This is a genomic window from Nostoc sp. ChiQUE01b, from assembly GCF_034531255.1.
Lineage (GTDB): Bacteria > Cyanobacteriota > Cyanobacteriia > Cyanobacteriales > Nostocaceae > Nostoc.
In genome coordinates, this window is record NZ_JAVRBM010000067.1 from 1 (window position 1) to 50936 (window position 50936).

A 50936-nucleotide genomic window follows, 5' to 3' on the forward strand; every position below is an offset into this window, starting at 1 on the left:
TGTTAATTTATTAATTAATACGTTTTTGTCAATCCGGCATGTCTGGAGTGAGTAACGAACATATTTTTGCCAATCCGGCATGTCTGGAGTGACTAATCAACGTCTTTTAGTAAGTCCGGCATGTTCCAATACTGCTCGGTTTGTGCATTTTTAACTCGGCATTGGGTTTGGGGAAAAGGTTAAAGGGTAAAGGTTAAAGGTTTTTTCTTTCCCCCTTTCCCCTTCCCCCTTTTCCCCTTAACCGACAAGTATTGCGGCATGTTCTGGAGTGACTAATGCTTGTTTTGTAGTTTCGTAGGGTGCGTTATGGACGAAAATCCTAACGCACCGTCCATGATGTTCGGTGCGTTACGCTGGCGCGATAACGCACCCTACCAAACTTATAAATAAAAATTACCATATTTGTGGATTTTGCTGAGCCAAAATTTAGTTTTAGTGGGGCATAGTAATGTTATCAACCTTAAAAGGTAATAGATTTATGTCTCAGAAAAAACGCACATCTCGCGTTCTAGAAAGTGCTGAGTTAAAATTTGCTGGACTCAAAGCAATAAATAGCAATTTGGATATTGGAGATAATTACAATATCGCAAAACTGACACAATTAATTGAAGAGTTACGCACTAAATTAGAAAATTATAATACTATTATCAGCATGATTGACTCTTCCAAAATAGAAATTGAAAAGTTAGAAAAAAATTTGGCTACTTACTGTGAGAATATGCTGATGGGGATTGGCTTTAAATACGGCAGAGACAGCCGTGAATATGAAATGGCTGGGGGAGTTCGTAAAAGTGAAATTCTACGTAAAAGTAGAGCAACTCGGTTAAAAACTGTTGCTAAAAAAGCAGCTAGCCAAAATTCCCAAGTTGTGTAGTCTCCCTAGTAAAAATATAATTGTAGGAACTTACCAATAAAAAAATACACGATTTTTCTTGTGGGGTGGACTTATTGTCCCCCCAAGTTTTCACCATGCCATATGTGATATCAAGTTCGGATAATTACTTATTATTAAAATCTCTTTGCGTCAGTCTTAATGGTAAGTCTTCTACCGAACATGATATGAATACTAGACCTCTTGCAAAAGTTACTTTTGCAAGAGGGGGGAAAGGGAAAAGGTTAAAGGAAAAAGGGTTTTTATTAGCCCTTTCCCCTTTACCCCTTACTCTTTTCCCCACTTCTGCAAGAAGTCTACTATACTTCATCAAATGCAGGTGGATAAACAACTTTTCCCTTACACTTTTTGTGATAACCTTGCAGTGGTTTAACCATGAAAAATTCTTCTGGTACTGGAAAGGGAGATTCTATTCCATAAATCACGGAAGTCTGAAAGCCAAAGCGAGTATAAAATTCTGGATGACCTAGTACAATTACTATGGCTTCTTTGTTTGCTTCGGCTATTTCTAACCCTGCTTTGATTAATGCACTGCCAATTCCTTGTCTTTGAAACTGGGGATAAACTGCTAAAGGTGCTAAACCAAGTACTTGTAATGTTTGTTTGTTCGCCAAATCAATATAGCTAAATAAAATGTGACCGACTACCATACCTTCAATTTCAGCAACTAGCGAAAGTTCTGGAATATAGCGGTCAGAATGGCGAATTCTTTCTACAAGTTTGGCTTCGTTGTCTTGACCAAAAGCTAATGTATTCACCTGTGCTATTGCTGGGTAGTCTGTCAAAGTTTCACAACGGATATTCATCATTTTAAAATCAATTCCATAAAAATCCAGTTCGCTCGATATTCTAACGGAATTTCTGTTTTTTCTAAGTACGGCTCGATATTGTAAAAGCCAAATGCACGATAAAGTGCGTGTGCTTCTTTTGCATAAGGCGCGGTGTCTAAGCGAAGTTTGGAGTAACCAATATCAGTAGCTTCATTGATGATAGCTTGTAATAATGCTCGACCTATTCCTTTTTGGCGGAATTGTGGTTTGACATACATCCTTTTAATTTCGCCAATATCTTGGTTAATGTTTCGCAAGCAAGCACAGCCAGCTATTTGTTCTTCATATTGTCCTAAAAGTAAGCGTCCTGAAGGTAGTAGAAATTCATCGAGTTGGGTGATATATTGCTCGAAGAATGTATTAACATCTATATTGATGTTATATTTTTGGCTAAAGATTAATTTAGTTTCATTAAAATAGTCAAAGAACAGGTTTTTGATATGAGATTTATGTTCTTCATTTTCTACAAGGATAATTTTGAGCAAAGTTTATGCCTCCGCTAGAGAAAACTAAGTTTGAGGTGCGTTAGCCTACGGCATAACACACCCTACTGGCGTGACTACAAATTGTTAACTATATCTTGAATCATTGATGGTTACAATTCCAGTAATTGATTTGGCTGCTTTCATGAATGGCAATGCAACAACTCGGCAAGCTGTTGTGAAAGAAGTTTATCAGGCTTGTCATGAAATCGGTTTTATGTACTTGCAAAATTCTGGTATGTCAAAAGATTTAATTGAGCAAGTATTCACGTATAGTAAATGTTTTTTCAATTTACCTTTAGAAGTTAAGCAAAAGCAAGCTTGGAATGATGAATTTAATAATACAGGATATGTTGCTATTGAGAGAGAACGCCTTGACCCGAATAAACCAGGTGACTTAAAAGAGGCGTTTAATGTCAGCAAAGAAGGTGCTGTGGGTATGGATGCTTGTATTGGGGCTTTTTATGATAGTTGCACAAACCTAGCTAACACAGTTTTGCAAACATTTGCTTTGGCGTTGGACTTGCCAGAAGATTTTTTTACCACAAGGCACAGCCAACATAATCATACCTTGCGATCGCTCCACTATCCCCCATTACAAACACCGCCTAAACCCGGACAAGTGCGTGCAGGGGAACATTCCGATTATGGGAGTATTACTTTACTTTTCCAAGATGATGTCGGCGGGTTGGAAGTACAAACAACAGCAGGAGAATGGATTCAGGCGGCTGCAATTACTGATACTGTTATAGTTAATACTGGTGATTTAATGCAGAGGTGGACAAATCATGTGTTTTGTTCAACTAAGCATCGGGTAATGATTCCTAATGACGACAGAGTAAACCAGTCTCGCTATTCTATGGCTTTTTTCTGTCATCCTAATGATGATGTAGAAATTGCTTGTTTGGAGAGTTGCAAAACAGGAAAATCACCAATTTATCCGTCTATCCTAGCAGGAGAATATCTTTTACAACGGTTACAAGCAACTTATGGTAATTCGTAATTAGGGAAGATATTTAAGATGCAAACTTACGACTGGATTGTGGTTGGCGGTGGGATTACGGGTGCTACGCTTGCTTATGAATTAAGGAAAGCAGGCTTTGGTGTACTTTTGGTGGAAGAATATGAAATACCACAGAATGCAACTCGCTATAGTTATGGTGGACTTGCTTATTGGTCGGGTACTACACCACTAACTCGCCAATTGTGTGAAGATGCGATCGCTCGTTATCATATCCTATCCCAAGAGTTAGACGCTGATATCGAATTTCGGGAATTAGATTTGTTACTAACTATTCCAGCAGCTAGTGACCCAGAAGCGATCGCTGCGTTATATAGTAATTGTGCTGTTGTACCGCGTTTACTGGACGTACAAGCAGCTAGTGAATTGGAACCGCTAATAAATCAACAGGCGATATCTGGCGCTTTAACTGTTAAACACGGTCATATTCATCCACAAAAAACTGCACAAGCTTACATTCAAGCTTTTTTGCGTAGTGGAGGTGAACTCCAAGTTAGCAAAGTATTGCAAATATTGGAAAATGGCGTACAAACCACCAATGCAACTTACCACAGTGCAAATGTCGTCATCTGTGCAGGTGGACTTAGCCGCCAACTATTAAAATCAGCTGGTATTTCCTTGAAGATATATTTTACCCACGCAGAAATAATTGAAACTGCACCAGTTGATATCAGGTTACGCACCTTAGTTATGCCAGCAAATGTGCAACGGTATCAATTAGAAGCCCAATCTACTCAAGTCGAGCAATTGTGGGATGAACCAGGTAATGAACCAGTACCAGCGATTTTAGATGCCGGGGCAATTCAGTTTCAAGATGGTAGTTTGCGTTTAGGTCAAATTAGCCGCGTTCTTACAAATCCTCATGCGGAGGTAAACTCACAAGCGAGTGAACGCTGGTTGCGAGAAAGTGTCGGGGAAGTCTTACCAGCTTTGGGGAATTTACCAGGAACTTGGCATCATTGCTTAGTGGCATTTAGTAACAATCAATTTCCTTTAATTGGTACTGTTCCTGGATTTGAAAGCATTCATGTATTTTCTGGATTTAGTAACCCCCTGGTAATCGTACCACCCTTAGCAGAGCGCTTTGCTAAATTTGCAACTGGCAAGGAAGATACAATTATTAGAGAAATAATTAATTAGGGCTGACGCAAAGATGGGGAGACGCGGGGACGCGGAGAGTTTTAAATTATTAAGGCATAGGCGTAGGTTGGGTTGAGGAACGAAACCCAACATCCAAAAACCTTGCATTCTTGGGTTTCACTCCGTACCCCTAAGGGGAACTAAGGTACAACCCAATCTACACTCTGTTCCCTGTTCCCTACTCACCGATTACAGCCAATTTCCAATCAGAATAAATGGTGCCCAATAATAAGGGTGATTATATTGGATATCAATCTCTGTTTCTTTGGCATTAATCAGTTTCAATTGAGCAATTTGTAAAGCTTGTGCTTTACTCATTTTTGATTCACGTAATTTACTATAAAACTCTGCCACTAAATTAGCTGTAGACTCATCCCCCACAGACCATAGTGAAGCCATTGCACTTTTAGCACCAGCTTGTAACGCCACACCTGCTAATCCTAAGGTTGACCTATCATCACCAACTGCTGTTTGACAAGCGGTTAGTGCTAATAATTCAACTAAGTTAGAACTATTATTAGTTTGACGTAGCAATGTTTCTAGTTGATTAATTGTGAGTTTGTCATTATTTCCTGTGACTAAGAATGTATCTTCTGCAATTGTGCCGAATTGTGCGTGAGTTGCAACGTGAATAATTGGATAAGATGTGTTTTGAATTTCTTGTTCTAAATTGCTAATTGTAAATTCCTGATTTTCTAACTTTTTAGTATTTGCAAATAGTTCTTGCACTGCCTTTGTTTCTAGAGGAACATTCGTTAATGCTTCAAATAATTTATCGTCGATTTTTGCTTCTTGACTGACAGCTAAAATTAAGGCTCTACTTGATTTAATATTAACTTTTTGTGTCGAGGTTAATTGTAAGCTGGGAGTACTAGCGATCGCATATTTTTCGATCAAATATTTTTTGTCTTTTTTATCATAAAGTGCAGCCATCGGCACATTACGCAAAAAGCTATCTTGGATAAATACTAAAGTTGTAATTTTGTTAGCACTTAAATCATCCTCAAAGGGACGGATGATTAATTCATAGAGATTTTCTGCATCTTTAGTATTATAATTAACATCTCGTTTCCCTCGAACTAACCCAGTGTAAAAGTTTGTAATCTCCTGGCGAAGAGTTTCCTGATTTTTATCTATCCATTGCAAATGTCTTTCTTGATTAGGTAAAATCAAGATAACTCCTGTCTTACCTTTAAGAACTATTGAACTAATAAATGCAGTATTGTCCTCTACGACCTCGGTAACATTTTTGTTATTAATTGCTGTTAAAATACAATCATTACCAAAGTAATTTTGAATTTCTGCTAATCTGAGGGAATTTATTGTAGTTAAGGCAGCATTTAAGGCTGGACTACTCAGTTGTTTATTACTAGTATTACTTGCTGAGGCAAATTCTAATTGAAGTTGTGCTAGCTGACGATAAACAGGCTCAATAATATCACGAAAATCAAACTGAAAATCACGGTCTGCAATCAGAATGTCGCTGCGTAACTCTTCTAGAATATTGTATGCTCTTTGATAAAAAGGAAGTGCCTCAATATTTCTATTCTGTGCTTCTAAAACTCTTCCCGCTTGCCATTCCCATAAATATAAGCTATCTTTAGCTTTTAATTTTTGATCTGCTAACCAAATTGCCTTATTAGTTAATTCCCAAGCTTGTTGATATTTTTTTTCTTGGCACTCATAGAAATGACCAAGCGCTCCTAAAGCATAAGATTCAGAACGAGAGTCTTGCAATCTCTGAGAAATATTTATAGCTTTATTAAATAATTCCTTTGCTTGCGCGTTTGGTAATTTTAGCTTTGCCAAACATTGAGTTAATGGTGAAGTTAATTCCTCATCGACAGCAGGCAAATTTGCTAAATTGATCGCTGCATACACTTTATTCATAGAATCGGGTAATTTATCCAACAGTTCCAAAGATTCTTGAATATTTTCTTGCAACTGATTTTGAGGTATTAAACTGATTGTTTTGGAGTGGTAAAAAAGCTGAATCAGATTAAGCAGACTTCGGATTTCACCAGATTTATTATCTTGTTGACGAGCTTCTTTGAGACTTGATTGGAAATATTCTAGCGCTTGCTGATAATCATTTTTGGCCTTTTGTTGGAATTCCCTTGCTTTAGAAATACTTTGTTGTTGAGCCGATTTTGTACGTAGATTCCAAAGTTGGGCGCGACTGGCGTGAGCATTACCTAAACTATTTAAGATTGCAAAATTATATGTTTGATTGTTAGTCTTTTTAGCAGCTTCTAGATATTGAATTGCTACATCATAATTACCTCGAAGGCGATAAGCTTCGCCAAGACTTCCTAATGCTGCAATTTCCCCTGCTTTATCTTGTTGTTCTGAAGCTATTTTTAATGCACTACCTTGCTGACATGCTAGATTTTCGATATTTTTGGCATCAGAGACACCGCATAAAAAATTAATTGCCTTTCCTGTTTGTCCAAAACTACTGTAAGCTTGTGCTATTTCTGTTAATATTCGCCCTACTTTCTGCCAGTTTTGTTGAGAACGATAGTAATTATTAACTTGCTCCCAATAACTTAGAGCTTGCTCATTTTCACCCAGTTGTTGATAAGTTCGTGCTAAATTTTCATTGGCGATCGCCACATTATTATAGTTCTTTTTTTGTGTATATAACTCTAAAGCTGCTTTCCAAGATTGAATTGCAGCCCGAAAGTTTCCTGCTTGATAACTTTCAACACCTTTGTTAACTAATTGATCGGCATCAGGAGCTTGAGCTTGGACTAACTTGCCGATACTTAGTTGGGGACTTGTCAATTGCACATTATTCAACCATACACAAAGGGTGAAACTGACAAAAAATAAAATTGTTAACCAATAATGAGTAGTTGATTTAGAAAATTTTTTGATCACGGGAAAACAAAGGTTAATAGTGATTATAAATAAGCTTATTACAAATAAAATCAGATGAGTTGTATATTTGTCAACTCATTGCAAAAATATTTACGTAAGTAATTAGCCATAGCAAATTTCAGGCATATTGGCTATGTAGTTTTCTGCAATTGCTACAACATTATTAAGTATTATTCAGATTTTATTTATGAAGTAAATATATAAGAGGTAAAAATTACTTTCTCACAAATCATGATGAATAAATTGCACAAATTACTCATGACTACCACAGTCATAATATTCTTTAGTGGCATTCCCTTTGGTGAAACACTAGTTCAAGCGCAAGAAGCAGCATATCTGCAATGCATTAAAGAATATACTAATTTAGGTATCTCAGCAGATGCGGCATTAGCTGAATGTCAAAAAACTAGTTTGGCTGAGTGTGTTCAACGTTTAATTACTCAAAAATATGTGGCTAAATCAGTATCAGAATCTAATGGACGTTACTTAATTGATTTGGGTGCAAGTGAGACAACATGGCTAGAAGGTAACGGATGGAGAAGCAAAAAATGTAGCCCTAACACAGAAGGGGCATCTAAAAAACAAACCCAGCAATTTGTGTCAGGAACTTCGACCGAAACCGTTCTCTATGAGTGGTTTAGACAGGGCTGGTGCAAAGAACCACAAATAGATTTAGGCCAAAGTTACTCTGTTGATGAAGCAAAAACAATTTGTGAATTGGGTTTGCAGCCAAAAGAATAAAGTGCGATCGCTCTTTAACCGATTTATTATAAATCAGCGATCGGCGCATTTAAGTAAGTCGCCGATAAAAGTTCAATCTAGGTGAATAAATATAAATTCGATGTCAGGTGTGTTGTCAGATAGCGCAACGCACCTTGAATTGTTGACGGTGCGTTAGCCTACGGTATAAAGTACCATACTTCAGATTTATTAATTCTGAATTCTGCTATATTTACATGTCATTTGAAACAAGCTACTATTTTTACGTCTTTAATTACACCGTTAAAGGCGGTTAACTAGAATTGTGACTAACCAATATTATTCAAAATTGCGCTTATCTTTTGGACTAATCCTGAGCTTTGCTTTGACAACTAATATTAGCGTCTTAGCTCAAGTCACAGCCGATCAAACCTTGGGAACACAAGTTATAGATAATGGGCCATTTTCTTTTATTGAAGGTGGAACAACTGTTACTAATACAAATCTATTCCATAGTTTTAGCAGTTTTAGTATTCCTAATGGCAGTGGGGGAATTTTTCTCAATGATTCCAATATTATCAATATATTTGCGCGAGTAACTGGTGGGACAACATCTGATATTCAAGGATTGATTTATGCCCAAGGTGCTGCTAATTTATTTTTGATAAATCCCAATGGTATTATCTTTGGAGAAAATGCCCGATTAAATATCGGTGGTTCTTTTGTAGCTACCACAGCTAATGCAATTCAATTTCCTGGCGGGGCTGAATTTTCTTTAACTTCACCAGTTGCACCAGACAATACTTTACTCAGTATTAATCCTACAGCATTTCTGTTTAACCAAATTGCTGCCCAAGGTGTCAACTCAATTGAAAATCAGGGGATTTTGAGAGTTAATGACAATAAAAGTTTAATATTACTTGGTGGTCGTGCGTCATCTACACCTGAATCTACAGGCCAAATTCTAATGGATGGAGGGCAGGTTATAGCACCAGATGGCAGAGTCGAGATTGGTGGATTAACTGCACCTGGAACAGTAGGACTGAATATTGATGGCAACAATTTCAGCCTGACTTTCCCTGATGATGTAGCAAGAACAGATATCTCACTTGAAAATCAATCTCTCGTTGCTGTTTTTGGTGCAATTGGCGGTGATATTGTAGTGAATACCAATAATCTTAAATTACTTAATAGCAATATTTATACAGGTAGAACTAACCCAGGTTCATCTCAAATTCAAGGAGGTGATATTTTAATTAATGCTAATGGAATTGTTAGCTTAGAAAATGGAAGTCTTATTGGTAATATAGGAGTAGAAACAGGCAACACAGGAAATATTAACATTACTGCCGAATCATTAGAAATTATAAGTAGTGGAATTTTTGCAGATGCAATCAATAGTAACACAAATCCTATTGATATCAAAGTTAAGGATACAATTACTTTGTCTGGGGAAAATAGTACAATCAACAATCAAGGTATTGGTGGTATTAATATTCAGGCAAAAAATATTTTACTTCAAGACACTAGCTCTTTATCAAGTAGAACGGGGAATGTGAATATTCAAGCCGATGAATCAATTATTTTGAATAATCAAGCTTATATTGATACAAGTAGCTTAGAACTAGAAAATACGGGTAATTTATCAATTATTACTAATCTTTTGAGTCTGAATAATGATTCTAATATATCAGCAATTAACATTCAAGGGACGAATGCAGGAAATATAAATATTAAAGTTACAGAACTGAATGCAGAAGATAATTCTTCTATTTTTGCTTTTAGCGCTAATTCACCTACAAGAGGTAATGGAGGTGATATTACTATTGATGCAGAACAAATATTATGGAATAGTAGTAAAGAAATAAATGCTGCAAGCGATACTGGTAATGCAGGCGATATAACTATTAATACTAACTTTTTACAGTTAACAGATGGAGCTATCAATACTGCAAGCTTTGGTACAGGTAATGGAGGGAAGATTCTTGTTAACAGCAAAAATAGTGTAGTTCTTAATAATGCTGATATTTCTAGTGAGATCAGAGAAGGTGGGGCGGGTAATGCCGGTGATATTACAATTCAGACATCAAGATTAAATTTAAGTAATGGCAGTCAAATTATTGCAGGTATTAGTGGGTCAACACAAAATCTTCCTGGAGGGCAAGGTAAAGGTGGAAATATTCTCATTAATGCTGCGGATGCTGTAATAATTTCTGGAACTAATGCTAATGGATTTCCTAGCTTATTATCGACTCAAACCGATAGAGGAAGTGTTGGTCAGGCAGGAGATATTGTAGTTAACACAGATTATTTTCGCTTAGAAAACAACAGCAGTGTAACGGCAGATACTAAAAATTCTAATAATGGAGGTGATATCACCATTAATGCTCGTGTATTTGAAGCATTTACTGGAGGGCAAGTTTTTACAACAACCAACAGTAGCGGCAATGCTGGTAATATCACTATCAATGCTACAGATGAAATTACTATTTATGGCTTAGTCAGTGGTATATTTACAACTACAACAGCAAACTCTATTGGTAATGGGGGGACAATATATTTATCCACAAATAACTTAAATCTAGCTAATGATGCTAGAGTTTTTGCACGCAGTGAAGGAGAAGGTATTGCAGGCGATATTAATATTATTGCTAAAGGTAATTACAGTGCGAATAATAGTTTAGTCAGCGCAAATTCTGAAAAATCAAGCGGTGGCGATATCAATATTATTGCAAGAAATATTAGTCTACGCAACAATAGTGATATTCGTACTGACTTATCTACAGGGCAAGCAACTGGAGGTGATATCAGCCTCAATGCTGACACCATTATCGTTTTAGAAGATAGCGACATTCTCGCTTTTGCACCAGAGGGTCAAGGCGGTAATATTACTTTTAACACTCGTGCTTTATTTAGTGATTCTCTCTATAACCCTACACAAACATTAGCTGATAGAAATAGTCTTCAGTCACTAAATAATAATAATCGTTCTGACATTAATGCTACTGGTGTAATTTCTGGTAATATCATCGGTGTGCCTGATATCACTTTTATCCAAAACAGCCTGACAGAATTACAAGATAATCCCATTGATACTAATGCGCTGATTGCTAATATTTGTATCGCCCGTAGTCCCAAGCAAGAAGGTACTTTTTTAATCACAGGTGTTGGTGGTTTACGATCTCGTCCTGGGGATGCTTCAGCTTCAACTTATCCTACAGGTGATGTACAGAATGTTGCCAATGATAGTGTAACTAGTCAGTGGAAAAAGGGTGACTTGATTATTGAACCAGAAGGAGTGTATCGACTAGCAAATGGACAATTAGTGATGAGTCGAGAGTGTCGCTGAGGATTAAGCACATTAGGGCAGGCAAGATGCCTACCCCACAAGATAATGATTTATTGATTAAAAATCTTTAAGCAGCGACGAAAATATCTGCGTTGGTTAGGGACAATCCAGTGTTAAGTGTAGCAATTTGGATTTTAGCGATCACTCCTGTACCATCTTGGTCGAAGAACAGAGAACCGTTGCCTTTATCATAAAGAAATCTTTGGCTAGCTGTACTTGCTGCTGAACCGAGGAAAAATTGACTAGCAGCGATGGCGGCACCAGCAACTAACCCGCCACCAAAAGCAGCCCTAGAGACGGCAATCGTATCATCAATGACGCTAAAATCAGTAATTTTGTCGATTCCTTCAGTGCGAAAGTTGAATGTAAAGCGATCGCTGCCACTACCACCAGTTAGTGTATCGTTCCCAGTACCACCAACAAGGACATCATTACCAGTACCACCAATTAGTGTATCGTTACCACCGCCGCCAGTTAGGGTATCATTCCCCGTACCCCCATCCAGAAAATCGTTGCCAATGCCAGCTGTTTGAACTGTAAATTGCAGCGACCAACTATTGAGCGTACCAGCAACTGCAATTTCATCATCTCTGACTTCTAGTTTCCATGTGCCATTGGGGTTTTTATTGTCAAAAGCAGATAGCAGCCCTTCTGGTTTGAAACTTCCGCTAAAAGGCGCAGTCCCAAGTGTAATTGATGTTGCTGCTTCATCATCCAATGTCGTGTTAGTAAAATTAATGTTACTACCGCCGACATCAGTAAACAATTCCACGCGAGTCCCTGTTGGACTAATCAGAAAAACATCTAGATCAGAATCCCAGTTGTGCTTAATATTTAAAGTGACGTTGACATCAGCAATCGATGTCGGTAAACCACTGACGGCTAAACTAGATGTAATTGTAGACAAGTCAGGGATACTAACAGGAGAGTTATTGCTAAAGGTTTTGGTTTCGTTAGTAGCTCCATCACCAACTAGACTATCATTCCCAGCACCACCATATAGTGTGTCATTGCCAGCGCCGCCATTGAGTTGATTGTTAGCACCGTTACCTGTAATTGTGTTGTTGAGATTGTTACCAGTGCCGTTGATTGCAGATGTGCCTGTGAGAATCAGATTTTCTAAATAAGCTGGACCTAAGTTAAAGTTGTAGGCAGACTCAACTGTGTCTGTACCTTCATTAAGGTATTCATAGATACTGTAGTAACTATCGCCATTGATTATATAGCGATCGTTGCCAGTGCCCCCATACAAAGTATTATTGCCAGTACCGCCATTGAGGGTATCATTACCAGCGCTGCCATAAAGCGTGTCATTCCCCGCGCCACCTACAAGACTGTCATTTCCAGCTTTGCCATCAATGAGATCGTTTCCGCCTTCCCCAGACAGATAATTGTTGTATTCATTTCCTGTTAAACTGTCATTAAAGTTACCTCCTATGGCATTTTCAATCACAGATATACCGCCTTTGGAATTAGCGATGGTAAATCCGCCTTTAATACCAACAACTCGACTAAGAAAGCCACCAGCACCAGGATCGTTATTCGCCAAAGTTGCATTATTCAAGTCAATAATTACTGAATTAGTTGCCCCTTGACCAGATATTGTATCTGTTCCGCCTGCATCCCAAATACAAGACCAATAGGTTCCAACGCCATTAAAAGTAGGAAGCGAATAAACATTATTACCTGTATTGTATGACTTATTAATACCGTAAATATGTTGGATAGCTGCAATATCAAATGCCATTGGCCCCGCAGCATAACCCCAATTTGTTTCATACCCAGGAGAATAGGGACTTTGAATATCAACGTAAGACATGACTGTGGTGACAAACTGATTAAGGGCGTAGTCACCAAAATCTCCAGAGTAATCAACACCAGGAAAAATAGAAGAAGTTCCGCCTTCATCGTGGGGATGAGCTAATCCCAAAGCATGACCAATTTCGTGAACAAAAGTATAGTAAGAATAGCCACCAACTGCTAAAGCAGCATCAGGATTGTATTGGTAAGGTTCCCAGTTAACTAAAACATCTCCTTCTGCAAGAAAATCGAAAGATTCTCCTGGTGGGCTTGCTATACCTAGTACGCCATCGCCAAAAAGAGAAGAATCAACAACATGAAAGGTTAACTCAGCTTGAGAATCGTTAAAACCAGAATATTCTAGTTGGAAGTTAGCTACATTTGACCAAGCTTTGATTGCATTAGTAAAGGCATTTATTTCAGCATTGTCGAAGAAATAATCCCAAGATTTGTTATCAACAAAAGAATAGGTCAGTTTTCTATTGTCGTTTTCAATTTTCCAACGACTACCCCATAGTAAACCGTCTACGTAGGCTAAACCAGTTTTAGGAACACCAGTAGCAGAACCAACAAAAGTAGACATTTGTTTCTCCTTTTCGCAATCAAAATGAGAGTAAAAATAGTAGTCAGCTTTGATTTCTGAGCTTACTTATAGAATTAGGGAATAGGAAATAAAGCTGAGAAACCAAGGAACAAAATATAGAGTAAGAAAAGTACGAAAATTATTCGCTCAGGTTTCATGCAGTGTTATATGCATAATTGTGTATGGCAGATTGCAGAAAACTGCATTGTAATTTAACTGGTGATATGCAAAAGATTATGCATTAGTCTGGATTTCGTGAAAAATAGCGATCGCTCCAACAGAAATACTAGTTAATAGCACAATCTCTGGTAATATGATTGCGGTATCTGATACAGCCCTACTTAATTATTCGTAACCAATAAGATCCCCGACTTTTTGGATAAGTCGGGGATCTGAGCCTATAAATTTACATAAATTTAAGCCATGATTAATCAATCTTATTTAAATTGGTATTGGCGCTTAGGGCTATCAATTACTTTAAGTTTTATAACAAACCTCAGTGCCTTAGCTCAAGTAACACCTGACCAAACTTTGGGAACACAAGTTACAGATATTGGCTTGGGTTCTTATATTTCAGGTGGCACAACAGTTGGCAATACAAACCTATTTCACAGTTTCAGCAGTTTTAGCGTTCCTAATGATGGCGGAGCAATTTTTCTTAACGATTCCAACATTAGTAATATCTTTGCACGAGTAACTGGTGGAACAGCATCTAATATTCAAGGATTGATTTATGCCCAAGGTGCTGCTAATTTATTTTTGATGAATCCCAACGGCATTATTTTTGGAAAAAATGCCCAGTTAAATATTAGTGGTTCATTTGTAGCTACCACAGCTAATGCAATTCAATTTCCTGGCGGTGCAGAATTTTCCTTAACTTCTCCAGTTACACCCAATAATTCATTACTCAGCGTCAATCCTACAGCATTTTTATTTAATCAAATTGCTAACCAAGGGGCAAACTCAATAGAAAATCGTGCGATTTTGGCGGTTCCCAATAATAAAAGTTTAATCCTACTTGGCGGTCGCATCTCACCTACACCTGAATCTACAGGACAAATTCTAATAGATGGAGGACAACTCGCCGCGTTAGACGGTAGGGTAGAGATTGGTGGGTTAACTGCACCAGGAATAGTAGGACTTAATGTTAATGACAACAACTTAAGCTTGACTTTTCCTGATGGTGTGGCGAAAACAGATATCTCACTTGTAAATCAATCTGTGGCTATTGCTACTGGTGCTGGTGGTGGTGATATTGTAGTTAATGCTAATAATTTGAATTTAGAAAATTCTAGTTATTTCTTCACTGGTATAAATCAAAATCAAGGAACTTCTGACACCAAAGCAGGTGATATTGTAGTTAATGCTAGTGGAGTTGTAACACTCAATGAAAATAGCATTTTTGGAAATATTGCTTTAGGTATTGGAGATAGTGGTAATATCAATGTTAGTGCGCGATCGCTAAAAATGAATAGTGGTAGTATTCAAGCAATTGCCACAGAGGGTAATTCAGGAATTGTTAATATCAAAGTTGAAGATACAGTTTCCCTATCTGGAACAAACGCTAGTGGTTTCGGTAGTTTGATTGCAAGCGCGGTTCAACCACGTGACACCTCTATATCTACAGAACAAACCTTTTCAGGAACGCCAACCTACGGGAGAAGCGGTGGTATTGATATCCAAGGACGAAATCTTTTGCTCACAGATGGTGCTTTAATAAGTGCTACGAACATTTTTGCAAATGATTCTGGAGATATTAAAATTCAGGCTTTTGATACAATTAATTTGAACAATTTTGCAGCAATATTGTCTATAAGTTCTGATGGAAAAGGAAATGCAGGTAATTTATCGATTACTACCAATTATTTGAATTTGGAAAACCAGTCTCAAATCTCAGCTAATACTCTTGGTGGTAACGGTGGCGATATGAATATTGCGGCTCAGAGTATTAGTTTAGATAATTCTTTTATTTCTGCATCTGCTAATTCTTCTTCTGAAGTTATATCTAATGTCGGTGATGCTGGCAATATAAATATTAAAACTGGAAGACTTACTTTAACAAATTATGGAACTATACTTTCTGTTTCTGGAGAACCAGAACCAGGCGAAACAATTGGACGTGGCGGAGATATTAATATTACAGCCACTGATTTAATAGAAATCGATCCTAAAGGTTCAACAGATAGAATTACTGGTATTTCTGCCACAACTTTTAGCAATAGTCGTGCAGGTGATGTAACACTAGACACTAAAAATCTCCTGGTGAGAAATGGCGGTTATATCACAGTAGGAGCTATTAATAATTTGGGTGGTGATGCAGGTAATATTACTATCAATGCATCAGATTCTATTGATTTAATTAGCTCAAACGCTAATTTTCGTAGTTTAATCTCTACACAAGTTCAACCTGTAGGTAATGGCGGTGATATAACAATTAATACTAAACGTTTGCAGTTAACAAATGGAACTATCAGCGCTGGAACTTTTGGCAAGGGTAATGCTGGTGATATCTTTATTGCCAGCAATGATAGGGTTGTTGTTGACAACGGTATAATCGATAGTCGCGTAGGAGCAGGCGGAGTTGGTAATGCTGGAGATATTAAAATTCAGACACGAAAGCTAACTTTAACTAACGGTGGTGCTATTAGTACTTTAATTGCTGAAGCAACGGGAAATTTGCCTGGTGGACAAGGTAAGGGTGGAAGTATCCGCATTGATGCTGCTGATGCAGTAACTATTTCAGGAACTAATATAAATGGAAATGCAAGTGGAATATCAACCGAAACCCAAAGTGGGGCGCTTGGTCAAGGTGGAGATATCATAATCAACACAGATTATTTCCGTCTAACAGACAATGCTTTTGTATCAGCAGCAACTAGTAATTCTAGTAACAGCGGTAATATAACTTTGAATACTCGTGTATTTGAAGCATCAAATGGTGGATTGATAACTACAGGAACTGTTGACAGTGGTAAATCTGGTGACATTACTATCAATGCCGCAGATAGTATCACTATCTCTACCAACTCAGATAATATCACTGGCTTATTTGCAGGTACTAGTTCTACTGGAAACGGCGGAACAATATTCTTATCTACAACTAACTTTAATTTATTTACAAGCGATTTAAACTTACCTAATAACGTTGCTGGAGTTTCTACAAGGAGTAATGGAAGAGGTGTTGCAGGCAATATTAATATTACTGCTAAGGATAATTTTAGGGCAAATAATAGTTTAGTAAACGCACAATCCGAACAAGCAGGCGGTGGTAGCATCAATATCACTGCGAGAAACATTCGCTTACTTAATAACAGCGACATCCGCACCGATTTATCTACAGGTGAAGGTAGTGGAGGTAATATTACCCTCAATGCCAACACTATTATTGCCTTAGAAGATAGCGATATTCTCGCCTTTGCGCCAGAAGGTCAAGGTGGTAACATTACTTTTAACACTCGTGCTTTGTTAACTTCACCACTATATCGCCCTACACAAACTTCAACTGATATAAATACCCTTCAGTCATTAAATAATAACGATCGCACCGATATCAACGCCAGCGGTGCAATATCTGGTAATATCATCGGTGTGCCCGATATTACTTTTATCCAAAATAGCATCACAGAATTACAATCTAATCCCATTGATACTAATGCGCTAATTGCTAATAGTTGTATTGCTCGTAGTGCAAAGCAAGAAGGTACTTTTTTAATTACAGGTGTTGGTGGTTTACCTGCTCGTCCTGGGGATGCTTCAGCTTCAACCTATGCCACAGGTAATGTGCAAAATGTTACTAATGATAATGCAAGACATCAGTGGAAAAAAGGCGACTTGATTATTGAACCCCAAGGAGTGTATCGACTAGCAAACGGACAATTGGTTATGAGTCGAGAATGTGGTTGAGGCTAAGACGAATGGAACTGAAATTTATAATAAACATTTCTCAAAAATCATTGCAGACACGGTTTAATTTATTGGGCTGTGTTGCATTACAAATGTTATTTTTTAGCAACTGTGTTTTTGCCCAAAGTAACATTATACCGGATAATACTTTAGGTAGCGATCGCTCCATCGTCACACCTCTAGACACCACCAACAACTTACCAGTTGACTTAATCGATGGTGGCACAGTTCGTGGCATCAATTTATTTCACAGCTTCCAAGAATTTAATGTCAGCGAAGGACGAGCAGCATACTTCTTAATTAATAACTCTGACATTCAAAATGTCTTAACTCGCGTTACAGGTAAAAACCCCTCAGAAATTTTCGGGACTCTGGGTATAATTAGCGATTCTAACCCGAATTTATTTCTAATTAACCCCAATGGTATTATCTTTGGCCCCAACGCTAGTTTAGATGTGGGGGGTTCATTTGTTGCCACAACTGCTAATGGCGTTAATTTGGGACAAACGGGTATATTCAACGCTTCCGAACCTGCCAAAAGTAATTTACTCAGCATCCAACCTTCAGCATTATTTTTTAATGCTGTTAACAACCAAGCAGAAATTATTAACAATTCTAGGGCTATATCTACAGTATTGGGTTCTGCGTTGAATGGCAATCCTCAACGTCAGATATCAGGATTAACAGTACTTGATGGCAAAGATTTATCACTTATGGGGGCAAATGTAATTTTGGATGGAGGGTTTATATATGCTCCTGGTGGGCGGGTTGAATTGGGAGGTTTGACAGAACTAGGAATAGTTAATTTAGATTCTACAGGTTGGCGTTTTCCTGATAATGTAGCACGAGCAGATGTATCCCTTGCAAATAGCTCTTCTGTTTTTATGGCATCTGGCGGTGGAGGTAGTATTGCTGTTAACGCCCGCAATTTTAATCTTGCAAGCGGAAGCAGTTTCATCGTAGGTATCAATCGAGGTTTAGGAAATATTAATAGTTTCACAGGAAATATTGAAATTACTGCTACCGATAACGTGACTATTGAGGGTACAAATTCGTCTACGACTGGAATTATCAATGCAATACAAGGTACTGGGAATGCGGGAGATATAGTTATCAATACAGGTAATTTTGAAATTATTGGTAATGCCTTAATAGGTTCCTTCACTGCTGGAAAAGGTAATGCTGGAAATATTGATATTCGAGCTAGAGACAAAGTGACAATTTCGGGAATTGGTTCAGAAAGTTCAATTAGTAGCTCTGTTGGAGAAACAGCTGAAGGTAGGGGAGGAAATATTACTATCCAGACAAAAACTTTTGCTTTAAATAATGGTCAAATTAGCGCCAATAGTTTAGGACGCGGGAATGCAGGTAATATTCAAATAAATGCTGCTCAATCTTTTAGCATTAAAAATGCACAAATAGCAACTAGTAATTTTGGACAAGGAGATGCAGGAAATATCACAATAGAAGCAGAAAAGGCGGATATTGTATTTGATTCAAGTCTAATATCCAGCGGTGCGGGGGGAAGTGTATTATCAGGAACCATCACTAGTGGTCAAGCTGGTGATATTGTAATAAAAGGGCGATCGCTTTCTTTAACTAACAACATTATTCAAACTACTACCGTAGGACAGGGAAACGCAGGAAATATAATTTTAGACATACAAGATAATGTTTCTTTCGCAAATAGTTTTATCGTTGGTGTAGTTGCTGATTCAGCTACTGGTCAAGGTGGTAATGTTACTATTGAATCTGGTTCCCTTTCTCTAACTGATGGTTCGGAAGTGAATGTTAGCACAGCAGGTAAAGGCGATGGAGGAAAGATATTTATCAATACGGGTTTGCTAGAACTTACTAATAATTCATTCATCGGTTCTAACACTCTTGGAGAAGGAAATGCTGGCAATATAACTATCCAAGCTAGAGATAAAATCTCAATTTCAGGAAACGATAATCAAAGTGGAATAACTAGTAGTGTTGGAGAGTCAGGTATCGGTAACGGAGGAGATATTGATATCCAAACAGGTTCGCTCTTATTAAATAACGCTTTTATTTTTACAGGTAATCTCGGAGCAGGAAAAGCAGGTAATATCCGCATCAATGCTTCTAATTTGATTTCTGCAAGCGGTAACAATTCTGCGATAGCAACTTCTACCGCCGCAGAGGAAAATGCAGGAAATATAACTATCGAAGCAAAAAATGCCTCTGTTTATTTTGAAGGGACTGTGGTACAAAGCGTTGCAGGAAGCAATTCACAAGGGAAGGTAAGCGATGGTGAGGGTAAGGGAGGCGATATCACAATTAAAGCGCGATCGCTTTCTTTAAGCAACGATGCTTATCTACAAAGCAGCGCTTTCGGACAAGGAAATGGAGGCAATATATTTCTAGAAGTGCAGAATGATATATCGTTAAGCAACTCTTTCATAGATAGTGGAGTGGTAGATACAGCTACTGGTAAAGGTGGTGATATTAATATTCAGGCTGACTCGCTTTTTTTGACAGACAACTCTTTTGTAAATAGCAGCAGTACTGGTAAAGGAAATCCAGGTAATATATCTATTAAACTTGGTAATACATTACGTAGCAATAACAGTACAATAGGTACAGCTAGCACACAATCTTCAGGTGGCGCTATTAATATCACAGCGACAGATATACGGCTGCGCGGTGATAGCGATATTCGTACAAATGTCCTCAGTGGTGCAGGTGGTGGTGGTAATATTACCCTTACTGCTAATACCATCATTGCCTTAGAAGACAGCGACATCTTAGCATTTGCTAGTGATGGTAGAGGCGGCGATATTACTTTTAACACCCAAGCATTTTTAAGTTCTTCACTCTACCGTACCCAAGCTCAAACAGGCGATAGAGCAAATTTGAGAACAGAATTAGAGGGAAATAATCGCGCCGATATCAACGCCAGTGGTGCAGTTTCTGGTAATATCATCGGTGTGCCTGACATCACCTTTATCCAAAACAGCCTCACGGAATTACAAGATAATCCTATTAATACTAATGCGCTAATTGCTAATAGTTGCATTGCTCGCAGTTCCAAGCAAGATGGTACTTTTTTAATTACAGGCGTTGGTGGTTTACCTACTCGTCCTGGCAATGCTTCCGCTTCCACCTATTCCACAGGTGATGTACAAAATATTAGTAATCAGTGGAAAAAAGGCGACTCAATTATTGAACCTGAAGGTATTTATCGACTAGCGAATGGTGAATTAATAATGAGCCGAAAGTGTCGTTAAAAAGTACAGTTCGTCTTAAGGGCACAACAATGTTGTGCCCCTACCTGTGTATTTCATTTATCTGAAAAATCCTGTAAACCCAAAACCTCATGTAGAGACGCGATTTATCGCGTCTTCTCTAGACCGAAAAATAAACTGGAGGTAAAAGCTGTGATTAATCAAAATTGCTGGAATTCGTATTTACCCTTGGGACTATTGTTAAACTTGGCATTGACAACAAATATCAGCGCTTTGGCTCAAGTAACAACTGACCAAACATTAGGAACACAAGTTACAAATAATGGCTCATTTTCTTTAATTGGAGGTGGCACAACAGTTGGTAACACCAACCTATTCCACAGTTTCAGTAGTTTTAGTATTCCTAATGGTGGTGCGGGAATTTTCCTCAACGATTCCAGCATTATCAATATTTTTGCACGAGTAACTGGTGGAACCGCCTCTGATATTCAAGGATTTATTCGCACCCAAGGCACTGCTAATTTATTTTTGATGAATCCTAATGGTATTATCTTTGGAGAAAATGCCCTATTAGATATTCGTGGTTCATTTGTAGCTACCACAGCTAATGCAATTCAATTTTCTGGTGGTGCTGAATTTTCTTTAACTTCACAAGTTACACCCCAAAATACTTTACTAAGCGTCAATCCTACAGCCTTTTTGTTTAATCAAATTGCCAATCAAGGCGCAAACTCGATTGAAAATCGAGGTATTTTAGCAGTACCAAATAATAAAAGTTTAATATTACTTGGTGGTCGTGTGTCACCTACGCCTGAATCTACAGGGCAAATCTTCATGGATGGAGGATTAGTTGCAGCACGAGGTGGTAGGGTAGAGATTGGTGGATTAAGCGCAGCAGGAACAGTAGGACTCAATATTGATAACAACAATTTCAACTTGACTTTTCCTGATGGTGTAGCGAAAACAGATATCTCACTTGTGAATGTTTCTAGTGCTTTTAGTTTTGGTGCAAGCACTGGTAATGTTATAGTTAATGCGAATAATCTCAGCCTAGAAAACTCCAGTAATATTTATACATCTATAGCTAGCAATCAAGGTACTCCTGAAACTAAAGCAGGCGATGTTTTCATAAATGCTGATGGAATTATTCGCTTAGAAAATGAAAGTTATATTGCTAGTCTTGGTATTGGGACAGGAAATACAGGAAACGTCAACATCTCTGCCCAATCGCTAGAACTTTATAATGGAAGTCAAATTAATTCCACTGCTACAAAAGGTAACGCAGGTGCGGTCAATATCAAAGTTGATGATACAATTTCTCTTATTAATAGCCAAATCATGAGTCAGGCTTTTTCGGCAGAATTCACACCTTCTTCAGAGGTAGTCAGATCCCAAACACGGACTGATGGCAGCAGTAGTGGTATTAATATACAAGCTCGAAATGTTTTGCTTTCAGATCGTGCTTTAATAACTTCTAGCAACATTTTAGCAGGCAAACCTGGAGATATTAAAATTAAAGCTGATGATTCAATTATTTTGAATGATACAGCGATAATCTCGTCAATTACTGACGGTCAAGAAAACGCAGGAAATTTATCAATTATTGCTAATCGCTTAATTCTAAATAATGGTTTCTCGAACATATCAGCAAGTACTTTTGGCAGTGGTAATGCTGGAAATATAGATATTAAAGTAAAAGAACTGAGAATGGAAAATAGGTCTTTTATCTCATCAAATGCATTGAACTCACAGACAAATGGTTCTGTTGGTAATGGAGGAAATATTAGTATTGAAGCAGAACAAGTATTTTTAAAGAATGGCGCATTTATAGCTGCTCAATCTGGAGGAGAAGGACAAGGAAAAGTCGGCCGCGGGGGAAACATAACTATTACTGCTAGTGATGGCATGGAAATAGATGGTACAGAAACAAATGTTTTTGCTACTGGCTTTTTAACCTCAAGCAAAGGTAATGATGCAGGCAATATAACTATTAATACTAAATTTTTACAACTCATTAGTGGAGACATAAGTGCTGGAACTTTGGGTGAGGGTAATGGAGGTAATGTTATTATCAATAGTACAGATGCAGTAGTTCTTGACGATAGCGTTATTACTAGTGAGATAAGAGAAGGTGCAGTGGGAAAAGCTGGAGATATTCAAATTAATACATCAAAATTTACCTTAACAAATGGCGGTCAAATTATTGCAGGTATTAGTGAGCCTAATGGAAATCTCCCTGGAGGACAAGGCGAGGGTGGAAATGTTCGCATTAATGCTGCGGATGCTGTAATTATTTCTGGACTAGATGCAGATGGGTTTCCTAGCTTAATATCAGTTAGAAGCAACAACGGAAGTATTGGAAAACCAGGAAACATTACAATTAACACAGGTTATTTCCGTTTAGCAGACAGGGGCGAAATCAGTGCTAGTACAAATAATTCTAGTGATGGAGGTAATATCACCATCAATGCTCGAACACTTGAAGTGTTGAATGGTGGACGAATTCTCAACTCAACTAGCAGTAGTGGGAATGCTGGTGATATTAATATAAATGCTAAAGATAGTATAACTATTTCTGGTACATTTGCTGAGAATATTAACGCAGCTATATTTGCAGGCACAAATCCCGATTCTATTGGTAATGGCGGGACGATATCTTTATTCACAAATAACTTCAATGTAGCTAATGGTGCTGCGGTGACTGTACGTAGCGAGGGACAAGGTATTGCAGGGGATATTAATATTATTGCAACAGGAAATTACACTGCAAATAATAGCTTTGTTAGCGCCAGGGCTGAACAAGCAGGCGGTGGGAATATTAATATTACTGCAAAAAACATTAGCTTGCGTAATAACAGTGATATCCGCACCGACCTTTCTACAGGTCAAGCAAATGGAGGTAATATTAACCTAAATGCTAACACTATCATCGCCTTAGAAGATAGCGACATTCTGGCATTTGCACCTGAAGGTAAAGGAGGCAATATTACTTTTAATACTCGTGCTTTATTAACTTCACCATTATACAGCCCGACGCAAACATCAATTGATGCCAATAATCTTCAGTCATTAGCTAATAGCGATCGCACCGATATCAACGCCAGCGGTGCAATATCTGGTAACATCATCGGTGTGCCCGATATCACCTTTATCCAAAATAGCCTCACGGAATTACAAGATAATCCCATTGATACTAATAGGCTGATTGCTAATAGTTGTATTGCTCGTAGTTCTAAACAAAGAGGGACTTTTTTGATTACAGGTATTGGCGGGTTACCTACTCGTCCTAATAATGCAGTAGCCTCAAATTATCCTACAGGTAATGTAGAAAATATCAGCAATAATAATAGTACAAATCGCCAGTGGAAAAAAGGCGATCGCATTATCGAACCACAAGGAGTGTATCGACTAACAAACGGTGATTTAGTGATGAGCCGAGAATGTCGTTAAAGTTATTTTTGAGATACCCGACTTCTTTAACAAGTCGGGTATCTGATTTTTCATAAAATTCAATAAAATGTAAATATATACTCACTCATCAACCTCACCAGTTTATAGGAAAATAGTATGACAATGAGCAAAACGGAAAAAATGGGCAAAGTAACTACCACAATCGCTATTAACAATCGAATTGACCAAATACTTGCAGAAAGAGGATTTATTCCAGCAGAACAAATACGTTCAATTACTTTACATGATGTTTTAGTTGACACAGGTGCAACCAGGCTGTGTTTACCTAAAAATATTATTCTTCAGTTAGGACTGCCTCTTCAAGGAGAAGTAGACGTTAAAATTGCTACAGGAGTACAAAAAGCTCGCATATTCAGAGAATTAAATCTTTCAGTTGAGGGAAGAGAAGGAACATTTAATTGTATTGAATTGCCAGAAGGTTCAGATCCTTTATTAGGTTTAATACCTTTAGAAGATTTAGGGTTAGAACCCGATTTGGTTAATCAAAAATTACGAGTTTTGCCAGTAGAAGGAAAAGATACTTATTTAATCGTTTTATAATTACAGCCAGACGCGATAAATCGCATCTCTTGTCTTAACCAAACACTTGTAATCCAATAGGCTTGGCTTAAGGGTTATTGGTACACATCATTGGTCTTTGAAGACGCGATAAATCGCGTCTCTACATGAGGTTTTTGGGCTTGTACTCTTGAATTCTTACACCTCAAAACGCCTGATACCGCAGCGAAAAGGTAAAACCATTATCTTGCAGAGTATTACCTCCACTATTCACATCAATTAGCGGAATACCATAATCTAAACGCAAATTTAAATCTCGAATTGGTTGCCAAATTAAACCTAATCCCAAACTTGCAAGGGTCTGTGAACTTGAATTAGTGCCACGATTATTCCATGCTGTACCGATATCAAAAAAAGGTGCGACTTGCAATGTATTGGAAGATGTTAAAGGAATCCGAGCTTCAACTGAAGCTGTAATTCCATTGTCTGCTACAAATTCATTTTGACGGTAGCCGCGGACTGTATCAACTCCACCAATACTAAGTTTTTCTAAAGATAATAAAGAATCTCCTGTGAGTTGTGCATTTAGTCTTGCTAATAAAATTGTTCCTGGTGATAACCGCTGCACCCATTGAAATTGTCCTAGCCAAGAAAAGAAACGTCCGTCAGTACCGGAATCGTTAACTGTAGCGTCAAAAGCATCAATACCAACACTAAATTGAGAACGTGCAGCTAAAACTCTACTAGCACTCCGTTCCACCCAATCTTGTGAAAAACGAATGACTGTCACTTTTGACAAACCGTTTTCTGGCCCTTCAGAAAAAGAAAAAGGAATGTCATTGAGTAAAAATGTTTGACTGCGGCGTAAATCTAACCCTAAACCAATAGCAAATTCGGATTGGGGTTTGCGGTACAAAGGCTGGCGATAATTAAGAGAATAAGTTTGTGCGTCACTTTTAATATCTAACTCACTAAATTCATCTTCAATGATGCGGCTGTCACTATTGTTGACGCGGAAAGCAAGAGTACCATTATTCGGATTTAGGGGAATTGTATAGCTGAAATTATATATATTCAGTCCTTCAGTAATTCCATATTCAGCAGTTAAACTATCCCCAAAACCCGACAAGTTATCATGACTGAAAAATATTCCTGCTTGGGTAGAACCAATACTAGGAGTTTGATTGTTCGCTACAAATACTCCGCCATGAAATGCAGGTGCTTCGGTAATTGTTACTTGTAAGATATTGCTACCGGGAGTGCTACCGGCGGTTAATTGTGCGTTTACCCGTTCGATTAAAGGGTCGAGTTGTAATAGTTGCAGTGCTTCTTCTAAACGTTTTTGATTTAAAGGTGTAGAGGAGGCTTTTCGCAGACGCGATCGCACGTATACTGGTTGTAATCTCCTTAATCCGCCTAGTTCAATTTTTTCTAGTCCACCTTCTACTACTTGAATTTCTACCACACCATCAGTCAGATTTTGATTATTGGGTAAAAATGCGCCACTGGTGACATAGCCATTTTTGATGTAGAGTTCGGTGATGTCTGAACGTAGTTGAATCAAGTCTGCAAAAGTCACTTGACGATTTTCAAATGGCTTGATTAACTCTGCAATTTCATTTTGTAAAACTGTAGCTCCCAGAACTTCGACTTTTTTCACCAGAAAACTTTCACTACTGGGAAAACTCGTATCCGGTGATGTTGGTGTCTCAGGAGGAGTCAGAATCTCTGGAGCAGCAGCAGGTGGAGTCGGCGAAGGAGTTGGTGAGGGAGTTGGTTTGGGAATTGTTTGGTCGAGGGTTTCTGGTGTTGTTGGCGGAATATTAACTCCAGGTGGAGGAGTGGACTGAGCAGATACAACACTTGGGAAAATAATTAAACTCAAGACTAGGGATATACTGTAGCGATTAAATCTTGGTTTTTTTCGCTTATTATTCAACTGTAAATCAATATTTCTCACAGATTTAAATTTAGTAATTAACACTGAAAAATATTTTTATATAACTTAAGTTAAGATTACCATACTGAGTTTTCTCTTGCAAGTAATTGAGGCTAATTTTGCTTTTATTTGAATGGCGATCGCCAATATTATCTTGATTTCTCTTTACTATCTAATAAGTCAAAAATAGAATTAAAATGTAGTAATTATGGCGGGCAAAAAGCCCACCACACAAGAATTTCACAGTGCAACAGCTTATGAACTAAATATCACTTTTCTTGATTTGCAATTGTTTGCAAATTCGCTATTCGTTTTTTGACTAATTCTTCATTGTCTTTGAGTCTAGCTGACTCATATTTGGCAAACTCTTGCACAAGATTTGAACCTACCTGTCCTAACTTTCTAGGGCTGGCTGATTTGAGGGCTTCAGCTAAGGCTTCATACCACAAATTCGCTGCGGCATAGGTATTGGATTTTTGTAACCCATTGTCTGTAGCCAATAATTTGTTTTCGATTGTAGATGGTATTTCTACAACTATAAATTCTGCTCTTTCTACTAAATCGTCTCCTGGACAACTGATTGCTACTTGCCAAAAATATTTTTTACCTACAGTTAATTTTGGATAATTTTCAGGGAGAGATACTTGGAAAATACCTGGTGATGTATTTTGTTTGATGGGGTTACTTAATGCGGTGACTGTATTATTGGAAACAAACTCAAAAATTTGAAATTCTATTTCATGAGAACTAGATACATAACCTGCAAAAGTAGGACGTGTAGAAGCTGTATAGCCAATGTATGTTTTAGGCGCAAGTAATGTCAGAGGAATTTGATTATCCGACTTCGGACATCCTCTACTACCTCCGCTTCTGGTGTAGTCGCTTGCAGGTTTGCGATCGCCTGGTCTAAAATTAGCACTTGCTAGTGGTGTTAAAAACAATAACAAGCCCACAACACAACTAGTTACTAATTTGACATTGATAGTTTTGTTAAAAAACTGTGACATTTTATGCCTCATATTTAAGCATAGGAATATTTAAATAAATTTACCACCCTCCAATTACTACTATTACTACTATTGCTATTTTCTTAATTTCCAACTTATTTCACAGACCGTTCCTTTGGGGGTAATGCTTTCACGTCTAAAATCACCTCCTAAGTTTTTGGCAATATTTCTCAGTTGTTTTGTTCCTTTATTTTCAATGTATGAAACAAGCCCCGGACCATTATCCTGAATTTTCAGAATATAGAAATCTTCATCTTTTTTGCCAATAGCTTCAATGCGTTTGACACCTTTAGCATGTTTCCCTACGTTGCATAAAGCTTCTTCCAGAAATAAACAAAGTTCTTGTTTATTATTTACACTCAAACATTTATCATCTACTGGTTCAAAAGTACGAATTTTAACTTTAATATTTTTTAAGTATTCTAGATCTTGCCGTTCAAGTGTGCTACTATACACTGCATAAAAAAGCTCATGTATTGGGCGTTTTAAATCAAGCTTTAACCCGCTACCTAAACGCAGACTTTCATCTTGAGATAAAGCCTCAAGCTTGAGATATTCCCCGATTTCTCGAATTTCATAATTAAGTTTTTCTAACTGTAATTTTAATTCCTCATGCGGCCAATCTTGAGCCTGCATCTGTCTCAAGACATTTGCTAAAGTTTGTAGAGGCCCATTATGAATTACAGTAAACGCATGTTCAATTGTATGTTGGCGTTCGTTCATTTTAATTTTAAATACTTGATTATTTTGATACAAAGCAAATGCAAAACCACTCAATCCTAAGCCATTTATTATTAAGGTTAATAAACCCGGTGCTATCGGAATCCACCAACCAAATGAAATTAATACTAAACCCAAACCAAATAAAGCTAAAGCTACTACTACAACTGCCAGTAAATTCTTCCATAAAGATTGGGCTAACCAAAAAAGAATTATCGGATAACAGCCGCAAACTATTATCCATATATATTCCCATTCATTCGACCAAACTTTTAACAGGGGTCGTCCATTAATTACTGCATTAATTATCTGCGAACAAGCGTGAGCATGAAATTCTACTCCATATATTTGCCCAGGAATTTTTTGATAAACAGTTGCAGAGGTATTGACAAAATCAGTGACACTAGTAGCGACAATCCCAATGATGACTACTTTGTCTTGTAGTAAATTTGAATTAAAATTTTGAGTTTTAATATCATTCAATGATAAAACGTGAAAGGGTTTTCTCCCAGCGCGAAAATTCATTAATATTTTTAATCCACTACTATTTTCTTTGACATACCCTCCACTATTCGATGAGAAACGAGGCAGTTCTGTAGTTTTAAATTTGATTGTATTTTTGTCAGTTATTCCAGTTTCAATATTAATATCTCGATGAGATAAATAAGCTCGTGCTAACTGTAATCCAAAAGAAAATTTATCTTCTTCAGGATTTTGAGGATTTTTAGGCGATGGTGTCCAAAGTAGGTAACGGCGATATTTATTATCCTTATCTACTACGATATCAGAAAAACCTAATTGTTTTTGCGTTAGTTGTGGCGGTGGTGAAATTGGATCTGGAGGTAATATTTTTTCAATACCAATGAGATTTTTAGAATTTTGAAATACTTCTACTAATTTTTCATGACCGGGTTCAACAGGTAAATCTCGAACTATATCAAGACCAATAGCGATGGGTTTATATTTTTGTATTTTCTGGATCAGTGTTGCAATTTCTTCATCGGGAATGGGATACCTACCAAGACTGCGGATATCTTCTTCATTAATACCGACAATCACAACTTTATCATCAGTTACTTCTCCAGGACGTAAACGTAAAAATGTGTCCAACGCCATCAATTCAAAGTCTTGTAAAAATCCATATGAACGTGCAATGACTATAACAATTAAAAATACTGCTCCTGGAACTGACGCCAATAGTAAAATTTTGATTTCATTTTGAATCCTTCGCCAATTAACCCACACCATAAAGATTTTTAAGGCAAAACTAATAATTCAATGAAGTTCCAAAAATCACCTTTTTTATCATAAATAACTAATCAATTAATCCTTCTTGTCTAGCGCGAATTTCTGTTTGAATACGGATATTTTTACCTTCCTTTTTACAGTCTTCTGGATAAAGTCCGAGAACGTCTTGAATTTTTGTCCAGTATGCTCTGACTGCACGTTCAGATCTATACATTCGTTCGGATATTAATTTATCTGTTAATCCTTCTTCAAAAGCTAATCTTAAAACTTCTAACCACTCTGGTTTGAGTTCTAAGCCGTTTTTGATATCTTGTGTATGAGTTGCGCCTTGGAGTGCTATGTAGACGCGAGCTAACATTTCTTGTTCTGATAATCCTTTATCAGCGATCGCAAATCCACCTTGATGCTCGTCAATCTCGTGTTTTATCCTTACCAAAGCCTTTACATAACTGCTTTGCACCATCAAATTTTGCTGGGGATATTGCTTGAGTAACTGTTGAATCAAGTTGATACCCGTATCAATTTGGGCCGTCATTCCTGTTTCTTCTGGTATAGATAAATCCATCACAATCAAGTCAAAGGAAGAAGTCGCAATCTTACTGAGAGCTTCAAATGCGCTTTTAACCTTAATGATATCTGCATTTGGATATTCTTGTTGCAATAAATTAAAAGTTGCAGTCAAGATTAATTGGTGGTCATCAATAAGTAGAATTTTCATCGCTGGTGATTGAGGTAAATCTTGACTTTTTATCAATTTATCAGCATAAACTCTAATCATATTTCTCTAAGCAATCAATTAACGTTTTATAACTTAATAAATATACTGCATACTGTAGGACTAGTATTTGATTTTTGAAATTACTCGTAGAGGCAGGGAACAGGCAATAGGCAATAGTGAAGAAGGGGATTAGAAGTGTACGGATTTTTTTCAGAAATCAAACCGGATTCCTATATAGGATCGGATTTCGGCTACTCTTTATTTTCATACTTACTTTATAAATAAGTTGTTAACCAGGCTTAGATTTAGCCCACAAGCTAAAGCCTGGGGCTATGAAACCAAGCCTGTCTATCCCTTCTACCCTAAAATGCAGACCGCTCGACGTAGCTTGCTTTCTCGTAAAGTTACAGAAATACTTCTCTACGAGAGGCTACGCCAACGCGAATACAGTAAAAGTTACCGTGAATGCTGACTGCTTTTAATAGGGTATTGTAATTTTTGCAACACATCTATCAAATGACAATGCAGTTTTCTGCAATCTTGCATACACCATCCTGCATCTAAGCAAGCAGCAAAGGTGCGTGAATTATATTAATGCTTTCTCTATTCTATTTTATGTACGTAAGTACATTACTAATCGTCAGAATTACTGCTAACAGATTAATCGACGTGGGGGCGTACAGCTTTACGCCTCTACATTCCCTCGTGATTCCAGAATTAAGGAGATAAATTTATGGTTACTTTTCCTGCTGATTTTCTATTTCCTTATCAATGGCATTTGTATAACCCTGGTGGTTTAGACCTTAACGTTGTTAATGTATGGGATGACTATACAGGGAATGGTGTTGTTGTAGGTGTTATCGATGATGGATTTGATTATCTCCACTACGACCTGGACGATAATTATGACGCAACAATTGATTATGACAGTATCGACCAAGATTTTATTCCCTTCGGAGATATCTATGAGGATAGCCACGGGACATCAGTAGCAGGTATTATTGCTGCTGAGGCCAACGGAGTTGGTAGTGTGGGTGTTGCTTTCAATGCAACAATTGCTGGTATTAGAGCGATTCCTGGCTCTATGTACACTGCGACTGATGCGCTGTGGCGTGCTGTGAATTTTGATGTTGTCAATAATAGCTGGGGTTTTGGAACCAACTTTTTTCTCGATAATTTTTATAATGCCCCAGAAACAGGACAAGCTATTGTAAATGCTGTTGCTAATGGACGTAATGGATTAGGAACAGCGATCGTATTTGCAGCCGGTAACGATCGCGAAAAAGGAGATAATACTAATTATCACAACTTTCAGAACTCTCGCCACGTCATTACCGTAGCAGCCCTCAATTCTGATGGTTCGGCATCTGCATACAGTACTCCAGGCGCTTCGATTCTGGTTTCTGCGTTTGGGAGCGGTAGTTATGGCAGTATTGTAACCACCGATCGCATCGGATATGGCGGCTATGATTACGGTGATTATAATTACAGTTTTAACGGCACTTCAGCTGCTGCCCCAATGGTTTCTGGCGTAATTGCTTTAATGTTGGAAGCAAATCCCAATTTAGGTTATCGAGATATCCAAGAAATTCTTGCCTATTCTGCTCGTCAAAACGATCCTTCTGCATGGGGAGCAGATTATATTTGGCAATTCAACGGCGCTAACAACTGGAATGGCGGAGGCTTACATGTCAGCCAAGACTATGGATTTGGATTAGTTGACGCTCATGCTGCTGTGCGTTTAGCAGAAACTTGGCAAAATGAAAGCCGATTAGACAACGAGCAGAGTCTTTCTTTTAGTTCGGGTAATTTAGGCTGGATTATCCCAGATAACAATAACGCAGGTATTAGCCATACGTTTACTGTCGGCGCAGATTTAGATATTGACACTGTTGAAGTGGAACTCGATCTGACTCATCCCTATCGCGGCGATTTGGTTGTTTATCTGACTTCTCCCAGTGGAACTGAAAGTGTTCTTGTTCACCAACCTGGCAATAAGGAAGATGATGGAGACAATATCGTGTTTAAGTTTTCTAGCACGCAACACTGGGGAGAAAACAGCGCTGGCAACTGGACACTCACAGTTAAGGATTTAGGCCCTACAGATATTGGTATCTTCAATAGTTGGAAATTAAATTTATATGGAGATGCAGATACTGTTAATGATACTTATTTCTACACCAATGAGTACGGCATTTATGCCGCCACAACTCTGACTGATACTTCCGGTATCGATACAATTAATGCTGCGGCAATTACTTCCAATTCTTTCCTCAACCTGACTCCGGGTTCTGTGAGTACCTTGAACGCAACAGCCCTAACTATCAGCGCCGAAACCGTGATTGAAAATGCTTTGGGTGGTGATGGCGATGACATGATTATTGGTAATAGTGCTGCTAACATTTTGTATGGTGGCAGAGGGGATGACATCCTGGTTGGCGGAACTGGCAACGATACGCTAATTGGTGGGACGGGATATGATTACTTCACCTTCTACTCTCCGAGTGAAGGAAGTGATACAATTAGTGATTTTAACACCCTTGATGATACTATTTTTATATCTGCGGCTGGTTTTGGTAGTGGACTGATTGGTGGTGCTGCGATCGCTGTTAATCAATTCGCTTTAGGTTCGGCAGCTACGACGAGTAATAGTAAATTTATCTTTAATCAAGATAACGGTTCTTTATTCTTCGATCAAGACGGAACAGGAGCGATCGCTCAAACCCAAATTGCTACTCTCAACACCGGACTTTCTTTGAGCAATGCTAATATTTACGTTTTTGCTTAGTTAACTTAACCACACAAGAAGTTAAAAATCAAGTTTGTCATCAATATGCGATCGAGAGATTTGAAATTAAATCAGAGGATAGTACTAAAATACTATCCTCTGATTTATATCGACATGATAATTGCAACAACTAAACAAAAGTTAATATTGAAATTTAATTTTTTATTACAAAAACCAAGATTTTGTATAACAAGTAACTTTTTGCTAGTAAACTATCGCACTAATATCACAATTTAATCATTGATATTGTCAACTTCCTATGAGTTGGCTAATTCATCAAGAAGAAAATTCATCAAATATATGACAAGAGAATTTAACCGCCGCAAGTTTTTAATCTTCGGATCTGTAAGTTTCACAAGCAGCATTTTTCTAAAAGCTTGCGCGAATAATACCCCAGTTGCTACAGAAACTGCTCCTCCGGCCGCTTCTCCTGTTGCTGCTGCTACTGGCGCGACTATCAAAGTAGGCATATTGCACTCCCTGAGTGGCACAATGGCTATTAGTGAAAAAAGCGTTGTTGACGCTGAAAAATTAGCAATTAAAGAAATTAATGCTAGTGGTGGTGTTTTAGGTAAACAAGTTGAAGCAATTAGTGAAGATGGTGCTTCTAACTGGGATACTTTTAGAGAAAAGGCAACCAAGCTAATAGATCAAGATAAAGTCGCTGTAGTTTTTGGTTGTTGGACTTCTGCTAGCCGCAAGAACGTCAAGCCAGTATTTGAGAGCAAAAATCACATGCTCTGGTATCCCGTACAATACGAAGGTCAAGAGTGTTCTAAAAACATTTTTTATACTGGCGCCGCGCCAAATCAACAAATCGAACCATCTGTTGATTGGTTGTTGAAAAATAAAGGTAAAGAATTCTTTTTAGTTGGTTCTGACTACGTTTTTCCTCGAACAGCTAACACAATCATCAAATCCCAACTAGAAGCTTTAGGTGGTAAAACAGTCGGCGAAGATTATTTACCATTGGGTAACACAGAAGTTACACCAATTATCACTAAAATCAAACAAAATTTACCTAACGGCGGCGTTATTTATAACACCTTAAATGGTGATAGCAATGTTGCTTTCTTCAAACAACTCAAAGGTGCTGGATTAACACCAGATAAATATCCTTCTATGTCTGTAAGTATTGCTGAAGAAGAAGTTAAAGCAATTGGTGTAGAGTATCTCAAAGGTCATTACGCTGCTTGGAATTATTTCCAAACAGTAGACACACCTGCTAACAAAAAGTTTGTTGCTGCTTTCAAAAAAGAATACGGTGAAAACCGGGTTACAAATGACCCAATGGAAGCAGCATATATCGCAGTTTATTTGTGGAAACAAGCAGTAGAAAAAGCTGGGACTACTGATTTAGAGAAAGTGCGTGCTGCGGCAGTCGGCCAAACTCTAGATGCACCTGAAGGTAAAGTGACAATGGATGCCAATCATCACATCTCTAAAATTGTGCGAATTGGCGAAGTCAGACAAGATGGTTTGTTTGATATTGTCTATGCGACGCCTGCGCCAGTTGAACCAGTTCCTTGGAATCAATTTGTGAAAGAAACTAAGGGATTTGCTTGTGATTGGACCGACCCAGCGAAGGGCGGTAAATATAAGAAAGTTTAATTTCTTATGTCATTAGTCATTAGTCATTAGTCATTAGTCATTAGTTATTAGTGAATAACAGATGATAAATGACTGATGGCAAATAAATGATATGAGATAATATGTAGGAGAAACAAGTGTTAGCAGGTTTTTTAGAGGCTATCTTTAATGGCATTAGTATTGGCGCTGTATTATTAATTGCAGCGTTGGGATTAGCCATTGTATTTGGATTGATGGGTGTCATTAATATGGCACATGGCGAATTGATGATGTTTGGTGCCTATACAACATTTGTTGTGCAGAATGGCTGTAAACAATTGGGCGGAGTGTGGTTTGAAGGTTATATATTTTTGGCTTTGATTATTGCTTTTATTTTCACAGCCTTTGTGGGATTAATTTTAGAAAAGGGTGTAATTCGCTATCTCTATGGGCGTCCCCTAGAAACTCTATTGGCAACTTGGGGAGTGAGTTTAATTTTTCAGCAATTTGTTCGCAGTGTGAATTGGGTTTTAATAATTGGCATAGCTATATTTTCTCTGTTGTTTTTTGGCGGGTTATGGATTTTAAATTCTCGCACAAATTTAGAAAGAGTTCGTAGTTGGGTTGTGGCGGTGTTGTTATTGCTATCGCTGGGGATAACAATCATCACGGGCAATTTATTAAGCCAAACTTATCAGCTAGCAGTAACTCAACCTTGGTTCGGCGCTCAAAATGTGGATGTAACTGCACCTACTTGGTTACAAGCGGGGATGTCTTTGGGTGGCGTGCAATTGCCTTTTGCAAGGTTATTTATTATTGCTTTAACAATCATTTGTGTGGCGGGTATTTACGTATTTTTGCAACGTTCTAGCTGGGGTTTAAGAATTCGGTCTGTGACGCAAAACCGCAGTATGAGTGCTTGTTTGGGTATCCCGACTCAAAAAGTTGATGCGGTTACTTTTGCACTTGGTTCTGGTTTAGCTGGCGTGGCTGGATGTGCGATTAGTTTACTAGGTTCTGTAGGGCCGAACACCGGACAAAACTATATTATTGACACTTTTATGGTTGTTGTCGTTGGGGGTGTGGGGAATTTAGCAGGTAGTATTGTCGCAGCTTTGGCAATTGGTACGGCTAATTTTTTAATCGGTTCTGGAACTTTGGCTTTGTTGTTGAGTTCTGTGAAACCTTTGGCAGATTTCTTTACCTTTTTTGCCACGACAAGTATGGCCAAGGTAATGGTATTTGCGCTGATTATTGTGTTTTTGCAGTGGAAGCCTGGCGGAATTTTCCCACAGAAGGGACGTACTGTTGATGTTTAAATTAAACGCACAGATGCAGAGAATGAAGCAGAAGAGAGGATTATTGATTGAAGTGGGAGCGGTGGTGGCGATCGCACTTTCCCTGATTATCATTATGCCACTGGTGCTGTCGGAGTTTCGCCTGAATTTGTTGGGGCGATTTTTATCGCTGGCGATCGTGGCTTTGGGTATTGATTTGATTTGGGGGTATACTGGTTTATTGAGTTTAGGACATGGGATTTTCTTTGGTTTGGGTGGATATGCGATCGCTATGTACCTGAAACTGCAAGTTCCAACTGGTGAATTACCCGATTTCATGGGGCTTTATGGAGTTACGGAACTTGCCACTTTTTGGCAACCTTTTTATTCTTTTCCTTTGACAATAGCTGCCGTGATATTAATTCCAGGGTTATTGGCAGGATTGTTGGGATATTTAGTATTTAGAAATCGCCTTAAGGGAGTTTATTTTTCTATATTGACTCAAGCCGGAACCATTGTCTTTTTCAACTTCTTCAATGGTCAACAAAAATTATTCAACGGTACGAATGGGCTGATAGATTTTACAACTTTATTTGGGGCAACAGTCAGCGATACTAAAACACAATTTGTATTTTACACGTTGACAGTGGTATTTCTCGCCGCTACCTACGGAATTTGTCGCTGGCTGACAAGCGGACGCTTTGGCAGATTGTTAATAGCGATTCGTGATGATGAAAGTCGAGTCAGATTTTCTGGCTACGACCCTACAGATTTTAAGGTGCTGGTGTTTGGAGTTTCAGGTGCGATCGCAGGCATAGCAGGAGCATTTTACACCGTTCAAAGTGGTTCTGTGTCACCCAGAGCGATGGATATTGCCTTTTCCATTGAAATGGTAATTTGGGTCGCTGTAGGAGGACGTGCTACTTTAATTGGCGCAATTGTCGGAACTTTATTAGTCAATTATGCCCGCACTTTTTTAAGCGAACAATTTGCTGAAATCTGGCTATTTTTCCAAGGCGCACTATTTTTGATTGTCGTAACAGTGCTTCCTGACGGCATAGTTGGATGGTTGCGTCGTCAGAATCTTTCTTTTTTCAAAGGCCCTCAAGAAATTGTTACATACCCTGCTTTAGAAGAAGACATCGAAGTGCAACATGAACGCGAAAATATTAGAAACTGAAAATGTAACTGTTAGCTTTGATGGTTTTAAAGCTATAAATAAGCTAAACTTTAGCATGGATGTGGGTGAGTTACGAGTAGTAATTGGGCCAAATGGTGCGGGAAAGACAACATTTTTAGATGTCATTACCGGGAAAGTGAAACCAACCATTGGGCGAGTTTTATTCAAAGGTAGAAACCTACGTTCTTTCTCCGAACATCAAATTGCGCGGTTGGGAATTGGGCGTAAATTCCAAACACCAAGAGTTTATCTAAATTTAACGCCCCGTGAAAATTTAGAAATTACCAACAACCGCAATAAAAATGTCTTTTCTACTTTGTTTGGCAGCTCTAGTATTACCGAAAAAAATAGTATTAAAGGCTTATTAGAAACCATCGGTTTAACTGCTAAAGCAGACATTCCAGCAGCTTTACTTTCTCATGGAGAAAAGCAACGTTTAGAAATTGGGATGTTAGTAGCACAGTCTCCTGATTTATTACTCGTTGATGAACCTGTTGCTGGTTTAACAGATGAAGAAACCTACAACGTTGGCGAACTACTTTTAGCTTTAGCTCAGAGTCATTCCATCTTAGTAATTGAACACGATATGGAATTTGTGCGTCAAATTGCTCGCAAAGTAACAGTATTACATCAAGGTTCGGTGCTGTGCGAAGGGAATTTTGAAGAAGTACAAAATGACTCCCGCGTCATTGAAGTATATTTAGGAAAACAGGAAGAATAAAGACAGTTGACCGTTGACAGTCAACCATCAACAGCCAACGACTTGAAGCAGAATAATTTATTTTTGGGAGTTCCCTAAGCAGTAAGTAATGCCTTCAATTCCTCAGTTTTTAATCTTGGCCCGTAGGATGTAACAACCTTAGAAGCCGCAGTTGATGCTAATTTTCCGGCTTCTTCATAGCTCATACCTTGGGTAATTCCATAGAGGAAAGCTCCTGCATACATATCTCCTGCTCCCACTGTATCTACGGCTTTTACTTGAGGTGCAGCGATTTCAATTAATTTATCACCATCAAATACTACTGAACCTTTGGAACCGCGAGTAATGGCAAATTTCTTACTCAATATTTTTAGTTTGTCTACAGCTACTTGAAAATCTTGTGTATCTGCTAGTCCTAATGCTTCACTTTCATTAGCAAAAATAAAGTCTAAACCAGGGCCAATGATGTCTAATAAACCATCTTTAAAAAATTTCACCATGTTGTAATCAGATAGGGACAGGCTAGTTTTTACTCCCGCTGTTTCAGCTATTTCTCTAGCTTTTATAGCTGCTTCTTTTCCTGTGGGAGAAGTTACTAAATATCCTTCAATATATAGATATTTTGAATCAGCGATCGCTTCTAATACTAATTCTTGTGTAGAAAATTCTCCAGTAATTCCCAAAAATGTATTCATGGTGCGATCTGCATCCGGAGTTACTAACACCAAACATTTACCTGTAATTCCTGATTGGCGATCGCCATTTTTTAAGTTAGTATCTACCTGACAGTTGAGTAAATCTTCTATGTAAAAGTCTCCAAATTCATCATTAGCCACTTTACAGGAATAAAAAACTTTTCCTCCTAGTTGACTAATTGCCACTATTGTGTTTGCTGCTGAACCTCCACAACTCTTACGACAATGAAGATTTTTGAGATTTTCCAAAATATGATTTTGATTATCTTCATCTAGGAGTGTCATTACACCTTTATCAATCTTTAACTGTTGTAGTAACTCTGGAGATACTTCGTATTCTATATCTACTAAGGCATTACCTACACCATAAACATCATATTTCTTGCCCATCGTTTATCTCCTAGAATAATTACTGTCTGACTTGAACAGAATTGATAATAACAGAATTCTTCCTCTCTGCGCCTTTGCGCCTCTGCGTAAACTAATGCTAAAAATCTCAAACCTCAACGTTTACTACGGCGAAAGCCACATTCTCCGCAACGTAGATTTAACCGTACCATCCGGTCAAATGGTCTGCCTCATCGGACGCAATGGTGTCGGTAAAACAACCCTACTTAAGACCATCATGGGTTTACTCAAACCCCGCATCGGTACAATTCACTTAGCCGAACAATTAATCAACTCCAAATCTCCAGACCAAAGAGCAAAATTAGGAATTGGTTATGTTCCCCAAGGACGAGAAATTATCCCCCGTTTAACAGTCAAAGAAAATTTGTTGCTGGGGTTAGAAGCTAGACGCAAACCAGTAAAAAAACCAGAAATTCCCGAAGAAATTTTTAGCTTATTTCCAGTGTTAAAAACCATGCTTTCGCGCATGGGTGGTGATTTGAGTGGAGGACAACAGCAACAGTTGGCGATCGCACGTGCTTTAATGGGAGAACCTCAATTACTCGTCTTAGACGAACCCACCGAAGGTATTCAACCCTCCATCATCCTAGAAATTGAAGCCGCAGTCCGTCGCATCGTCCAAACCACAGGCATTTCTGTTTTATTAGTAGAACAACACTTACACTTTGTTCGTCAAGCCGATTACTATTACGCCATGCAAAAAGGCGGTATCGTCGCCTCCGGCTCCACCGACGAACTCAGCCAAGATGTGATTCAACGTTTTCTAGCGGTTTAATTTCTGATATTTTTAACTCAATCGTATCAGAAGCAATCAAATCTGCTGCTTCTTCTAAAAGCTCATGTTGTTCCTTTTGAATTGCCTCTAAACGACTAGAAATTTCTGCCAATCTTAGTTGTTTCTTTTTTGGCAAATTATCAGGTGGTAAAACTGATAGATTATCAGCTGTTTTGGTATTTTTAATTCGCTGTACAGCAAAACTACCAACTTGAGTTAAAGAAAGAAAGCTAACTTTAATTAAACCCTGAAGTAACTTAAATGGAAATTGCAGTATTGACCAACTAGCTGTTTCGATGACGCGGACAATTGCTTTAATAATACTCCAAAGTAAAGCAAGCGCAAAAATCAGAATTACGACGCTAATAATGGGATGATTGGCTGCCCAACTGACTATTTGAATTAACCGCAAAATCACAGGGTGTTGTATCAGCCAATCATTAAAAGAAGAACTGATTGCTGTTTCAATTGCTCCCGATGTGCTGCTTTTCAACTGTTCAGCCGTTTGCCAAGTTTGTTCTAAACTTGTCGTCACTGTATCAATTGCTGTATTAGTCGTTGTAGTAGCTTGTGCTTTTAAAGATTCGCCAACTTGTTCTACTGAGTTACTCAAAGAATTAACGCTTTGGTTGACGATATCTTTCGCTGTTTGCCAGCGTTGTAAAACTTGTTCAGGCAAATTTATCTCTATGGGAAGTGCCATAAAAAATTTCATATAGGAATCCGGTTTGATTTCTGAAAAAAATCCGTACACTTCTAATCCCCTTCTTCACTATTGCCTATTGCCTATTGCCTATTGCCTATTGCCTGTTCCCTGCCTCTAAGAGTAATTTCAAAAATCAAATACTAGTCCTATATGCAAGTCCAGCTAATCACTTATGATTATCCCCTCATCTTTGCGTCAGCCTAAACGATTAGTCTTTAGCAGACATGATATCACTGAGGCTTAAATCGAACTCGTAACCCATCTTTAGGACGATTAGGAATTCCCATTGTATCTAAACTTTGATTGGGTAAGATTTCCCAATCATAGCTACGTAGAAGGTGAGCTGCGATAATCTTCATTTCCATTTTGGCAAAAGCTATGCCAATACACACGCGTGGCCCACCGCCAAAACCAACTAAACTAAAAGGATACTGCTTGTGTTCTTGACGCTGGGGACTGAAGCGGTCAGGATCGAAAAGCTCTGGCTGAGAATAAATTTCTGGGAGGCGATGAGTAAATGCGATCGCATAGTATAATTGCCAACCAGCAGGAACATAAAAGCCTTTAAATTCAAATTCTTTAACAACACCACGAAATCCCGCACCAACTGACGGACGTAGCCTTTCAACTTCCCATAAAATTTGGTCTAAATAAGGCATTTGCCCCAGTTGTTCCAAAGTTAAAGAATTAACATCAGCAAATTTCAGTTGTTCTTCCCTAGCGCGTTGCAGTACCTCTGGATGACGAGCTAATTCTAAACACAACCAAGTTAACATCGTGGTTGTGGTGTCGTGTCCGGCAAAAAGTAGTAGTACTGCTTGGGCGATGAGTTCTTGTTCGCTGAGACTGTTACCATCTTCATCTCTAGCTTGCATTAACAAACTCAGAACATCTTTGGTTGGGTTTTGCTGGCGTTCTCTAACAACCTTAGTTACATGCTCTAAAATTTGATTACGGGCTGCTAGGGCTTTACCAAATTTGGTAAATGGTAAAGGCAATGGATTAATAGCAAATAACCCACTTGATAGGGTTGTAAACAAATTGCTCACGCGCCTAGCTTCAACACCAGGAGGCGTACCCAATAATAATTGACTTGCAATATCAAACGTCAGTTGTTTAAACTCCCCAAACCAGGTAAGCTCCTGCTGCTTTTCCCACTTTTGCAGATAACTACGTGTGATATCTTCCATAGTAGCAACGTAATTTACCAACGCTGGTCCGTGCAACGCCGGCATCATCAAGCGGCGATTTCTGCGATGTTCCTTTCCGTCTTGCAAAAAAAGTGATTCGCCCAACAAAATTTTGAAATTAGCAGGCCATCCCTCGCGCCAAGAAAAATTCTCCATATGGCTTGACAAAACGAACTCTAACGCCTCTGGCCCTACCATTACCACAGTTGGTCTGCCAAAAATATGAGTTTTGAAGATAGGCCCAAACTCGCGATAGCGCTTTTTACTAAAGTCGCGGTCAAAAAAAAAGGAAAGTGTTTCACCTAATACAGGTAGACCAAAGCTTCCAGGAGGAATTTGATGATTTTTCATATATTTAATTTAATTACTTCATCAAAAAAGTCATTTTAACCTGCAATTACAGCGCTTTTCATTTAAATGAGGCACATTATTCTAGCCTCTAGTCTTTCTTCCTTATCAACATCTACTTTACTCAACTGAGAAGCGCTGTATTAATATTCAGAAAAATTTCATCGCCGATGAAATCGAACTCGCAACCCATCTTTCGGGTGATTTGTGGGCAACTGCACGGAATCCAAACTTTGGTTAGGCAATATTTCCCAATCATAGTTGCGTAGGAGATGGGAAGCCACTATTTTCATTTCCATTTTGGCAAAAGCTATACCGATACAAACACGGGGGCCACCGCCGAAACCAACTAGACTCAAAGGATATTTTTTGTGTTCTTGCCGTTGAGGGCTGAAACGTTCAGGCTCAAAACGGTCTGGCTGAGAATAAATTTCTTCAATTTGGTGAGTAGTTCTAATTGAATAAAATAGTTGCCAACCAGCAGGTACATGAAAACCTTTAAATTCAAAGTCTTTAATAACACCACGAAACCCACCGCCCACAGATTGATATAATCTTTCAACTTCCCATAAAACCTGTTCTAAATAAGGCATTTTTCCTAATTGTTCTAAATCCAAATTCCCCTTACTTGCAAGTTGTAATTGTTCTTCCCTAGCCTTTTCCAGGATTTCTGGATGACGGGCTAATTCTGTACATAACCAAGTCAGCATAGAAGTAGTTGTTTCATGTCCAGCAAAAAGTAACAGCAGCGCTTGGGCTACGAGTTCCTTTTCACTTAAACTGTTACCATCTTCATCTCTAGCTTGGATTAACAAACTCAGAGCATCCTTGGTTGGATTTTGTTGGCGTTCTCGGACAATTTGAGTTATCTGCTCTAAAACTTGATTACGAGCGGCTAAAGCTTTGCCAAATTTTGTAAACGGTAAAGGCAAGGGATTAATTGCAAACAGTCCATTGGTTAAAGTTCCAAACAACTTGCTCAGGCGCGCACCTTCGGGACCAGGAGGCGTACCCAATAACAATTGACTAGCAATATCAAACGTTAATAGTTTAAACTCCTTAAACCAGGTAAACTCCTGCTGCTTCTCCCACTTTTGCAGATAACTACGTGTGATATCTTCCATAGTGGCGACATAATTTACCAATGCTGGACCATGCAACGCCGGCATCATCAAACGGCGATTTCTGCGATGTTCCTCTCCATCTTGCAAAAAAAGCGATTCACCAAGCAATATCTTGAAATTAGCAGGCCATCCCTCGCGCCAAGAAAAATTTTCCATATGGCTTGACAAAACGAACTCTAAAGCTTCTGGCCCCACCATCACCACAGTTGGTCTGCCAAGAATATGAGTTTTGAAGATAGACCCATGCTGTCGATAGCGCTTTTTAACAAAGTCTGGGTTAAGAACAAAAGAAAGTGTTTCACCTAATATAGGTAGACCAAAGCTTCCAGGAGGAATTTGATTATTTTTCATACGTTGACTTGTTACAAAAGTTATTTAAACAATATCTCAATGTCAGCAAATTCACGAATCATGGCACGTAGTTTGTCTCCTGCATGGTAACGCAAGAGCAAAAATCCTTGGTTTTGTAAGGTTTCACAAAGCCCTCAACTCTAGCTACACCTAAATTTATCAAACCGTTAAAAATATTGTTTGTGATTTTTGTTGATGAGAGTAAGGCAGTCGTTAGCAACAAACAAAACTATATTCCAAAAAGTAAATACATCTCAAAGTTTTACTGCTAAAAAAGGAAAAATTACTAGTCCTATAGTAAAATTTTTGCCCAAGAATTTTTCTTGATAGCTGAAGTTGAAATAGGCATTGCCCAATCAAGCGATGATTTAGCAATGCCAGAATTTATTATTATCTTTTACTGTGTCCCAATTTTTTAGATATCAATGGGTTAACTATCTCAAGTATTTGCTGTACTATCTTTGGTGCAAGCAATACAATAAGCACTCCATAGGTTATGGCACCCAACAATATGCAAACAGCTAATAATGTTTGTAAGTTTATGAGGTTTTTCAGGAAGTGTCTAGCCGCAAAAATTACAACTGTCATACCCAGGACTCCAGTTAATGGAATCACATACTGCCGCAGATAAACAATCAATTTTATACCAATTAATTTACGAATTAACCACAGATCTACAGGCGTCAATAAGTAACTGCGAATCACATAAACTGCTGCAACAGCTACAATTCCCCAGTGTACAGCAATTGCAAAACCGATAACATTTGCTACGGAGTGCATAAAGTTTAACTTCAGTTTCCAAGCCGGTTTACCCATCGCTGTGATTACAGTACCGTTGAAGTAGGTAACTGAATGAACAATACCAATAAAAGCAAGTATTTGCATCACTGGAATACTTGGCAACCATTGTTCTCCGAACAAAACTCTTACTAATTCGGGTGCTAATGCTGCCATACCCAAAAATGCTGGAAAAGAAATCAGACTTGTAAGTTGCGTTACCTGATAAAAAGCATTTTTCAACTTTTCAGGTTCTTGCTGTAACCTAGAAAATGCAGGTATCGCTACCTGATTGATCACGCCAGTTAATAACTGTGTAATTATTAAGAGCAAGCGATAAGCGACGGAGTAATAACCCAAAGCAACTGGGCCTAGATAATAACTAATTAATAAGTCATCAGATCTGCGATTAACAAAGTTGAGTATTTGGGTTCCAACTACATTAATACCAAAAGAAAATAATTCATGAAAATGCCTTTGAGAAAACTTGAATCTTGGTCGCCAATTGCTGGCCGACCAGAGAACTACAACCTTAGCCAAACCATTTACTAACTGCTGACTAACTAGACTCCAAACACCAAAGCCCATAAAAGCCATTGTCACGCCAACCACACCACCTAAACATACTGCTACCAGTTCGCGTATCGCTAGGGGTTTGAAATCAAGATTGCGTTGAAAAATTGCTTCCTGAGTACTACTCAGGGAAATAATTACAAAACTGAGAGATAACCAACGAATGATTGGTGTTAACTCCGGTTGAGAAAAAAAGTTGGCAACCAATCCAGCCGCTGCAATACTCAAAGCCGTCATTACCAAGCCGATGACAAAGTTAGTCCAAAAGGCTGTATCGAGATGTTCTGGTTCCAGTTCCTTTCGTTGGATGATCGCTACAGAAAATCCTTGGTCAAGAAAAATACCTACGAATGCCAGGAATATAGTAGCTGAAGCAACTAAACCAAAAGTCTCAGGCCCAAGCAGACGAGCAAGCAGCGCAAAAACAACAAAGGCGATCGCTTGGCGTCCCCAATTTTGAATTGCAGACCAAAATACACCTTTTAACGCCTTCTGTCGAAAATTCGATGATTCTTTAGGTGGTTCCATTGGGTAAGTCTCTAAAAAAAATTAATTCCTTCTGCTTGTATTTGGTATGGCTACAGGTATGGTGGTGATTTTTTTGAGCAAAAAACTGTTACTGCAATGAACTCAATCCTTTCAAACAAGGCTTGTTAGAGAAATCGAATCAAAAAAATACCCAAACGTTGCTTTCGCCCCAAGGCGAAAGCGCCAGAAATATAGTTGATAGGCAATAATATTGTCGATTCGGCTGGGCATTTTTATTGGCAAGTGTCTTAAAAGACATTGTTCCTAACAATACCCTATTATGATTGTGGATACTTCCTAACCGGAATTATAAACTCCAAACTTCACCAACTATCAAACCGTCATCAATAAAGTACAAAGTTAAATATATTACATAAAGTGCTTTTTTATTCATGAGATTTAAGTATATTGCCCACACTGTAGTCATCCTAACGCATAAAGACTTACGAACTGAAGTCTGAAACTGACGCAACTGCAAGAATTGAAGAACAATTCACAAGTCAGAATTCACGAGTCAAGGCGGAAAGTTCCGTCTACCGCCAGAATCAAGACAGTGGGGAATTTACGAGTAAGCCTTAAAAAGCGGGAAATACAGCAGTCCCTGGAAGGTGTTGCCTAATTGCAGTATGAATCCAGATGTAGAGACGTTCCAACACAACGTCTCTACAATAATTTTGATATATGCACAATCGTTTTGATACATGAAATCAGCAACGCCAATTAGCAAAGCAGGATGCAGCTTCTGAAAACTGTGAAATCAGGTATTTCCATCCCGGAATTTTTCCCTCTTAATATGGTCTGTTTGGACGCTATCCGGGGTTCAAAATTGAAGAAGTTTTTTTTGCCAACAGAGTTTAAAAAAAGTTAAAAAAAATAAAATTCGTACTATACTAAACAAAAGTTCAAATCTGTTAATAATCTTTAAAAATAAATGAAACAAGATATCTTGTCTCTTTTTCTGAACGCATATGCTACTAAATTAAGGCTAATGCGGATTTTTAACCATGCTCGCAATCAGCAAAATCGTTCTATTCTTATACTGCCTCCCAGCAATTTTGGTAGTATTGGCGATGAAGCTATGATTACTGGAATTATTGATTATTTCAAAGATAAAGGTGTAGAAAAAATTGGATTAATTTCCTGTAGTCTATCTCCTGATTGGAACAATTTTAAAACAGAATCTCAAAATTTAAAAATTGTTCATCACATCTTTAGCGATTCATGGAAACAGTGGTTTGAATTTATAAAACTAGCTAGCACTTATGACCAATTTTATTGTCTGGGTGCCGACGTAATGGATGGCAAGTATAGTGAGTACCGATCTGCCAGAAGAATCCAATGTGCTGCATTAGCTAAGCAAACAGGTACAGATAGTGCTATACTTGGCTTTAGCTTCAATGAAGAACCAACGGAAAAAGTAGTTGAAGCTTTTCAAAAATTACCTTTAGATATCAAGTTATACGCTCGAGATCCAATTTCACAGAATCGTCTGATTCAGAAATTAAAAAGACCAATAGAACTAGTCGCTGACTTAGCATTTCTCGTGCATCCTGCTAGTAATGATGGACATCTATCAGATGTATTGAAATGGATTAAAGACCAGAAAATCAGTCAACGGGTAGTTCTTGGAATCAACGCCAATTCTCAAATAATTTCCCAACCTGACGAGCAAGATATTAATAAAATAATTCACATCTATGTAGAGGCTTTAACTGAAATATATTCTCAAAATGATAACGTCAGCTTCATACTAGTTCCTCATGATTTTCGCCATCCTGACAAGAAGTCTAGTGATATTGGTTTATCTGAGGCAATCTGGCAAGATCTTCCGGCAGAAGTGCAGTATCATTGTTTGAGGCTACCTGCACAGTTTAGTGCTAGACAAATCAAATCTATAGCTGGGAATCTTGATATGGTACTGAGCGGTAGAATGCATTTTGCTATTGCCTGTTTGGGGCAAGGAACTCCTGTCGCTTGCATAACCTATCAAGGTAAATTTGAGGGGCTATTCAGACACTTTGAGCTAGAGGGAATGCTAATTAAACCTGAAGAGGCTCTTGAGGAGAGCAATCTAGGTAAATTAATCATTGCTTTGCTTGAGAAGCGAGATCATATCCGCAAAAATATTCAAAACAAACTTTCAAAAGTTCAGCAATTAGCGCAGGCTAATTTATACGATCAAGTTTAATTAGTAAGCTGCTCCACATTTAAATTGCATAATCAGGGCAGACAAAATGCTCACGCCACAAGACTTTCATCAAATTTAGATATGCGAATTAGATGTGGAACAGCTGATTACTCTCAAATTTTCACTTTAAAATAAATCTAAATCCGTTACCGCACCAACACTACTAGAAGATACCAACTTGGCATATTTCGCCAACACACCTTTTGTGTAACGTGGTGCAGGAGGTTGCCAATTAGCACGCCGACGAGCTAATTCTTCATCGGAGATATCTAACTGCAATAAACGAGCGGGTGCATCAATGGTAATGCGATCGCCTTCTTCCACAAGAGCGATCGCACCTCCAACTGCTGCTTCTGGTGCAACGTGACCAACTACCATACCATAAGTACCACCAGAAAAGCGTCCGTCAGTAATTAATCCCACAGCATCGCCCAAGCCAGCACCAATAATTGCGGAGGTGGGGGCCAACATTTCTCGCATTCCAGGGCCTCCCTTAGGGCCTTCGTAGCGAATTACCAAAATATCACCTGGTTGAATCTTACCCGCTAAAATCGCATCCAAGGAAGCTTCTTCGGATTCAAATACCCGTGCAGGCCCAGTAATTACTGGCTTTTTCACACCAGTAATTTTAGCTACAGCCCCTTCTGTTGCCAGATTACCTCTGAGAATAGCTAAATGTCCTTGGGCATACATCGGGTTGTTCCAAGGACGAATCACATCTTGGTTGGCTGCTGGTTCTTCTGGGATATCTGCTAATGTCTCTGCAATGGTTTGACCGCTGATGGTCAAGCAATCCCCATGTAGTAAACCATGTGTAAGTAGCATTTTCATCACTTGGGGAATGCCTCCAGCTTTGTGCAAGTCTGTAGCTACATATCTACCACTTGGTTTTAAATCACACAAAACGGGAACACGGGCGCGGATAGCTTCAAAGTCGTCTATAGTTAACTCTACCTCTGCGGCACGAGCGATCGCCAAGAAATGCAACACCGCATTTGTGGAACCACCCACCGCCATAATTACAGAAATGGCATTTTCGATAGATTTGCGGGTGATGATTTGTCGGGGTAAAATTTGTTTGCGAATAGCTTCGACTAAAACAAATGCCGATTTTTCTGTACTATCGGCTTTTTCGGCATCTTCCGCTGCCATTGTTGAGGAATAGGGCAAACTCATACCCAGCGCCTCGAAAGCAGAAGACATGGTGTTAGCCGTGAACATTCCACCACAGGAACCAGCGCCAGGACAAGCCCGACCTTCAACTTCTAATAATTCCTTTTCGTCAATTTTTCCAGCACTGTATTGACCAACAGCTTCAAAAGAACTGACAACAGTTAAATCGCGTCCGTTGTAGTGACCGGGTTTGATGGTGCCACCGTAAACAAAGATAGCTGGAATATTCATCCGAGCGATCGCCAGCATTGCTCCTGGCATATTTTTATCACAACCACCAATTGCCAACACCCCATCCATACTTTGTCCGGTACAGGCAGTTTCAATGGAATCAGCAATTACTTCCCGCGACACCAGGGAATATTTCATCCCTTCAGTTCCCATGGAAATGCCATCGCTAATGGTAATCGTCCCGAACACTTGCGGCATCGCCCCGGCAGATTTAATCCCAACTTCTGCCCTTTGCGCCAGTGTATTAATCCCCATATTACAGGGAGTGATTGTACTATAGCCATTGGCAATGCCCACAATGGCTTTGTTGAAATCTTCATCTTTAAAACCAACTGCACGCAGCATAGCTCGATTTGGCGATCGCTGCACCCCTTTGGTGACAATTTGGCTTCTCAAATTCTCCGACATCTTTTTTCCTTGTGTGCCATCATCGCTACAGTTGCGATTGTATTACCTGATTTTCTCATGCCTGGGGAGCGCGATCGATCCTGAGTAATTCTCGATGTTTCACCAAAAAAGTGTTGAGTAAGGAGTAGAGAAGATCAAAAAAGGGAGAAGCAAGCTAACCTCTCCCCCCGACTATTCAATTAACCTTACTTACAGCAGTTTCATTTATTTGAACCACATCTGTCGTAGGGGTACAGCATTGCTGTGCCCCTAGCGCGTGGTCTATTTACCTGAAAATAGCTGTAACTTAATTAAAGGATAATGTCGCTTCCAAGATTTCCTGCGGCTACAAATAGTGCTGGCGCTCCTGCGAGCTGAATATCGAACTCAGATTCCAAGCCGAAAACGAGATCGGTGTTAGCTCGAAGAATGCCTCCAATATAACTGACTTGGCCAACTGCGGTGAATAGGTTAGCCCCAATGAAAGTGAAGGCTTGGTTGCCTGCTAAAAATGGGTTAGCGTCAATGGTAGATAGATCGATTCGATCGCCTAATCCAGCGCCTAATCCAGCGAAGCCACTGATGACATCGCGCAACACACCAGGTTGACTCTCAGCAAGTGAGTTGAAGTCGAAAAGATCGTTACCTAAACCACCAGTGAGAAGATCGGTTCCATTACCACCAGTAATGGTATCGTTGCCAGCACCACCGTTAATGTTATCGTTGCCATTACCACCGGATAATACGTTATTTTGGCTGTCACCAACAATGTTGTCACCTGCATTTGTACCGATGACATTATCAAAGTTAACCGCAGTAAATGACAATGTTCCCAAACCAGGAACGTTATTTGCAGCCAAACTTTGGGTTTGCAGGTTAACAGTAATAGATACCCCAGGCAAAGATGCGGATGCATCTATGGTGTTATTGGCAACACTCGCATTTGCAATAACCTTTTCAACTTTAAAGAGTTGGTCTTGCCCGAATCCCCCTGCTTTTTGAACGGTTCCGACACCTGACAAAGTGATTTGACCTAGTTGACTGTAGTCTGCGGTATCTATGCCATCTCCACCATTAATGTTGTCATTACCTTGACTGCCTTTGAATGTGTCAGTACCAGCGCCGCCATTGAGGCTATCGTTGCCACCACCACCATCAATGCTGTCGTTGCCATTGCCTCCATTGATGGTGTCATTGCCACTACCACCAAAGATTGTATCGTTACCATCCAACCCAGAGAGTACATTATTAGCACTGTTGCCGTTGATAACGTTATTACGGGCGTTGCCTGTGCCGTTAATTGCTGCCAACCCTGTCAAAGTTAGGTTCTCCAAGTTAGCACTCAAAGTGTAACTAACTGAAGACTGTACAGTGTCTACACCGCCCAAAGCATCACCAAATACTTCGGTAGCGATATCCCCAATGTTGTCTACGATGTAGAGGTCATCGTTGTCACCACCGTCTAAACTGTCAGCACCTGTGCCGCCATTTACGGTGTCGTTGCCATTGCCACCAAAGATTGTATCGTTACCATCCAACCCAAAGAGGCTATTATTGGCACTGTTGCCGTTGATGA

At 38.7% G+C, this 50936-nt stretch carries 32 protein-coding genes; 16 read left to right on the forward strand and 16 right to left on the reverse strand.

What is annotated here, in order from left to right; translation table 11 throughout:
• Positions 1-478: 478 nt before the first annotated feature.
• Complete coding sequence (locus RMY63_RS30860) at positions 479-874, forward strand: hypothetical protein (protein WP_322732339.1); 396 nt, start codon at positions 479-481, stop codon at positions 872-874.
• Between the two features lie 317 nt (positions 875-1191).
• Here the strand turns inward: RMY63_RS30860 and RMY63_RS30865 are convergent, their stop codons facing one another.
• Together RMY63_RS30865 and RMY63_RS30870 are read right to left on the reverse strand one after the other, a co-directional pair.
• On the reverse strand, positions 1192-1698 hold the full coding sequence (locus tag RMY63_RS30865) for an N-acetyltransferase (RefSeq protein ID WP_322732369.1): 507 nt from the start codon (positions 1696-1698) through the stop codon (positions 1192-1194).
• Complete coding sequence (locus tag RMY63_RS30870; protein ID WP_322732340.1) at positions 1698-2207, reverse strand: GNAT family N-acetyltransferase; 510 nt, start codon at positions 2205-2207, stop codon at positions 1698-1700. The genes RMY63_RS30865 and RMY63_RS30870 overlap by 1 nt, the downstream gene beginning before the upstream one ends.
• Positions 2208-2313: 106 nt before the next feature.
• Here RMY63_RS30870 and RMY63_RS30875 point away from each other — a divergent pair, with 106 nt between their 5' ends.
• Positions 2314-3207, forward strand: a complete 894-nt coding sequence (locus RMY63_RS30875; protein WP_322732341.1) for an isopenicillin N synthase family dioxygenase — start codon at positions 2314-2316, stop codon at positions 3205-3207.
• A gap of 18 nt (positions 3208-3225) precedes the next feature.
• Entirely contained in the window at positions 3226-4365 is a 1140-nt protein-coding gene (locus tag RMY63_RS30880) for an FAD-binding oxidoreductase (protein ID WP_322732342.1), read from the forward strand.
• Positions 4366-4554: 189 nt separating this feature from the next.
• On the opposite strand, the gene RMY63_RS30885 is transcribed toward RMY63_RS30880, so the two are convergent.
• A complete protein-coding gene (locus tag RMY63_RS30885) occupies positions 4555-7158 on the reverse strand; it encodes a CHAT domain-containing protein (RefSeq protein WP_322732343.1) in 2604 nt (867 codons plus the stop codon).
• 348 nt (positions 7159-7506) lie between these two features.
• Here RMY63_RS30885 and RMY63_RS30890 point away from each other — a divergent pair, with 348 nt between their 5' ends.
• The gene (locus RMY63_RS30890) at positions 7507-7989 is read left to right on the forward strand and encodes a hypothetical protein (protein WP_322732344.1); all 483 of its coding nucleotides are present in this window, start codon (positions 7507-7509) and stop codon (positions 7987-7989) included.
• Between the two features lie 283 nt (positions 7990-8272).
• Positions 8273-11296: an S-layer family protein gene (locus RMY63_RS30895; RefSeq protein ID WP_322732345.1), complete on the forward strand. Its 3024-nt coding sequence runs from the start codon at positions 8273-8275 to the stop codon at positions 11294-11296.
• Between the two features lie 67 nt (positions 11297-11363).
• On the opposite strand, the gene RMY63_RS30900 is transcribed toward RMY63_RS30895, so the two are convergent.
• Positions 11364-13679, reverse strand: coding sequence for a proprotein convertase P-domain-containing protein (locus tag RMY63_RS30900; RefSeq protein ID WP_322732346.1), 2316 nt, complete (start codon positions 13677-13679; stop codon positions 11364-11366).
• A 423-nt stretch (positions 13680-14102) separates the two neighbouring features.
• Here RMY63_RS30900 and RMY63_RS30905 point away from each other — a divergent pair, with 423 nt between their 5' ends.
• The 4 genes from RMY63_RS30905 (at position 14103) to RMY63_RS30920 (ending at position 24802) form a co-directional block, all read left to right on the forward strand.
• A complete protein-coding gene (locus RMY63_RS30905) occupies positions 14103-17582 on the forward strand; it encodes a filamentous hemagglutinin N-terminal domain-containing protein (protein ID WP_322732347.1) in 3480 nt (1159 codons plus the stop codon).
• An 11-nt stretch (positions 17583-17593) separates the two neighbouring features.
• Complete coding sequence (locus RMY63_RS30910; protein ID WP_322732348.1) at positions 17594-20833, forward strand: filamentous hemagglutinin N-terminal domain-containing protein; 3240 nt, start codon at positions 17594-17596, stop codon at positions 20831-20833.
• Positions 20834-20983: 150 nt separating this feature from the next.
• Positions 20984-24241 (forward strand): S-layer family protein, encoded by a 3258-nt coding sequence (locus tag RMY63_RS30915; RefSeq protein ID WP_322732349.1) that lies wholly within the window; start codon positions 20984-20986, stop codon positions 24239-24241.
• Positions 24242-24358: 117 nt separating this feature from the next.
• Entirely contained in the window at positions 24359-24802 is a 444-nt protein-coding gene (locus RMY63_RS30920) for an aspartyl protease family protein (protein WP_322732350.1), read from the forward strand.
• 163 nt (positions 24803-24965) lie between these two features.
• Here RMY63_RS30920 and RMY63_RS30925 read toward each other — a convergent pair whose 3' ends face one another.
• The 4 genes from RMY63_RS30925 to RMY63_RS30940 all read right to left on the reverse strand — a co-directional run bounded on the left by RMY63_RS30925 (position 24966) and on the right by RMY63_RS30940 (position 30452).
• Entirely contained in the window at positions 24966-26720 is a 1755-nt protein-coding gene (locus RMY63_RS30925; RefSeq protein WP_322732351.1) for a ShlB/FhaC/HecB family hemolysin secretion/activation protein, read from the reverse strand.
• 248 nt (positions 26721-26968) lie between these two features.
• Positions 26969-27706: a DUF928 domain-containing protein gene (locus RMY63_RS30930; RefSeq protein ID WP_322732352.1), complete on the reverse strand. Its 738-nt coding sequence runs from the start codon at positions 27704-27706 to the stop codon at positions 26969-26971.
• A 75-nt stretch (positions 27707-27781) separates the two neighbouring features.
• On the reverse strand, positions 27782-29674 hold the full coding sequence (locus RMY63_RS30935) for a CHASE2 domain-containing protein (protein ID WP_322732353.1): 1893 nt from the start codon (positions 29672-29674) through the stop codon (positions 27782-27784).
• A 67-nt stretch (positions 29675-29741) separates the two neighbouring features.
• Positions 29742-30452, reverse strand: a complete 711-nt coding sequence (locus RMY63_RS30940) for a response regulator transcription factor (protein WP_322732354.1) — start codon at positions 30450-30452, stop codon at positions 29742-29744.
• A gap of 673 nt (positions 30453-31125) precedes the next feature.
• Between RMY63_RS30940 and RMY63_RS30945 the strand changes: the two genes are divergently transcribed.
• Positions 31126-33180, forward strand: coding sequence for a S8 family serine peptidase (locus RMY63_RS30945; RefSeq protein ID WP_322732355.1), 2055 nt, complete (start codon positions 31126-31128; stop codon positions 33178-33180).
• A 257-nt stretch (positions 33181-33437) separates the two neighbouring features.
• Here the strand turns inward: RMY63_RS30945 and RMY63_RS30950 are convergent, their stop codons facing one another.
• Positions 33438-33650: a hypothetical protein gene (locus RMY63_RS30950; protein WP_322732356.1), complete on the reverse strand. Its 213-nt coding sequence runs from the start codon at positions 33648-33650 to the stop codon at positions 33438-33440.
• A 22-nt stretch (positions 33651-33672) separates the two neighbouring features.
• On the opposite strand from RMY63_RS30950, the gene urtA reads away from it, so the two are divergent.
• The 4 genes from urtA (at position 33673) to urtD (ending at position 37927) form a co-directional block, all read left to right on the forward strand.
• Positions 33673-34791, forward strand: a complete 1119-nt coding sequence (gene urtA / locus RMY63_RS30955; RefSeq protein WP_322732357.1) for an urea ABC transporter substrate-binding protein — start codon at positions 33673-33675, stop codon at positions 34789-34791.
• 116 nt (positions 34792-34907) lie between these two features.
• On the forward strand, positions 34908-36068 hold the full coding sequence (urtB, locus tag RMY63_RS30960; protein WP_322732358.1) for an urea ABC transporter permease subunit UrtB: 1161 nt from the start codon (positions 34908-34910) through the stop codon (positions 36066-36068).
• 22 nt (positions 36069-36090) lie between these two features.
• Positions 36091-37206 (forward strand): urea ABC transporter permease subunit UrtC, encoded by a 1116-nt coding sequence (urtC, locus tag RMY63_RS30965; RefSeq protein ID WP_322732359.1) that lies wholly within the window; start codon positions 36091-36093, stop codon positions 37204-37206.
• A complete protein-coding gene (urtD, locus tag RMY63_RS30970; RefSeq protein ID WP_322732360.1) occupies positions 37181-37927 on the forward strand; it encodes an urea ABC transporter ATP-binding protein UrtD in 747 nt (248 codons plus the stop codon). The genes urtC and urtD overlap by 26 nt, the downstream gene beginning before the upstream one ends.
• Positions 37928-38001: 74 nt before the next feature.
• Here urtD and RMY63_RS30975 read toward each other — a convergent pair whose 3' ends face one another.
• Positions 38002-38991, reverse strand: coding sequence for an adenosine kinase (locus RMY63_RS30975; protein WP_322732361.1), 990 nt, complete (start codon positions 38989-38991; stop codon positions 38002-38004).
• 94 nt (positions 38992-39085) lie between these two features.
• Here RMY63_RS30975 and urtE point away from each other — a divergent pair, with 94 nt between their 5' ends.
• Positions 39086-39784 (forward strand): urea ABC transporter ATP-binding subunit UrtE, encoded by a 699-nt coding sequence (gene urtE / locus RMY63_RS30980; protein ID WP_322732362.1) that lies wholly within the window; start codon positions 39086-39088, stop codon positions 39782-39784.
• Here the strand turns inward: urtE and RMY63_RS30985 are convergent.
• From RMY63_RS30985 to RMY63_RS31000, 4 genes are all read right to left on the reverse strand, one after another.
• Positions 39747-40499, reverse strand: a complete 753-nt coding sequence (locus tag RMY63_RS30985) for a hypothetical protein (protein ID WP_416212564.1) — start codon at positions 40497-40499, stop codon at positions 39747-39749. The two genes, urtE and RMY63_RS30985, sit on opposite strands and share 38 nt — an antisense overlap.
• 221 nt (positions 40500-40720) lie before the next feature.
• A complete protein-coding gene (locus RMY63_RS30990) occupies positions 40721-42031 on the reverse strand; it encodes a cytochrome P450 (protein WP_322732363.1) in 1311 nt (436 codons plus the stop codon).
• A gap of 158 nt (positions 42032-42189) precedes the next feature.
• Entirely contained in the window at positions 42190-43503 is a 1314-nt protein-coding gene (locus RMY63_RS30995; protein ID WP_322732364.1) for a cytochrome P450, read from the reverse strand.
• A 390-nt stretch (positions 43504-43893) separates the two neighbouring features.
• Positions 43894-45381 carry an MOP flippase family protein gene (locus tag RMY63_RS31000; RefSeq protein ID WP_322732365.1) on the reverse strand — a complete coding sequence of 496 codons (1488 nt, stop codon included), beginning with the start codon at positions 45379-45381 and terminating at the stop codon, positions 43894-43896.
• A gap of 931 nt (positions 45382-46312) precedes the next feature.
• Between RMY63_RS31000 and RMY63_RS31005 the strand changes: the two genes are divergently transcribed.
• The gene (locus RMY63_RS31005; RefSeq protein WP_322732366.1) at positions 46313-47569 is read left to right on the forward strand and encodes a polysaccharide pyruvyl transferase family protein; all 1257 of its coding nucleotides are present in this window, start codon (positions 46313-46315) and stop codon (positions 47567-47569) included.
• A 126-nt stretch (positions 47570-47695) separates the two neighbouring features.
• Here the strand turns inward: RMY63_RS31005 and ilvD are convergent, their stop codons facing one another.
• A complete protein-coding gene (gene ilvD, locus RMY63_RS31010; protein WP_322732367.1) occupies positions 47696-49381 on the reverse strand; it encodes a dihydroxy-acid dehydratase in 1686 nt (561 codons plus the stop codon).
• Between the two features lie 290 nt (positions 49382-49671).
• A partial coding sequence (locus tag RMY63_RS31015; RefSeq protein WP_322732371.1) for a calcium-binding protein occupies positions 49672-50936 on the reverse strand: 1265 nt, incomplete at its 5' end.

Excerpts from the sequence above, each read along its gene's own strand:
- RMY63_RS30860 (WP_322732339.1), top strand. The coding sequence starts at position 479 with ATGTCTCAGAAAAAACGCACATCTCGCGTTCTAGAAAGTGCTGAGTTA.
- RMY63_RS30865 (WP_322732369.1), bottom strand. The coding sequence starts at position 1,698 with ATGAATATCCGTTGTGAAACTTTGACAGACTACCCAGCAATAGCACAG.
- RMY63_RS30875 (WP_322732341.1), top strand. The coding sequence starts at position 2,314 with ATGGTTACAATTCCAGTAATTGATTTGGCTGCTTTCATGAATGGCAAT.
- RMY63_RS30880 (WP_322732342.1), top strand. The coding sequence starts at position 3,226 with ATGCAAACTTACGACTGGATTGTGGTTGGCGGTGGGATTACGGGTGCT.
- RMY63_RS30890 (WP_322732344.1), top strand. The coding sequence starts at position 7,507 with ATGACTACCACAGTCATAATATTCTTTAGTGGCATTCCCTTTGGTGAA.
- RMY63_RS30900 (WP_322732346.1), bottom strand. The coding sequence starts at position 13,679 with ATGTCTACTTTTGTTGGTTCTGCTACTGGTGTTCCTAAAACTGGTTTA.
- RMY63_RS30905 (WP_322732347.1), top strand. The coding sequence starts at position 14,103 with ATGATTAATCAATCTTATTTAAATTGGTATTGGCGCTTAGGGCTATCA.
- RMY63_RS30910 (WP_322732348.1), top strand. The coding sequence starts at position 17,594 with ATGGAACTGAAATTTATAATAAACATTTCTCAAAAATCATTGCAGACA.
- RMY63_RS30920 (WP_322732350.1), top strand. The coding sequence starts at position 24,359 with ATGACAATGAGCAAAACGGAAAAAATGGGCAAAGTAACTACCACAATC.
- RMY63_RS30930 (WP_322732352.1), bottom strand. The coding sequence starts at position 27,706 with ATGTCACAGTTTTTTAACAAAACTATCAATGTCAAATTAGTAACTAGT.
- RMY63_RS30935 (WP_322732353.1), bottom strand. The coding sequence starts at position 29,674 with ATGGTGTGGGTTAATTGGCGAAGGATTCAAAATGAAATCAAAATTTTA.
- RMY63_RS30940 (WP_322732354.1), bottom strand. The coding sequence starts at position 30,452 with ATGATTAGAGTTTATGCTGATAAATTGATAAAAAGTCAAGATTTACCT.
- RMY63_RS30945 (WP_322732355.1), top strand. The coding sequence starts at position 31,126 with ATGGTTACTTTTCCTGCTGATTTTCTATTTCCTTATCAATGGCATTTG.
- RMY63_RS30950 (WP_322732356.1), bottom strand. The coding sequence starts at position 33,650 with ATGCCTACTTTGATAGTCGCGCCAGTAGCAGCAGCAACAGGAGAAGCG.
- urtA (WP_322732357.1), top strand. The coding sequence starts at position 33,673 with ATGGCTATTAGTGAAAAAAGCGTTGTTGACGCTGAAAAATTAGCAATT.
- urtC (WP_322732359.1), top strand. The coding sequence starts at position 36,091 with ATGAAGCAGAAGAGAGGATTATTGATTGAAGTGGGAGCGGTGGTGGCG.
- urtD (WP_322732360.1), top strand. The coding sequence starts at position 37,181 with ATGAACGCGAAAATATTAGAAACTGAAAATGTAACTGTTAGCTTTGAT.
- RMY63_RS30975 (WP_322732361.1), bottom strand. The coding sequence starts at position 38,991 with ATGGGCAAGAAATATGATGTTTATGGTGTAGGTAATGCCTTAGTAGAT.
- urtE (WP_322732362.1), top strand. The coding sequence starts at position 39,086 with ATGCTAAAAATCTCAAACCTCAACGTTTACTACGGCGAAAGCCACATT.
- RMY63_RS30985 (WP_416212564.1), bottom strand. The coding sequence starts at position 40,499 with ATGAAATTTTTTATGGCACTTCCCATAGAGATAAATTTGCCTGAACAA.
- RMY63_RS30990 (WP_322732363.1), bottom strand. The coding sequence starts at position 42,031 with ATGAAAAATCATCAAATTCCTCCTGGAAGCTTTGGTCTACCTGTATTA.
- RMY63_RS30995 (WP_322732364.1), bottom strand. The coding sequence starts at position 43,503 with ATGAAAAATAATCAAATTCCTCCTGGAAGCTTTGGTCTACCTATATTA.
- RMY63_RS31000 (WP_322732365.1), bottom strand. The coding sequence starts at position 45,381 with ATGGAACCACCTAAAGAATCATCGAATTTTCGACAGAAGGCGTTAAAA.
- RMY63_RS31005 (WP_322732366.1), top strand. The coding sequence starts at position 46,313 with ATGAAACAAGATATCTTGTCTCTTTTTCTGAACGCATATGCTACTAAA.
- ilvD (WP_322732367.1), bottom strand. The coding sequence starts at position 49,381 with ATGTCGGAGAATTTGAGAAGCCAAATTGTCACCAAAGGGGTGCAGCGA.